The organism is Halococcus thailandensis JCM 13552 (assembly GCF_000336715.1).
GTDB classification, from domain to species: Archaea; Halobacteriota; Halobacteria; order Halobacteriales; family Halococcaceae; genus Halococcus; species Halococcus thailandensis.
The window spans coordinates 52,893-108,519 of the sequence record NZ_AOMF01000145.1; the positions used below are offsets into that span (position 1 = coordinate 52,893).

The following is a 55,627-nucleotide window of genomic DNA, read 5'->3' on the forward strand; positions in this document are numbered from 1 at the left end:
GGTCGTCGACGACCGTCCCGGTGGCCGCGGCCATCGCCGGCCCGATCAAGGGGGCGATGACCATCGAGCCGACGACGACCGCCGCCGAGTCCTGGAGCAGGCCGACGACGGCGACGGCGGCGCTGACGATCGTCATCGCCACGTACGACCAGCGCTCGCTGCGATCGGGCGCGAGATCGGCGGCCGCCGCCCGGAGTTCGTCGCGCGCGATCCGTCCTCGTCGCTCGGGTCCCTCCTCGTCAGCGTCCTCCTCGGCGTCGAACCGGTCCGAGACGACCGTCCGGGCGTCGAGTACGACCGTCCAGGCGTCCTCGCTGACGCCCTGATCGCGGAGGCGATCGAGCAATCCCTCGACGTCGTCCTGTGCGAGCGGGAACGACGCCACCGCCGCGTAGCGCTCGTCGTCGGAAGCGTCGGTGATCGCGTAGTCGATCCCCTCGTCGTCGAGGATCCCGAGGATCGCCTGGCGCTTCGCCGCGGGGACGGACAGTTCGACGAATCGCATACACGCACCTCAGCGCACTGACTGATAAACGCCCGCCATTCGAAACCCGCGTGACGCGCTATCCGTCGATGGTGTCCGACGGATCGGTTGTATCCGTCTCATCGGCTGCGTCCACTCCGGCAGTCAGCACCCGCTCGGCCACGCCGGCCAGCGAGAGCCAGGTGTTCTGGCCCGCGCGCAGCGCGACGAGGTCCGCTGCCGCGACGTCGATCCCGACCGTGGCTCCATCGCGCGATAGCGTCGCCGCCGTGCGATCGCCCTCGATGTCGCCGATCTCGGGCCGGAGGCTGCGCTCGACGGCGGCCGCGGCGCTCTCGGTTCCGTATTCGAGCGCGAAGGAACTCTCGTGGCGCACTACTCGACGTCGATCTCTTTGACGTCGCGGCTGCGCTCCTTGAGCAGCACGCGGTGGCCACAGTACGGACAGCGCACGCCGCCGTACTCGTCGAGTTCGACGTCGCGCTTACACCGCGAGCATTTGTAGCTCACTGTTCGTCGCCGTCCTCCGCGAGCGCCGCCCGGATCGAGCGCTCGACGGTGCGCCCGCCGGGCGTCTCGGGCTGGTACGCGCCGCCAGCGAAGGTGTGACCGCAGTTGCCACACTCCCAGATGCCCGTGTCCGTCCGGTCGACGGCCGGTTCGTCGCATTCGGGGCAGGTGTGGTCGTCCTGCATGTCGTCCTCGATCTCGGCGACGCGTCGGCGGGCGACACGACCGTAGCGTGCGCCGAACCGCCCGGCGCTGCCGACCTCTTGATTACCCATAGTACGCCTGCTATGCCAGCGGGCGAGTAAAACCCTTCGTGTTGTTACTCCCGGAACCCCTCCTCGTCGAGCGCACGATTGAGGTCCTCGCGGACGCGCTCGCCCTGCCCGCGATCGGCAGCGGTCGTCACGACCCGCACCTCCTGGACACTCGATCCGTCGCGCACCAGCAATCTGACGTTGCCTCGTCCGTCCGCGCGGGTCGCCTTCGCCCGCACACCCGTCCGGGAGCCCCGCCCACCGGACTCGATCGGCCCCGGGATCACCTTCTTCACGTGCGGGTGATCGGTCGCGATCGCTACGATCTCCCGGCCCGCGCGCCCGCCGACGAGCGTCGAGTGACTGCCACCGAGTTTCTCCCGCGGCGGCGTCTCGACGACCGCGAGCGGTGACTCCTCGCTTCTGGCGAGCACCGTCTCGACGGCGTCCTCGCCCGGGTTCGCGACCCGACGGAGATCGTAGTGGAGCTGCCCGCGAAGCGTCCCGAGTACGTCGCGCTCGCCGGTTGCGTACACTTCCTCGGGGCGTTTGCGATGGATCTCGTCGGCGACCCTCCCCGCGAAGTTCCGGCGCTCGCGCTTCTCGTCTTCGCCCTCCTCCTGGACCGTCGTCACCGTCCACGTCCCGACGCGCTCGCCCTCGAACAACCCGGTGACGCTCGCGCGCTCGCGACCCAGTTCGCAGACAACGGTGTCGACGTTCGGATGGCGACAGACGAGACAGAAATCGCCGGCCCGATCGAGGCGCGATCCACACCGCCGACACTCCATGCCCCGATTCGAGCGTGCCGGCGGATAAGCCGGTCGATTCAGCCCAGCTCGACGGGATCGGACTTCAGATATTCGCGAAGAAGCACGGTCGCGTACGATCCCTTCGGTAGCCGGAAGGCGAACGTGAGCGGGTCGTCCTCGATCGACAGACCGGTCGTGAGCAGTATCGCCCGTCGGGTGCCCGTCGAGTGAAATTCTCCGGGTAGATCGAACATCGACGGGTCGATCCCTTCCTCGTCGAGAATCGCGCGCTCGATGTCACCCGGCTCGCCGTCGGCGAGTTCCGTCTCGGTGCCGACCAGCGGCGCGGTGACGAACGCCCGTCCGCGTGCAGCGTGTCGATTGACCGTCTCGACACGATTGTCTCCGACCCGCTGGCTCCGGTCGGGATCGGGCAGGGGAAGTCCATCAGGAGCCTCGCTATCGGCGAAACAGACCACGTCGCCCGCGACTGCCCGATCGAACGGCAGTCCTCGATCGAGGCGTACGGAGAGGATTCGGTTGAACAAGTAGGACTGAGCGGCATTGACGAACAGCCGCTGGAGGTTCGACGGGACGGTTTCGAGCGCCGCACGGAAGTCGTCCGAGCGCTCGCCGCCGTTCTCGACCAGTCGGTGGAGCATCGAGCGCTCGAAGCCCAGCTGCCGCGGATAGCGCTCGAGCGCTGTCACCCAGTCCGCCGTCCCCGCTGCGTCGGCCTCGCGATCGACGAACGCGCGCGCCTCGCGGGTCGCGTCCGGCTCCGACTCGTGTGGCTGACCGACGTAGGCGAGCACCGCTTCCCGCCAGTCGCCACGGACGACCGCGAGCCCAACCTCGTGTGTCACCGGGCGATAGGAACCGAACCGCTGCTGGCCGAAGTAGTTCGGTACGCCCACCATCGTACCATCCCTACCGCTTGCGCCGTCCGCGTTTTCGTCCTCGTTGCCTGCGAACGCCAGGAGTGATTCCGTTATTCGCTCGATGGAGTCGGTGTCGGCCTCACGGACGACGATCTCGAAAGCGTTGCCAGCGAGATCGCCGAAGCGTAGTCCACGTCCGGCGCGCCCGATCGGATCGATCGTTGCTCCCCGGAGGTCGATGTCGTCGAGTGCGTCGCTTCCAGCACGCACGGAGAACAGTTGAGTGCTGACGGCACGCTTGTCCTTCGTGCCCGCCCAGTCGATGCGCTCGCGGCTCATTTCCAACTGGCTGGAGAGCGCGCTCACGAAATCGTTCGTGTCCCAGTTCTCGAGCGTCGCCCGGAAGACCAGATGAGGATAGGCGTCCGAGTCGGCGTCGAGCGGTTCGAACTCACCCGTCTCGATCTCGCGCACGCGGAAGTCCGCCGGGCGCGTACGGAATTTCCCACCCGTACCGTCGCCGTCGCTGACGTAGTGATCGATACCGACCGACCGTTCGCTCGGATGGGCCTCGCGCATCAGTGGGCCTCGCCAGCCATCGATTCGCGGTCGTGACTGCCGTTCACAGCGCCGCCGCGACCTCGTCCAGCGCGTCCGTATCGACGAACGCCACGACGTGGTCGCCGACCTGGACGACGGTACCGCCGCGAGGCGTCTTGAGCGAACCGTCGCGGACGACCGCGCCGACGACGAACCCGTCGGGCAGGTCGTGTGCCACGTCGACGATGGACTCGCCGGCGAGAACGCTCTCGCCGTCGACGGTGATCTCGAGCACTTCGGCGCTGTCGCGTTCGAGCGTCGCGGCCTCGTCGGCGTAGTCCAGGGTCGCGCGCGTCGTCTCGTTGGCGACGACCGCCCGCGGCTCGACGGTCACGTCGACGCCGGCCGCCTCGAACAGATCGACGTACTCCGAGTCGTTCACGACGGCGGCGGTGTGGCCAGTACCGACGTTCTTCGCGAGCAGCGCCAGCACGTAGTTCGTCTCGTCGTCGAGCGTCCCGACGAGCAGGTCGGCCTCGTCGATGCTCGTCTCGGTGAGGAAGCCAGCGGTCGTCACGTCGCCCTCGATGACCGTCGTCTCGGGGAGTTCCTCGTCGAGCGTGGCGACGCGCTCGGGATCGTGTTCGACCAGTCGGGGTGTGTAGCCACCCTGTTCGAGCAGTTCGGCGATACGTGTGCCGACCGTCCCGCCGCCGACGATCACCACGTCGTCGTCCGGATCGAGCGCTGCACCCGGTGTGAGCCGTCGCGCGAACCGCCTGACGCTGGAGGGGCTGCCGATGACCACGACCCGATCGTCGGCCGCAAAGACCGTCTCGCCGCTCGGGATCTGGACCGTGCCGTCGCGGATCACGCCGGCGAACGTCAGCGAGGGGAACTCGTCGGCCTCGGCGACGCTCTTGCCGACGAGATCGGCGTCGGCGGCGAGGTCGAACTCCGCCATCTCGACCTCGCCGTCGACGAACGTGCTGACCGCGAGCGCGCCGGGCAGCGCGACCGTCCGGACGAGCGCCGCGGCGGTCAGTCGATCGACCGGCAGCAGCAGGTCGATACCGAGCGCGTCGTCGAACGTCTCCCAGGTCTCGTAGAGATCGGCCGACTTCGCCCGCGCGATCGTGTAGGCGTCCGTGCTGTTCCTGACCGCGCCACAGACCATGACGTTGACCGCGTCGTCGTCCGTGCTGGCGATAACGATCTCGGCCTCGTCGATGCCCGCCGCCTCCAGCGCGTCGAGTGAGCGCCCGTCGCCCTCGATGGCCGTCACACCGAGCGTGGATTCGAGTTCGGCGACGCGCTCGCCGTCCGTGTCGACGACCGCGATCTCGTGGCTCTCGGCGAGATCCTCGGCGATGTACGTGCCGACGTCGCCCGCCCCGACGATGACTACCCGCATCGGCGAATCCTCCTCATGCCGGCGTTCCGACGGGTGTCAGTAAGTGCGTTGTGGTCGCCAGAGAATCGACAGCTTTCGATGGGAATCGCCGGACAGAACCGGATCGGAGGCAATGGCGCGCGGTGAATCCGGCCGAAGGCCGGAGAGCGCGCGAGGTCTGCACGAACGAAGTGAGTGCAGGCTCGTCAGAACGAAGTTCTGACGGTGGATGAGCGGAGCGAGTGAAACGAGCGGAGCGAATCGGTTGGGGAGGTGTATGGGCGTCGCGGGGCGGTAGCGGAGGGATAGTCGTCGCACCGCGAGCGAGGCGAAGCCGAGCGAGCGGCTCTTTTCAGTCCAGGTTTTTTGCGAGTAGTGAGGGACCTTCGGTCCCTCGTACCATGCGAGCGGGCCTTCGGCCCGCGAGCAGAGAGCGGTGTGCGCGGAGCGCGCACCCGACGAGTGAAAAAGTGGTCTAGAACAGTGGGAGGTCGCCAGTAACTCGGTCGACGGTTTCCTCGGAGCCGGGGCCGACCGCGAGCGCCGTCACCGTGCCGGGATCGAGCTGCGTGTGGCCCGCGTCGCGGATGATGGCGTGGGGGAGGCCCTCGCGCTCGGCGCGATCGGCGAGTTCGAACAGCGTTCGCTCGCTATCGCCCTTGAGAACGACTTTCTTCTGACCCGATCCCTTCCACTCGGTTCGCGTGCGCGAGCCGGTGTCCTCGTAGGCCGATAGCGAGGCGTGGGCGACCTGCGCGGCGAGTTTGCCCGTGCCCATCCCGATGTCGGTTCGCGCGACGATGGCCTGTTTCATGGCCGAGTGCGGTCTGGCGTGGATAAATGGTTGACTACTCCGCCGGTGCGCCCGCAATCGTCAGTCCTGCTCGTTTTCCAACCCGAACTCCTCAGCGAGTTGCTCGACCATCCGCTCTTGAGAGATGTTGCCCTTCACGTCCGTCTCCGAAGCCAGCGACTGCAGCTCACGATACGAGAGTTCCTCCAACTCCTCGCGTGTGTCCGGCACTCCGTCTGGGCCAGTGTCCTCGTCGGCCGATTCGTCGTCTTCCTCGTCGGTGGCTTCGTCGGCTGATTCGTCGTCTTCCTCATCAGTGCCCTCGTCGGACGACTCCGCCGACGTGTCGAGCCCCGTCGCGAGTTTCCGGCCGAGTGTCGCACCCATCTCGCGCCCGGCGGCCGCACCGAACGCGCCGAGTATCGATTCGAGCTGTACCTGTCTGAGTAGATCCCGCAGGTCAACCTGCTGGAACAGTTCTTCGACGTTGATCTCTTCGAGTAGCTCCGCCGTATCGACGCCGTCGGACGTGGATTCCTCACTCATGATTACTGTGACCACCGACTGTCTGATCTGCTGTGATTACCTTCCTTCGTCATTCGTGTCGCGGATTTCGTACGTTCTCTCACGGTGTTAACTCCCCGACGGTTCGTCGCTGTCGGAATCGTTGCCGAGCGCTCCGGTAATCATCTCGCCGAGTCGCCGCCCGAGAATCTCGCCGAGCTGCTGGCCCGCCGTGCCCGGCGACGACTCGTCGGCTTCCTCTCCTTCGGCCACCTCGTCAGCGTCCGGCCCGCCCGACAGTTCGTCCAGAACGCTCGTGGTCGCACGCGTGAGTCGGTCCGCATCCGGCATCGCGCCCGAAATCCGGCTCCCGATGCCGGTTGACTGACTCCCGTTGGAGTCTTCCTCGTCTGAGTCTCCTTCCTCGTCTGAGTCCTCTTCAGTAGAGCCGTCGTCTTCGGACTCGTCGCTGCTGTCTCTGTCACGAAGCCAACGTACCGGCGCTGTCAGTACCCGCCAGACACGGCTTGCAGCGCCTCGCAGTGCGTTTATCGGGGCGGTCAGTACGCTCCAGATACCGCTTGCGAGACTCCCCAGCGCACTGAGCGGTGACGTCACCACGTTCCAGACGCGGCGTGCAGCACGGCCCAGCCAGTCGATCGGTGCACCGAGCGTGTTGCCGAGATTGCCCGCGGCGTTTCGCAGCCAGTCGAGTGGTTTCGTGACGAAATCCCATACACGACTCGCCAGACCCCGCAGCGCACTGAGCGGCGACGTCAGCCAATTCAGTAGCTTCGAGACGGAGTTGAGCAGTCGATTGAGTATCGCCGACAGCGGTCCACCGCTGAGCAGACCCGCGACCGCGGAGAGGAGATTCCCGAGGAGGTTCCCGCCACCGGGAATCGCTCGAATATCGAGGACGACCTCGTGCAGATCGACCTCCAGGCCGAGCAGGTCCAAAAACAGCCCTTCGAGGTCGAGATAGAGGACCGTGGTTCCGCGATCGGTCCCGTGACTCGCGGATTCGTCCTCCGAGACCTCGCCCTCGGCCTCCTTCGGCCCGCGGCGTCCTTCCTCTTCTTCTGCCTCCCCCTCTTCTCCCTCCTCGTCGTCCTCGATATCGACGGTCAGCGTGACGTCCTCGTCCTCGCCGTCGATGTCGACCGTCCGTTCGAGCTGCTCTCCCTCGACCTCGGCTTCGACGGTGTATGTGGCGTCTTCCAGTTCGAAGGTGGCTTCGCCGCTCGAATCGGTTCCCTGCCGTTCGGGGTCGTCGAGCAGCCCCTCGACGATGCCCATGTCGTTGCTCTCGACCGTGAGATCCGCCTGTGAGAGCGGATCACCATCGCTGCTCTCGACGGCGACCGTCAGTTCGTACTCGTCCGGCTCTTCGGCTGCTTCGTCCGTGACGAGGGTGAGCGTGCGCTCCTCGTCTGCACCATCGACCGCGATCTGTTCTTCGGCACGGTCGCCGTCGGCGTCGGCTTCGACGACGTAATCGCCGTCCGCGAGGCGGAACGTGACGTCGCCGTCACTCCCGGTCTCCTGCTCTTCGGGGCTTTCGAGCCGACCACTACCCATGTCGTCGGCCGTCACAGTAGCATTCTGGACGTAGCTCCCGTCCTCGTTCTCGACGGTTATCGCCAACTCGTACGTATCGGTTTCCTCACTCTCCGTTTCCTCACTCTCCGTTTCCTCACTCTCCGTTTCCTCACTCTCCGTTTCCTCACTCTCCGTTTCCTCACTCTCCGTTTCCTCACTCTCCGTTTCCTCACTCTCCGTTTCCTCGGAGTCGTCGTTATCGTCGTCGCTCGACTCCTCGCTTTCTTCTTGCTCGTCGGACGAATCCGACGATTCGTCCTGCTCCGAGTCCTGTGCTTCCTCGTCGTCCGTGTCCTCATCGGACTCGTTCTCGTCCTCACCACCATCCGTAACTATCGTACGCACCCGTGGGTTTTCGGGGAGCGTTCTATCGTCTCCACTATTGGAATTCATTGATCATACTCTGGTCACGCCTCAGTTAAATAGCTACAGCTTGCACATACCGACTCAGAGGGCCACGAGCGTGCCATCACGACGAACGAAACGGACGCCGTCGGCGATGCTTCCGGTGAAGCCTACTGATCGCTCCGCTCTTCGAGCTCGTCGCTGATCTCCTCGGCCGTCGACTGGAGTTCGTCGTCCGACATCTCGTCGACGTCCGGCGTCCCGTCGTCCGCATCATCGCTTCCCGACTCGTCCGCATCGTCGCTTCCCGTCTCGTCGTCCGCATCGTCGCTTCCCGTCTCGTCGTCCGTGTCGTCATCGCTGCCGTTTTCGGTCAGTTGCTGGACCTGTTCGTCGAGTTTCTTCCCGAGGAGTTCGCCGAGCAGCCGGCCGACCTGTTCGCCGACCTCGCGCCCGACGGCCTCGAAGCCGCCGTCGCCATCACCGAGGCTGTCGAGTAATCCATCGCTGACCCCGCTCTGGAGGCTCTCGACGAACTCCGACGAATCGCTCCCGGACTGGTCGTCCGTTCCGCTCCCGGCCGTGTCCGATTCCGAGGTGCTCATCGTTGTCCGTTGCGGGCTTCGGTACTTATAGATGCGGCCGGCAAACGCACGGCAGTACCGAACGGACGACCGCTCGAAACGAGTCTCGGAACACGGACCTCACTCTTCGGGGTTCGAGTCGTCGAGCGCGCGCTGGCGGTGCGCTCGATCCCACTCCTCGAAGATGCCGTATTCGGTCATCGTCGCCATGCCGGCCAGCGCCGCCCGGAGTTTCAGCCCGACCAGCGGGATGTCGGCGACGCTAATGATCGCGTCGGCCTCGATGACCGCCCCGTCCCGCAGGATGACGTCGATCAGATCGACGATGACGTCGTCATCCGCCCGTTTCGGTTCCATCCTCACCCCCGATCGCCGGCACGAACGAGTACGGCGGCCACGGCCCGGTGAACCGGACCTCGACGCCCGTCTCGGCCGCAACCTCGTCGAGCATTTCACCCATCCCCTCCTCGTCGTCCTCGGTCGCGAGCACGGTGAACCGCGCCTGGGTCTCCATTCCGTCGTCGTCGCCATCCTCGTCGTCGAGCGTCGTCCGTTCACCGAGTTCGTTCACGTCGAGAACGAACTCGTCGAGTCGGTCACGCAGCGCCGCCGCGCGATCGGTGCGGCGCTCGCGGCGCAGTTCGCGAAGACGCTGGTCGTACTGCTTTTCGAGCATGAACGCCGTCCCCGAGCCCGCCGCCTCGATCTCCTCGTCGAGTTCGGCGAGTCGGTCGTCGCTCGCGACGAGATCCTCGCGCAGTGCCTCTTCCTCGCGCCGGAGCTCGACGCGGTACTCCCAGTGGCCCGCGAGTCGATCGAGATAGTCGCCGAGCGTCCCGCGCTCCTCGGCGACCCACTCGCGCACGCGATCGTCGTCGCCCGTGAGAACGGTGTCGAACTGGAACGGGATCGGCGTGCCGAACGCCTCGCCCGCCGCGTCGACGACGTTCTGATGCTGGAGCACCCACTTGCGGAGCTCGTCCATATCGGCGGTGTCGTACAGCGATTCGCAGTCGTGGAGCACGACGCCGATGTCGTCGACCGCGAGCAGTCTGACGGGCTCGTCGTCGACACCGTCGGTGTCCAGATCGGTCCCGTCGTCGACGGTGACCGCACAGTAGAGATAGCGTCCCTCCTCGAACTCGGTCTCTCCCTCGGTGTCGGTATCGTCGGCCATTATTCGATCACTCCTCTGTCGTCGCGTTGGGGTTTGTCGGCACGTTCGACGAGATCGCGGACCAGTCCGTCGAGATCACCACGGAGATCGTCGACCGGCTCCTCGATCCCCTCGTCCTGCTTGATCCCCTCGATCTCGTCTTCGAGCGCGGCGAGCTGCGAGCCGAGCCGCTCGATCTCCTCGTCGGTGAGCTCGCCCGACTCCATCCGGCGGATGGCCTCGCGCTCCATCGCGTCGACCAGCAGCTCGACGACCGTGACGACGAGCGTCATCAGCCCGTCGCGCGCCTCGTCGCCGTCGACGTCAATCGTCGTCATCTGCCTCCTCCGCCGCGGCGTCGCTCTCCGCGGCCTGTTCCGTGTTCGACGCCGATTCTCCGTCGGCGTCCTCGTCGCTGGCATCCTCGTCACCGCCTTCGTCGCCGTCGGCCTCGTCGCCACCGCCCCCCGCCGATTCCGCACGCGCGCCGTCGTTGGGCCGCGTGCCGAGCTCCGGTGCGGACTGGCGCTCGGTGTCGGACTGCTCCTCGTCGTCGAGCGCCGCGTCGTCCTCACCACCCTCGACGGTGACGGTGTCGTCGTCTTCGAGCTCGCTCCGACCCGATGCCTGCTCGACGCGGCGCATGTCGGTGCCATCCGGGAACTCGAGCCCGTACTCGGCGGCCGTCTCGAACGAGGCGATCGCCGCCCGGAGCTGCACGCCGAGGAGTTCGGTGTCGCCGATCGAGACGACGATGTCGGCGTTGATCACGACGCCCTTGTCGAGCAGCATCTCGACGACGTCGGCGAGGCTGTCGGACTGGCGCGTCGGCCCGCCGCTGTTACTCATCGTTCCCCTCCCGCTCGTCGAACCGCCGACCGTAGATGCGGTAGTGGCCGGGCGCGCTCGAATGCTGTGTCTGCTTCGGCACGGTCGAGAAACTCGCCGACGACCAGCCACCCGCCTTCCAGCCGGATACCATCGTCGAGTAGGCCGTCGGGTTCCGCGAGGAGGGTTGGCCCGTCCCGCCGCCGGTCTTCTCCTCGACTTTCTCCTGGGCCGTGTCGCGCGCCTCCTTCAGCTGATCGCGAGCGTCGAGGGCGCTCTCGCGGAACTCCTCGACGGCATCGCGGAGCTGTGACTGGATGGCGAGCTGTTTGGCCTGTCCGTCGTCGAGGATCGACTCCTCGCCACCGTTCGCGTCGCCCGAACCGGACATGTCGAACGAGTCCATGAGACCGGAATCGTCGCCGCTCTCGCCGTTTCCGCCGTTGTCGTCCTCGTCATCGGTGACGTCGGCGGTCGCTTCTTCGAGTTCGTCCTTGTTCTGCATGAACGAGCGCACGTCCACGGCGTCCCAGAGCTCGCTGAACTCGACGAGCGACGCCAGCTGTGTGAGATCGACCGCGCGCCGCGGCTCGGCGTTCGCGATCGCTTCGGGCACGTCCTCGCCCTCGATGGCACTCGGCAGTTCGCTCAGCTCCACTGCCTCGGGCAGCTCCGAGAGATCGACCGTGTCGAGCAGTTCCTCGGTCTCCTCGATGACGTCGACGAGGTCTTCGATCTCCTCCTTGGCGTCCCCGTAGCTCTCTTCGCCGCTCAGCACGCCGAGCAGCGAGTCGATGTCGCCCTCGGCGCGGTCGAGCAGCGCCGCCATCTCGTCGTCGGAGTCGACGAGCCCGCTACCCTCCTCGCCATCGCCGTCGGCTCCGTCACTGCCGTCGCCACCGTTCTCGTCCTCCGCGGCGGATTGTGAGCTTTCGAGCGCCGAATCGAGCTTCTCGGCGGCTTCGGCCATCGGTTCGCTATCGTCACTCATTCCGTTCATCCTCCAGCCACACGTCCAAAACTCCGTTGTTGAACGACGCGTCGGCGACGATGAGCCCCGTCTGCGGGAGCGGGACGCGCTCGACGACGCCCTCGTCGTCGGCGACCAGAAGCGTCCGTCCATTCCCGCCGACGCCCGCAGAGAGTTCGTGCGGATCGACGTCGGACAGATCGATCGTCACGACCTGCCCCGTCTCGGTCTGGCTGACGGTCGCAGCGTGATCGGTTCCCGAGATGAGTTCGGCGCTTTCGTCGTCCCCGACCTCGGTTCCGTCGCGCCCGTCGATCCCGGACTGCGGACCGATGCCGACGCTGAGACCGTAGTCGAGTCGTTTCCGCCCGCTGCGTGCGCTCCCGGTTCTCGATCGCTGGCGCCGGTCGTCCTCGTCCATCTCGGCGAGGGTCTCGAACAACCCCGAGAGGATCGTCCGAACGACGCCGGTGTCCTTCTTGTCTGTCATTGTTTGACCTCCACTTTGTTCGTCAGCGTCTCGCGCGCCTCGCGCGCCACGTCCAGTTGCGTCCTGAGTTCCTCGCGGCGACGCTCGTACTCCTCTTCCGAGCGATCGCCGATCTCGAACAGCAGTCGATTTTCCTTGATCTCGTCACGGATCGCTTCGACGTCGTACAGCTCCTCGACGGCCATCGAGTGGATGACGTTGCCGACCGCGACGATCGGCCGGAGCAGTAGATCGTCGATGATGAACATTACTGTTGGGTGCCGATCTCGATGTCCACGAAGTTGTACGGCGGCCACGGCCCCGTGTACTGGACCGTGAGGACATCGCCGTAGTCGTCGGTGACGGCGTCGACCGCCTCGTCGAAGGCGGCCCGTTCGTCGCGGTCGACGAGATACGAGCGGTTCATCACGAGGCGATCGCTGAAGCGATCGTTCTCCTCTTCCTGGACGCTCGCGGCGGCGAAGCGTTCGCCCGCCGCTTCGCGGATCTCGTCGGCGTCGACCGTCGCGTCCTCGTCGACGACGAGTTTGACGCCGAACTCGGCCAGTCCTTCGATCTCGCGCAACGACTTCGTGAACGCGCGCCGCCCGCCCCGGAGGACGTTCTTCAGCGTGCGCGCGTTCTTGAACACCGAGCCGAACTGCATCGGGACCACGGTTCGGCCGCCCGCATCGAGCAGCACGTCCTGGAGCACGTCGTCGTGCGCGCGGGCGTTCTCGTCGGTGAGCTCGGGGTCGAGCGTGTCGATATCGGTCACGACGGCCGCGAGCGGCCCGTGGCTCACCGTGTATGCTTGCGTCGCTCCGGCGACACCGTCGATGTCGAGTTCGAAATCGGCGTCCTCAACGACGCCGTAGGCGTAGAGATGATCACTCATGATCTGAGTATGGACGTACTGCGCGTCGTGGCCCGGGTTCGGCGGTCGCGCTAATAGGCGTGTCGCCGGCACATGCAGCCACCCCCACCCCGACCGCCCCGCTCTCCAACCCACACTCGGGTTGCCTGCCCCTGCTGGCCCAAAGGATATTATACCGGGCGGAGTTGTGCTGGTACGATGAGCGCACGACCCTCAAGCGACAGTCTGGCCGAAGTGCTCGATCGGATCCTCGACAAGGGGATCGTCATCGACGTCTGGGCACGGGTGTCCGTCGTCGGGATCGAGATCCTCACCGTCGAGGCACGGATCGTCGCCGCGTCCGTCGACACGTTCCTCCACTACGCGAAGGAGATATCGAAGTTGGAGATGGCGACCGAATCGGGCGATCTGGAGGACCTCAAGGACCTCGACCTCGGCACGTCGCCGATGACCCAGCCCGAGCCCGACGAGCCGGAGGTCCGCATCGAAGAGGACGCCGAGCAGTAGACGCGACCGGGGCACCGAGCGGTAATTTATTCACGACGCCGAATACGTAGGACATCATGGCCGACCTCGATCCAGGCGAGCACACGATAGACGAACTGCGCGACGAACTCGACGACATCGACGACCGCGAGACGCTCGAAGAGCTTCGCGAGGCCGAAACCGACGGCGAGGACCGGACCGGCGCGAAAGAAGCCATCAACGAGCGCCTCGATACCGTCACCGACGACGAAGGCGACGGTGACGACGAAGACGGAAGCGAGAGCGGTGGCGACGGGGACGACGAGGACGAAGAAAGCGAAGAGGAGAGTGACGACGAGGAAGACGGTGACGACGAAGAGAGCGATAGCGACGAGAGTGCAGGGAGCAGTCAGGACGGCGATGCGGTCGGCATCGTCGAGGTTCGCGATCACGTTCGGCAGAGCGCGAGCGATCTCATCGGTCGCCCGCTCGACGGCATCGTCGAAATCGAGCGCACCGACGATGGCTGGCGCGCGCTGACCGAGATCATCGAGCGGCGCTCGGTGCCCGACACCCAGGACATCCTGGGGCGCTACGCGCTCGATCTCGACGATGCGGGGCGCATCATCGGCTATCGTCGGCTGGAGCGCTACCGGCGCGGCGACACCAAACGCGACGAGGAAGCACCCGCCGGCGGCTGACGGCCGGAAACGGAGAGGACTTTAGGAGCCACGTCGGTACGAACGGGTATGATACTCGCCGATGGGGACATCCGGCGGCGACTCGACACGGGCAAGCTCGTCATCGAGCCGCTCGCCGACCCCGAGCTCCAGATCCAGCCCGCGAGCGTCGATCTCCGGCTCGGCCACGAATTCCTCGAGTTCCAGCGGACGAACATCCCCTGCATCCATCCCGATTCGGAGAACGAGGTCGACGAATACGTCACCGAGACGGTGGTCGACGATGGCGGGGAGTTCATTCTGCATCCCGGTGATTTCGTGCTCGGGACGACCGTCGAGCACATCGGGGTGCCAGACGATCTCATCGCACGCGTCGAGGGCCGGTCGTCGCTCGGGCGGCTCGCGATCGTCATCCACGCGACGGCGGGCATCGTCGATCCAGGCTATCAGGGCCAGGTCACGCTCGAACTCTCGAATCTGGGTACTGCGCCCGTCGCGCTCACACCCGGGATGCGCATCTCACAGGTCATCTTCACCGAACTCAAAAACGCCGCCGAGGTGCCCTACGGCGACGAGCGCGGCTCGAAATATCAGGGCCAGGTCGGCCCGCAGGCCTCGAAGATCGGCAACGACGACGAGTTCGGCGGCAGCCAGCGGCCCGGACGAGAAAATCGTGACCGGCGAGCGAGCGAGGTGGATGGGGCGAACGAGATGGGGGGCGAGCGATGAGGTTCATCGAGGAGATCGTCGTCGACGAGTTCCTGCCGACGTTCCGCTCGCTGCTGGCCGAGCGCCTGCGCGAGCGCGATCTCACCCAGAGCGAGGTCGCCGAGATCCTCGGCATCAGCCAGTCGGCGGTGTCGAAGTACGCCCACGGCGAAGTCGCGCGCAACGAGCGCGTGCTCGACGACGAGCGCGTCGCCGGGCTCGCTGAAGATCTCGCCGAGGGGCTCGCCAACGACGAACTGACGAGCGTCGGCGCGCTCGTCGAGAGCGAGATCCTGATCCGCCAGCTCGAACGGGACGATCTACTCTCGGAGCTTCACGCGGCGGCGATGCCCGGGCTCGCCGAGTACGACGGGTTCGACGTCCACGATCCGGAGAGCAGCCTCCGGGCGGCCGAACGCGCCCGCTCGTCCGTGCGCCGCGGGATCGGCACGCTCGAAGCCACGAGCGGGTTCGCCGGACTGATCCCGAACGTCGGCTCGAACCTCGTCGAGTGCGTTCCCGACGCCACCGACATCGACGACGTGGCGGGCGTCCCCGGTCGCATCTTCGACGTCAAGGGGCGCACGACGGTTCCCGGCGACCCCGAGTTCGGCGTCTCTGGCCACGTCGCCGGCGTCCTGCTCGCCGCGCGCGACAACGGCAACGACGCGCTCGCCGCGCTCAACCTCGCCTACGACGCCGATCTCGTCGACCGACTCGAATCACAGGACTTCTCGACGGTGGAGTTCGACGGCGAACGCGACACCGACGAGGCGATCGCCGCCGTCGACGCCGCCGCTGCCGACGCACTCTACCACACCGGCGGCTTCGGCGTCGAGGCCAACGTCTACCTGCTCGCATCGAGTGCCGCCGACGCCGCTGCCCGCGTCCGCGATCTCCTCTGACGATGAGCGATGGGCGCGCCAGCGGGGAGGGAGGGGATGGCACGAGCGAAGCACAGGACTTCTACGGCCGCTGGGCGCGTCTCTACGACATCATCGCCACCCTTCCCGGGATCGGCTCGTGGCGCGAGCGCGCCGTCGAGAGTCTGGCACTCTCGCCCGGCGACACGGTCGTCGAGATGGGCTGTGGCACGGGCGCGAACCTCCCGTATCTGCGCGAGGCGGTCGGGCCGTCGGGCACGGTCGTCGGCATCGATTTCACGCACGGGATGCTCGGTCGTGCTCGCCGACACGTCGCGACCGCCGGCTGGACGAACGTCCATCTCGTCCGCGGCGACGCCACCGCGCCGCCGATCGAACGCGCCGACGCGGTGCTCGCGAGCTTCGTCGTCGGCATGCTCGGCGATCCGGCCGCAGTCGTCGAGGACTGGCTCGCGCTCGTGCGCTCGGGTGGGCGCGTCGCGCTGCTCGACGCCACGCGCAGTACCCGGACGAGCGCGAAACCGCTCGACGCCGCCTTTCGGTTTTTCGTCGCCGCGAGCGCGCCGCCGACCCGGAAGTTGCGCTATCCGACCCCACCGTGGAAACCGCTCGACGAGCGCGTCACCGCTGCTCGCCAACCGCTCGAAGAGCATACTGAAGAGTACGACAGTACGGAGTTCGCGCTCGGCTTCGTCCGTCTGGCGAGTGGGCGCGTTCCCTGACATTCCATACCCGCCAGTTCTCGGTCGGCTTCGTCCCGCTTTGATCGTGGTTAGCGCACGGTTCCCGACTCGTCGATCGGGCCGAATCGCACGTATCGAGCGAGCGACCGCCAGCCGAGCGCGAGCAGACAGGCCCCGATCGCATCGGCGAGCGCGTCGGCGACGCTCGCGGTCCGGTAGGCGATCGGCCACTGGACGATCTCGATACCGATGCCGAAGGCGACGGCCAGGCCGACCGCGAGCGCCAACCGGGCACGACCGTTCTCGATCGAGGCGTACGCGAGCGTTGCCGTCAGACCTGCATACGCGAGCGCGTGCGACCACTTGTCCATCCCGACGAGCCCGAACGGCCCGACGCTCGGCGTTCCGCTCGCCTCGACGACCGAGGCGACGAGGACGACGCCGGCGACCAGCACGACGAGTGCGTAGCGAACCCGGCGATCGACGAGCGGGACGGACGGCGACGCCATGTTACGGACTCCGCGACCGGCGGCAAAAGCGGTGCGATGGCGGTCGAGTCGTGTGATCGGACATCCAAAGGTGTATAACGGATGTTCTCGGAAAAATCAACGGATGGAGTACGGTCTCGTCGCGCTGTGGTGGCTGACGTACGTCGGTCTCGCGCTGTTCGGTCTGCCGGTGGCCGCGCGGCTGTGCTCGTCGCTACCGGGCCGCGGTGCGGGCTTTTCGTTCGCCATCTCGCTGACGATCATGACCCTCGTCGCCTTCTGGGTCGGCTTCCTCTCGCTCGGCTGGGTCGCCCTGTTCGCGGGGCTCGTCGCGCTCGCGATCTGTGCGGTGCTCGCGGCCCGGTCGGACGTCGAGATCGATCGCCGGGCGACCGTCGAGGCGGTGGCGGTGTTCACGCTCGTCTACCTGTTCGTCATCGCGCTGCGATCGGTCGAGCCGGGTATCACGCCGGGCGGCGAGAAGTTCCTCGATTTCGGGCTCGTGGCGTCGCTGTACCGTGCCGGAAGCCTCCCGCTCGAGGACTTCTGGTTCGCCGGCGAGTCGATGATCTACTACTACGGCGGCCACTTCGTCGTCACGCTGCTGGCCCGTCTGACCGACACGGTCCCGTGGACGGCGTTCAACCTCGGGATGGCGGGACTGTTCGGCTCGCTCGGGGCTGGCGCGTACGAACTCGCCGGTGCGGTCGCGGTCGGGCGACGTGCCCGCCGGACGGTTCGCTCGTACAGTAGTCGAACGCGCCGGATCGCCGGCGCGACGGCGGTCTTCTTCACGATATTCGCGAGCAACCCCTCGACGGCAGTGCGCCTCCTCATCAAGCGACTACCGGCGTCGATCGGCGAAGGAGCCGCCGACGCGTTCGCGGCGGCACACTCCAAGCTGCCGGACTATCAGGTGCTCCGGCCGATCCCGAGGGACTACCAGTACAAGGTCGCCGGGCGCATCATCCCCGAAACGTACGACCCGTTCCCGCTGTTCGGCGCGGTCCGGGGCGACATCCGCCCGTACTTCACGAGCACGCCGTTCCTGCTCTGTGTGGTCGGGCTGTGTTACGCCTACTACCGCACGCCCGCCGCGTCGATCCGTCGCCGGCGTGCGCTCGTCTTCGGTGCCGTGCCTGTCGTCGGCGGGTTCATGGCGCTCGTCAACACCTGGAGCCTGGCCATCGTGCTCGGCGTGACGTGGCTGACGCTGACGTTCGCCCCCACCGACCTGCGCTCGCTCGTCCCGACCCGACTCGCCGCCCGCATCGACCGTATCGTGGGCGACCCACCGACCAGCAGGCCGCGAGGGGCGTTCGTACGGACGGCCGGCGCGGCCGGACTCTCGGCGGTCGTGGGCGTGATCGGCGTTCTCGCCGCACTCCCCTTCTTCCTCGGACCGGTGCAGGCCGGACCGAGCACGTCGTTGAGGGTGCTCGACGCCGCCGCGCGCAGTTCGATCGGTTCGCTGCTGCTCGTCCACGGAGCCTTCCTCGCGATCTTCCTTTCCCTCCTGCTCGCCCGCAGTCGCCGGCGCTGGTCGTCGACCGTCGCCGTCGCCGGCGGGCTCGGGTTCGTCGCCCTCGTCGCGTTCGTCCCGAGCGCACTCGCGCCGATCGCACTGTTCGCGGTGCCGCTCGTGCTCTGCTGGTATCTCCTCGCGACCGACCGCATCGGCTTCGTCGGCGTCCTCGTCGTCGCCGGGTTCGGACTGCTCGTGCTGCCCGAGCTCGGCTTTCTCGCCGAGGGTGGCGACGGCCGGTTCAACACCGTCGTGAAGACGTACATGCCGACGTGGATCCTCTGGGCGAGCGCCGCCGGCGTCGTCCTGCCGCGACTCGTCCGCGGTCACGGCCCGTGGAACTGGACGCGCCGCCAGCAGGTCGGCAGCGCTCTCGCCGCCGTGCTCGTGCTCTCGACGGCCGCGTTCGGCGGCGTCGCCGTCCAGCGCCATTTCGCCGATCCGAACGTCGAGGAGCCGACGCTCGACGGGCTGGCGGCCGCCGAGGAGAACGTTCCGGGTCAGGTCGCGGCGATCCGCTGGCTCGACAACCGGTCCGGCCGGCCGACGATCGTCTCGGCACCCAGCCGCTACGTCTATCGCTGGAGTGCGAGCCCGGCCGCCAGCCTCACGGGCGTCCCGACGGTCGTCGGCGTCTCTCACGAGGCGCAGTATCGCGGCCGGCAGACGTATCTCGACCGTGTGTACGCCGTCAACACCATCTATCTCGGCTCGGCCGAGCGCCGTGCCGCGCTGCTCGAACGATACGACGCGCAGTACGTCTACGTGGGGCCGACCGAGCGCGATCGGTACGGCGACATCCGCCCGTTCTCCGATCTGGAGGGCGTCTCGGTGGCGTTCCAGGAGGACAACGTGACGATCTATGCGGTCGATCAGGAGCGGCTGGAAGCGCCCCCGGAAGAGACGTGAGCCGGTTCAGGCGTTGGCGGCCGACAGCCACGGGATGGCACGCGCGCCGAGGCGACGGAGCAGTGCCGAGGAGCCGTAGCCGAGCACGCCGACCGCGATCATCCCGACGACGATGTTCGGATACTCGCCGGCGGTGAAGGCGTTCCAGATGAAGTAGCCGAGCCCGCTGCTCGACAGCAGTTCGGCGGCGACGAGGCTCACCCACGCGAGCCCCATCGCGTTGACGAGCCCGGTGTAGATCGACGGCAGCGCGCCGGGCAACACCACGTGTCGCATCGTCTGGAACTGGGTGGCTCCGAGCGAGCGCGCCGCCTGCGGATACTCCTCCTCGACGCCGCGAACGCCCTCGATCGTGTTGAGCAGGATCGGGAAGAACGCCGCCAGGAAGATGATGAACCGGACGATGTTCGCGGGCGTCAGCAGGATGATCGTCAGCGCTGGATACCAGGCGATCGGTGGGATCGGACGCAGCACTTCGAGCGCCGGGAAGGTCAGATCGGAGAAGATTTCGCTCCGGCCGATGAGCAGCCCGAGCGGGATCGCGACGACCGTCGCGATGGCGAAGGAGAGATACACTCGGAACGTGCTCCGGCCGACCTCCTGCCAGAAGGAACTTCTCGCGGCCGCGTCGGCGAACGCGACCACCACCTCGACCGGCGAAGGAAGGCTCGGGATCGCTCCGACGAGCATCGTCACGACCGCCCAGATGGCCAGCAGCGCGAGCAGCGACGCCGACTGTTCGAGTCGCCGTGCGTACGCCATCAGACACGCCCCTCCGCCTGCTCCATCGCGCGCTCGGCCTCGTCGTGGATGCTCTCGCTGGCGCGGCGCTGGAGTTCGTTGAACCGATCGGTCGTGACGATGTCGGTGCTTCGCGGCCGTTCGAGATCGACGTCGATGACGTCCTTGACCTGCCCCGGGCGGGCGGTCATCACGACGACGCGGTCGGCGAGCAGGATGGCCTCCTCGACGTCGTGGGTGATGAAGAGCACGGTCCGATCGTCGTCCTCCCAGACGTCGAGCAGTTTCTCCTGCATCAGCTCCTTGGTCATCGCGTCGAGCCCGCTGAACGGCTCGTCCATCAGCATGATGTCCGGATCGTTCGCGAGCAGTCTGGCGAGCTCGGCACGCTGTTGCATCCCGCCGGAGAGCTCGTGCGGATACGCGTCCTCGAAGCCGGAGAGCCCCATCTGATCGAACAGCGACGCGACGCGGCTCTCGTCGACGTCGTCGCGCATCTGCGGGCCGAAACGGACGTTCTCGCTGATCGTCTTCCAGGGGAACAGCCGGTTTTCCTGGAAGACGACGCCGCGCGAGGGATCGGGCCCCTCGACCGGTTCGTCGTTGACCAGCACCTCGCCCTCGGTGGGATCGAGATAGCCCGCGATGCACTCCATCACGGTGGACTTGCCACAGCCCGAGGGACCGAGCACGGTGACGAACTCCTCGGCTTCGATGTGGAGATCCATCCCGTCGACGGCGACCAGTTCGTCCCCGTCGTCGCCGTAGACTTTCGTCAGATCCTGGATGTTGACCGTCCCGGAACCGCTCGATTCGGTCCACGAGCGGCGCTGTTCGGCGGACTGTTCGTCGGTGTCGGAACGCGTCGTAGTGTCTGTGTTGTGTTCACTCATGGATTACTCCGTCGACCAGGGCATCAGCCAGTTGCCGAGCGCCTCGACGAGCGCCGAGGTGGCGTAGCCGAGCGCGCCGACGGCGAGCATGCCGATGACGACGACCTGGTTCTGTAGCAGTCGCGACCCCTGGATGATGATGTAGCCGAGTCCGGGGCCGCCAGTGAGCAGTTCGGCGGCGACGACCGTGATCCAGCCGAGGCCGACGCCGAGCGACAATCCGGTGATGATCGAGGGGAGCGTCGCCGGCAGTACGACGTGCCGGAAGACGTCGCCCGAACCGGCCCCGAGCGAGCGGGCGGCCTGACCGTACTCCGTCTCGATGGTGCGTGCGCCCTCGATCGTGTTCGTGAAGATCGGGAAGAACGACCCGATGAACACGACGAACAGCGCGGGCAGCGGTACCGAGATCGATCCGAGCGCGAGCGCCGGGAAGACGATGATGGCGATCGGCAGCCACGAGATGGGCGGGATCGGACGCAGCGCTTCGAGCGCCGGGTAGAGCAGGTTCTCCCAGCGATCGCTCGTTCCGACGACGAGCCCGAGCGGAATGGCCAGCAGCGCCGCCGCGACGACGCCGACCGCGACCCGCGCGCCCGAGTAGACGGCGTGGAGATAGATCGTGTCGCCACCCTCGGTCAGCGGCTGGCCGGCGAGCGCGCCGGCGAACTCGACGATCGTCGTCACGGGGCTGACGAAATGCTCGAAGTTGAGCACGCCGAACTCGTAGAACAGCCACCAGACCGCGACGAAACCGACCAGCGAGACGAGCTTGCGAACGCCGCGCGTCGGCGACGGCAGGCCCCCGGCGAACCCCTCGACGAGCCGATCGCTTATCGAGCCGGTGCTCATCGTCCGCCTCCCGAGTCGTTGCCGGCCGAGCCGTTCGCCGCCGAACCGTCTCCACCGGAGCCGTTGCCCGCGCCGCCGGCCGAGCGCGGTGCCCATCCGACGCTGTCGCCGAGTTCGGCCGCCGCCTCGTCGAGGATCTCTGGTTTATAGCGGTCAGCCGGTGGCGGCGATTCGAGCGCACCCTGGCGCGTGAGGAACTTCGGTCCGGTCTCCTTCATCAGCTTGCCCGGCTCTTTGGCTCGCTCATAGTCGGTCGCGAACTTGAGCCGCTGGACGTCCTCGCCGATCGGCGGATCGCGGTAGGCTCCCCAGCGCAGCGTCGAGCGGTCGAAGTAGCGCAGGTCCTGTTCCTGTTCGACCAGATCGAGCGTTCGCTCACGGTCGCGCGCGAAGACGCGCGTCGCCTCGAGCTCGGCCTTCAGGATGGCCTTCGCCGCCTCGCGGTGGTTCTCGATGAGATTGTCGGTCATCGGGAGGCCGCCGGCGTCGATGATGTCGTACTCCGCACCGGTCGAGACGTACTTGGTGAGATCGTCTTCGAAGACCGACTTCGCGATCGAGGGCTCCCAGCCGAGTCCCGCCGCGATGCGTCCCTCCCGGAGGTTCGCGAGGATGGTCGAGATCCCCGTATCGACCATCTCGACCGTGCTCGTGTCGATCCCCTCGGCGTCGAGCAGCCGGAGGAGATAGCGGTGTGTGCACGACCCCTTGGTGACGCCGACGGATTTGCCGGCGATATCGGAGATCTGCTGGATATTCGAGTCTTTCGGGACGATGAGGAGGTTACACTGCTGGCCGTGTGACCAGTTGGCGAGCCCGACGAGGCTCGCCGGGGTTTCGGTCTGGGCGATCGTCGTCAGCGCGGGCATGTCGCCCATCCAGCCGGCCTGGTTCTTGCCGACGCTGATGCGGTTGCCGATGACCGCTCCCTGGAGCGCCGACTGCCACTCAAGCGAGTAGCCGTCCGGGAGGTATTTCTCGGGGATATCGCTGTGTTTCATCACCAGTGCCTCCCAGGCGTGCGCCGAGAACGGCTGATAGCCCATCGTCAACGTCGTCGTGGTGCCGCTGGCCGAACCGAGACAGCCGGCCAGCAGCCCGGTAGTGCCGATGGCCGCCGCCCCGAGGAACCGCCGCCGAGAGCTGGTCGTCGATGCCTCTGGTCGTCGTCGCTGTTGGTGCCGATTCATGATTCATCGTCGTCGTTCGCGTCCCGATACGCCGCTGCCGGCGCCGTGCCGGCTGTGTCGAGTGGGTGAAAACTACCCACCGCGCCTCGTAAGTTACCTATGGGATACTGTTCGGCTGATCGTTCCTGAAGCTGTTGCTTTCGTGTGCAAGATTTCAAAAACGATGGCGACCGCTCAGTCGAGTTCGCCGGAACGGATCGCCGCTTCCGCCGCGTCGAGCGCCGCCTCGCGGTCGAACGCGTCGATCGCCTGTTCGCGTTCGTCGTCAGGGCGGTCGGCGAGATCGCGGGCGTGGGCGGTGATGTTCGGGATCGCGCGGACGAGGTTGTCGACGACGGGGACGGCGGCGACCTGCGGCGAGCGCGAGAGCGGGTTGAGATCGACGACGATCTCGGTCTTGCCCATCGCGCCGAGCGCCTCGGCCCGGTCGCCGTCCTCCAAGGGAACGAGTACGACGTCGGCGGCGTGGATGCCGTCGGCGGCGACTTTCGCGCGCTCGCTCGTGAGCCCCGGAATCCGTTCGTCGGCCGTCCGACCCTTGACGTCCGTGGCCCCGTGGTCCTGGAGATGATCGGCGATGGCGGCGATCCGCTCGTCGGTCCGGTTGAACAGGTTGACCTCGATGGTCGCCCCGGTCGCGTCGGCGAGGGCGACGATCTCGTCGGGGACGAGCGCTGCGGCGTTGCCGTTGATCGAGAGCACGGGGTGGTCGGCGCGGAGGAGGTGGGCGGCGGCGGCGCGTTCGGCACGGTCGGCGCTCGGGAGCGTTCGCTCGCCCAGCAGATAGTCGAAGGCCTCGCCGCGACCCTCGGCGATGAGCCCCTGCTTGTGGGTGAGCCCGGCATCGACGCCGTCCTCGATCCGATGGCGGGTGTGGAGGGACTCGCTGCGAGGGTGATCGTCTGGCACCTCGATCGTCATGGCCCCACTGTGCAGCCACTCGGGAAAAACCTTACACCAGTCGCGCGCCCGCACGATCGATCTCGCAGCTCGCGGGTTCGTAGCCGGCCCGCGTCAACCCGTCACCGAGGGCGATCACCGTCTCGCCGAGCATCGCCATCGCCGCCTCACCGCCCGCGTCTCGAACGTCGTCGATGGCGCGCTCGACGGATGGGGTGAGTAGATCGGCGTCTTTGGCGAACGCCCGTGAGCAAGCGAACAGGTGCGGGAGCGTCGGTGCGTCGCGCAGCGCCGCGAGCGCCCGCTCGCCGGCCTGCGTGAGCGTCTCGACGTCGCCGCCGATGATCTCGCCCGTCGAGCGCCCGCCGAAGGAGACGTACTCGACGCGGGTCGGTGGGGTAGCGATCCCGTTGAGTTCCCCGTGGCCGGGTGCGCCCGGCTCGCATCTGAGCGGTGCCCCGCCGCGAGCCTGTGCGACCACGTCGCCGAGACCGGTCCCCGCCGCGACCTCCGCGGCGTGGGCGACGCTCACGAGTTCGTTTTCCGTCCGTTCGAGATCGAATCGCTCGTTCGCTACGAGTACCGCGCCGAGCGCCGCCCCACCCGAGACGCCGAAGCCGGCGCTCACCGGAAGGTCGCTCTCCACGCGCACTGCAGCACTCACGTCGAGCCGATCGAGCGTGCCCGTGACGGCCTCCATCTCGACCGTCTCGCCGTCGAGTTCGACGGTCGTCTCGTCGGCCGGCACGACCGTCACCGTCACCCCCGCCGACAGCGCGAGCCCCGCGCCCCGCGATCCCGCCTTCCGGGGATCGTCGGCCGGATGGACGCTGAACAGCCCCGTGACGTGGCCCGGAACGAACGCCTGCGGCGGCTCGTCCGTGGGCGATTCTCGGTGGGACTCCGCGACCGTCATACGATCGCCTCGGCAGCCGCAGGGATAAATACGCCCGTTCGTCGTGCGCGATGTGGGAATCCCCACCTGCAGATGCCGGCGATAACGCTTTTTGTGGGTCGTCACCACAGCCAGTCTGCGAATGAGTGACGAGGAGCCGATACGCGAATCGACCGACCACGCCGCCTCGGGTGCGCCGGATGCCGGCTGGGCGGTCGGCGACCGGTTCTCTTCCGAGGAGATATTTCAGCGTGTGCTCGCCACCGCCGACGAGGAAGTTTCGACCGGCACCCGCGAACTGCTCTTCAGCGGACTCGCCGCGGGGTTCGCCATCGTCCTCTCGTTCGTGGGCCACGCCGTCGTGAGCGCGTACTTTCCCGAAAACACGCTGCTCGGCTCGCTGCTCTATCCGATCGGCTTCATCTACATCATCCTCGGCCGATATCAGCTCTACACCGAGAACACGCTGCCGCCGGTGGCGCTCGTTCTCGCACGCCTCGCCAGCCTCCCGCTCATGCTGCGCATCTGGCTGGTCGTGCTGGTCGGGAACGTCGTCGGGGCCGCACTCGGCGTGTTCGTCCTCGCCAACAGTCACGTGCTCTCGACGGCAGCCATGAGCGCCGGTGCGGAGTTCACCCGGACGGGACTCGAAACCGCGTGGTGGGACGTCTTCTTCAAGGCGCTGTTCGCCGGATGGCTCGTCGCCGGCGTGGTGTGGCTCAGTCACGCCGTGCATGACTCGATCGCGCGCCTGCTCCTCATCTATCTCGTCTTTTATACCATCGCCGCGGCCGAGCTCTACCACGTCGTCACGACCGCCGCCGACGCACTCTTCTCGGTGTTCATCGGCGACGTCGGTCTCGTCACCGTCAGCTACGAGTTCTGGCTTCCGGTGCTGCTCGGCAACACCATCGGTGGCGTCTTTCTGGTGGCGCTCGTGAACTACGGGCAGACCGAACGTCAGCGCTTCCCCGAGGTCCGCGAACTCTCGACGCGCGAGTGGCTGTTCGGATGGCGCGGCGGCCGGGACCGCGACCCGATCGACGTCGAGGAAGCCGGCCCCAGGGACGACTGAGTTCCACGGTTCGTCGGCTCGCTCCCCGCACTACCGGCCGCCCCGACGAACGATCGGTCAGAACAGTTGAATGAGGGTTATCAGTCCGTAGCCGAGCGCGAGCGCGAGTGCGAGCGAGCCGATCCACGCGAGCACCGTGTTCGCCATCTTGCGCGTGCTGACGCCGGCCCCGCCGGCCGCGAACCCGCTGCCGACGACCGCGCTGACGATGATCTCGTTGAACGAGACGGGAATGCCGAAGACGACCGCGGTCTGTGCGATGGCGAACGACGGGATGAGCGCCGCGATCGAGCGCCGCGGACCGAGCGAGGAGTAGTCCTGTGCGATCGCCTTGATCATCCGCGGCGCGCCCATCCACGAGCCCGCGAGCAAGCCGATCCCGCCGAAGACGAGCAGCGCGAACAGCGATATCGTGATCGGCAGCGGGGTCCCGTTGACCGCCGCGAGCAGCGGCCCGACGGCCAGCCCGACCTGACTCCCGCCGGCCGAGAACGCCACGAGACCGCCGAGCGCGAGCAGGAAGTGGCGCTCGGCCCCCTCGATATCCGAATTCAGATCCCAGACGAGTGCGCCCGCGACCGCCACGGCGACGAGCAGCGAGACGAGCGCTTGCCCGATCGCTGGCGAGAGTGGTAGCTCCGCCGTCGCGGCCGCGGCGATCGATGCGCCGCTCGAATCCGACCCGAGCAGCGTGAACGGGATGTTGGCGACGATGAGCCCGATGATGGCCCCCAGCGCCGGGATGGTGTATCGCTCGGGGATCGACTCGTGGCGAAGCACGCGCGCGGTGACGTAGGCGATACCGCCGCCGACGAACGGGACGAGTATCCACAGCGTGCCGATTTCGACGTATTTCGGCCAGACCGGGCTGCCGCCGAGTCCGAGCCCGACGCCGACGACCGCGCCCGTCACCGTGAACGCCGTCGCGATCGGATAGCCGGTGAAGATGCCGACTGCGACCAGCCCCGCAGCGAGCAGCAGCAACACCGTGGCTGCCGTCGGCGAGAGCGTGAGCCCGCCCACGAGTCCCGTCCCCACTGCGTCGGCGACGTTCGCGCCCTGTAATATCGCTCCGAGCAGTCCGAGGATGCCGACGAGAAAGCCCGCGCGCATCACCGAGATCGCGCGCGCACCGACGGCGGGCGCGAAGGGGGTCGATCCCGACGAGCCGGCACCGATCGTCCACGCCATGAACAGGCTCGCGAGCGTCGCCACGGCGAGGATCGCGAGCGTTCCGAACGCGACCATCAGNGCCCGCTCAGAGATGTGTATAAGAGACAGGCAATCCACCGCCCGCGACACGTTTTCCTTCGTCGATACGACTGCGTCCCACCGACGTACGTGGTACTCATACCATCCCTCCACGACGCCAGCGGATAAACGGTTGCGTCCGGCACTCGCCTGCTCTCGATCGAAACGGGTCCGTTTCCCGCGACCGTTCGACAGAAACGCCGTCGCCTACGGCGACAGACGTTGGCGATCCCGCGGGAACAGAACAGCCTCACGGATGTTCGGCAGATCGAGCATCGTCATCACGAGACGCTCGCCGCCGATCGCCCAGCCCGCGTGGGGCGGCATCCCGTATCTGAACATCTTCGTGTAGTAATCGAACGCCTCGGGATCGAGCCCCTGGGCCTCGAACCCCTCGACGAGCTGGTCGTAGCGGTGCTCACGCTGGCCGCCCGAGACGAGCTCCATGTCGGGGGCCATCAGGTCGAACCCCGTCGAGAGCTCCGCATCGTCGTCGTAGTCCTTGATGTAGAACGGCTTGATCTCGCTCGGCCAGTCGGTGACGAAGTAGTGGCCGCCGACGTCGTCACCGAGCGCTTTCTCGCCCTCGGTCGGCAGGTCGTCGCCCCAGACGAGCTGGGTGTCGAGCTCGCCGGTCGCGTTGATGCGCTCGATCGCCTCCTCGTAGGTGAGTCGCGGGAACGCCTCGTCGGGCACTTCGAAGTCGTCGTAGCCGAGAGTGTCGAGCTGGTCGGCGCAGTTTTCGGCGACGCCCTCGTAGGCCGCCCGGACGACCTGCTCGCAGGCGTCCATCGCCTCCTCGTGGTCGATGAACGCGCTCTCGAAGTCGATCGAGGTCGCCTCGTTCAGGTGGCGGGGCGTGTTGTGCTCCTCGGCACGGAAGATCGGCCCGATCTCGAAGACGCGTTCGAGCCCGCTGCCGACCATCAGCTGCTTGAACAGCTGTGGCGACTGGTTCATGAACGCCTCCTGGCCGAAGTAGGTGATCGGGAACAGTTCAGTACCGCCCTCGGTGCCCGTGGCGACGATCTTCGGCGTCGTGATCTCCGTCGATCCGAGTTCGCGGAACGCCTCGCGCGCGCTCCGGAGGACCTCGGCACGGATCTCGAAGATCGCCTTCGCCTCCTCGCGCCGGAGATCGAGCGTACGGTTGTCGAGCCGGGTCGGGAGTTCGGCGTCGACCTTGCCGGAGGGATCGAGCGGGAGTTCGGGATCGGCGGGCGCGATCACCTCGACAGAATCAGGAACGATCTCGACGCCGGTCGGCGCGCGCTCCTCCTCCTCGACGGCACCGGAGACCGAGACGACGCTCTCGCGGGCCACTTCGGTGCCGGTTTCGACGAGGTCGTCGTCCATCGCGTCCTTCTCGAATTTGACCTGGATCTTCCCAGTCCTGTCGCGGACGATGAGGAAGGCGATGCCACCGAGATCGCGGATCTCGTGTGCCCAGCCGGCGACCGTGACGTCGTCGCCCGGTTCGGCGCTCGCAGTGGTCGTGCGATCGTTCATACACGACGATGCAGAGCGGCGGTCTTAAACGCCGTCGTTTCGCGCGTCGGCGACTCAGTTAGCGTCCGTCGCGCCGCGAACGGTCTCGCGGACCGCATCGACGCCCTCGTCGTGGACGAGATCGCCGACGACGACCGTGTCCGCCCGTTCGCCCATCTCGTGGGCTGAGTCGTAGTCGTGGATGCCGCCACCGTAGAAGAGGGTCGCGTCGTCGAGTGCGTCGCCGGCAGCGGCCACGATCTCGGGATCGCCGAACGTGCCCGAGTATTCGACGTAGACGATCTCCTGGCCGAACATCCGCTCGGCGATCGTGGCGTAGGCCGCGACGTCCTCGGCGTCGAGATCGCAGTTCGCCTGCGTGTACGTCGCCACCGACGAATCGGGGTTGAGAACGATGTACGCCTCGGTGTTGGTGCGCGCCCAGTCGATGCCGTCGTCGAGCCGGACCCATTCCTTGTGTGCGCCGGTCATCCAGGAGACGTCGCCGGCGTTGAACACGATCGGGATGAGATAGCCGTCGAGCGAGTCCGTATGGACGACGGTCGCGTCGACGCCGGGTTCGATGTAGAGCGGGACGTCGTGCTCGCTACACGCCTCGACGACCGCCTGCATCTTCTCCTCGGTCATCCCGGTCGTCCCGCCAACCTCGATGGCGTCCGTACCCGTCCGGCAGACATCTTCGTAGCTCTCGCCGTCGACGAGGCTTTTGTCCGGGTCGATTTTCACGATGTGATCCCACTCGGTCCACGGCGCGCTCATAGCAACAGGAATCCGAGCGCCGCCTAAACGTCTTCCGTAATCGGTCGATTCCCGTCAGTCGGCCTTCGCTTGCCAGCTGCGCACGTTCTCCGCGCTCACGCCCTGGACCGACTCGGCGATCGAATCGGCCTCGCTCTCCCGGAGGTCGTCGAGGCTCTCGATACCGACCGCCGCCAGTTTCTCGACGGTCTTCTCGCCCACCCCGTCGAGATCAACGAGATCGCCGACCGACTGCCGGGCCTGATACTCGTGGTAGTTGCAGATCGGACAGCCGAGCTCCCACGGCTCGTCACCGCTGTGGACGACGAGTTCGGGAAGGTCGTGCTCGTCGCAGAACTCGTCGGTGACCTCGATCTCGCCGCGCCGCGGGAGGGGGAGCGAATACTCGCAGTCGGGATAGCGCGTGCAGCCGACGAGCCGCGAACCGGTTCGCAGGGTCTTGATCGCGAGTTCGCCACCGTGCTCGTCACCACACTCGGGGCACTCGCCGATGATCCGGTCGGCCTCGGCGTCGGCCTCCTCGGCGGCACAGAGCGGACAGCCGTGCACGAACGTGCTCCGGCCGTCGAGCATCTTCACTTTCCGGAGATCGTGCTCGTCGCAGGTCTCGTCGAGGATCAGCGGCTCGCCCGCCGAGGGGAGGGGAAGCGTGAACTCGCAGTCGGGATAGCCGTCACAGCCAACAAAGGAAGACCCGTGACGGCTCTTTCGCACGAGCAGGTCCGCGCCGCAGTCGGGGCACGGACCCAACGTTTTGTCGGCCTTGAGCGATTTTCTGAGGTGTTCGCCAATCTCCTCGCGCGAGTCGCGGAGCGCGTCGAAGACGGTCGACAGCATCTCGCGCGACTCTTGGGTCACGTCCTCCAGGCCCGTCTCGCCGTCGGCGATGGCCGCCATGTCGGTTTCGAGCTGGCTCGTCATCTCCTCGCTCACCACGCGGTCGGCGAACTGCTCGGCTGCCTCGACGACCGCCTCGGCGAGTTTCGTCGGGCGGGGCGGATCGCTCTCGATATATCCTCTATCGTAGAGCTTCTCGATCGTATTGTGGCGGGTGGCCTTCGTACCGATACCCATCTGCTCCATGCGCTCGATGAGTCTGGACTGGCCGCGCCGGCGCGGTGGCTGGGTCTCCTTCTCCTCGGAGCGCACGTCCTCGATCGGGAGCTCCTCGCCCTCGTCGAGTTCCGGTACGTGGTTCTCGGAGGTGTTGAAATACGGATAGACGGCGTGATAGCCCGGTTCGACGAGTCGCTTGCCGTTGGCCTTCAGATGGTGCTCGTCGATGGCGGCGGTCACACGGAGATGCTCCCACTCGGCGGGATCGGCGACGGTGGCGAAGAATCGCCTGACGACCAGCTCGTAGATCTCGCGTTCGTCGTCACCGAGTTCTGACGCCGATGGGAGTTCGCCCGTGGGGTGGATCGGCGGGTGGTCGGTCGTCTCCTCGTCGCCCTCGGTCGGAACGATCTCCTCGCTCTCCAGCAGCGCCTCTGCATCCTCGCCGAACTCGCGATGGTTCGTGAACCCCTCCAGCAGCTCCTCGATGTCGAGATCGTCGGGGTACACAGTGTTATCGGTTCGCGGATAGGTGATGTAGCCCGCCGTGTAGAGCTCCTCGGCGAGGCTCATCGCGCGCTGAGCCGAGTAGCCGAGCGAACCCGCCGCGCGGATGTACTGGGTGGTGTTCATGGGACTCGGCGGGTCGTCGGTACGGGTGCGACGACTGACCTCTTGAACTGTCGCCGCGCTCGCCTCATCGAGTGCGTCGTAGACCTCCGCCGCGACCGACTCGTCCCAGAGGCGATCGGTGCCGCGACCCGCCTCGCGGTCGAAATACTGGACCTCGAAAGTTGTTTGGTCCTTGCGAAGGTCGCTGAACAGCTCCCAGTAGGTCTCGGGATCGAACGCCTGGATCTTCCGCTCGCGATCGACGATGAGTTTGAGGGTCGGCGACTGGACCCGGCCGACGCTGATGAAGTCGTTGCCGCGCTGTTTGGCGGTCAGCGAGAGGAATCGGGTCAGCGCCGCGCCCCACACGAGATCGATCTCCTGGCGTGCTTCGCCCGCCGCCGCGAGATCGTAATCGAGGTCGTCGAGATTGTCGAACGCCTCGCGCACCTCGCGCTCGGCGAACGAGGAGAACCGTGCGCGCTTGATCGGCGCGTCGGAGACCTCGCGAACGATATCGGCGGCCTCCTTGCCGATCAGTTCGCCCTCGCGGTCGTAGTCTGTGGCGATGATCACGCCGTCCGCGTCTCTGGCGAGCAGCCTGAGCGTGCGGACGATGTTCTCGCGGCTCTCGTGTGGCTCGACCACCACGTCGGCGTCGAGCAGTTCGACCGGTTCGACGTCGCGCCAGTTCGCGTACTCTGGCGGGAAGTCGTTCTCGACGACGTGGCCCGAGAGGCCGACGCAGCGCCGCCCGCCCCACTTATAGACGTTGACGCCGTTTCGGCGCTCGACGTCGGCGCTCCCCTCGCTCAGGATTGTGGCGATGTTGCTCGCGGCGGTCTCCTTCTCGGTTATCAGCAGCTCCACCGGACACCACCCATCATTGACCGCGGTAGGTCGATACGGCTTCTAAACCTTTCGCAGCCGTGCTGGCCTCAGCCGAGGTCGAACTGCTCGGCCGCCGTTCGCATGTCCTTGTCGCCACGCCCGCTCAGATTCACCAGGATCGAATCGTGGTCGTCGGCGATCTCCTTCGTCAGCGCGAGCGCGTGAGCGGTTTCGAGCGCCGGAATGATGCCTTCGGTCTCACTCAGTTCGCGGAAGGCCGCGAGCGCGTCCTCGTCGGGGATCGCGCGATACTCGCAGCGCCCGACAGCGCGGAACATCGCGTGTTCGGGGCCGACACCGGGGTAGTCGAGCCCGGCGGAGATCGAGTGGACTTCCGTCTCGTCGTCGAGTATTCTCGTCTCCATTCCGTGGAGCGAACCGTCGGTGCCCGCCGCCAGCGGCGCGGCGTGACGGGTCGAGTCACCACCCTCGCCGCCACCTTCCGCACCGTAGAACTGTACGGGATCGTCCCGGAAGGCGTCGAACAGCCCCATCGCGTTCGACCCGCCACCGACGCAGGCGACCGCCGCATCGGGCAGTTCGCCCGTTCGCTCGCGGAACTGGTCGCGCGCCTCGCGGCCGATGACCGACTGGAACTCCCGCACCAGTCTGGGGAACGGATCCGGGCCGACGACCGACCCAACCAGATAGTGAGTGTCGTCGACGTTCGCGGCGAAATCCTCCAGGGCAGCGTCGACCGCCTCCGCGAGACCAGCCCCGCCGCGCGTGACCTCGTTGACCTCCGCGCCCATCAGCCGCATCCTGAAGACGTTCATCCGCTGGCGCTCGATATCCTTTGCGCCCATGTAGATCTCGGTGTCCATGTCGAACAGCGCGCCGACCATCGCGGTCGCGGTGCCGTGCTGGCCCGCACCGGTCTCGGCGATCAATCGAGATTTGCCCGCCCGCTCGGCGAGCAGCGCCTGACCGACGGCGTTGTTGATCTTGTGCGCACCGCCGTGCAGAAGGTCCTCACGCTTGAGATAGATCTCGGCCCCGTAGCGCTCCGAGAGGCGCTCGGCGTGGAAGAGCGGTGTCGGTCGTCCCGCGAACTGTTCGAGGATCGAGCGGAACTCCGCGCGAAAGTCGTCGGTCGTGGCGATCCCGTCGAACGCGTCGGCGAGCTCCTGGAGCGGCTCCACGAGCGGGTCGGGCACGTGCCGGCCCCCGTAGCCCTCGAACTCGCCGGCGTGCTCCGCGTCATCGTTGCTCATCGTATCTCGATAGTGGGCAGTACCGCACAAATGTGTACCGACTGTTCGGCGGCCGGCGAGCGCCGGTCAGCCGTCGAGTTCCGCCCGGAGCAGTTCGTTCACCGTTCCGGGGTCGGCGCTGCCGCCCGTGGACTGCATGACCTGTCCGACGAGGAAGTTGAGCGCGCCGTCCTCGCCAGTATGGTAATCCTCGACCGCGTCCGGGTTCTCGTCGATCGCGGTCGCGACCGCGCTCTTGATCTCGTCCTCGTCGGTGGTGCCGAGCCCCTCGCGCTCGACCACCGCGTCCGGCGAGCGTCCCTCGTCGAGCATCGCGCGCAGAACGATCTCCTCGGCGTTTTTCTCGGTGATCTCGTCCGTCTCGGCGAGTTCGATGAGATGGAGGAACTCGTCGAGTCGACTTTCGACATCCGCGATGGCCATGTCGCGGTAGTTGAGTTCGCCGAGGAGGCTGTCGGCGACCCACGACGCCGCCACGTCGGGATCGAACCGATCGGCCACCTGCTCGTAGAAATCCGCGACCTCGCGAGTGGAGGTGAGTTTGCGGGCTTCGGACGAACTCAATCCGTACTCTTCGGCGAAGCGCTCGCGACGGGCGTCGGGGAGTTCGGGGATCTCGATTGCCTCGGCCCAGTCGCTGACGCGGAGCACGGGGAGATCGGCCTCGGAGAAGTAGCGGTAGTCTTTCTCCTCTTCCTTCGAGCGCATCGAGACGGTCACGCCACGTGATTCGTCCCAGTGGCGGGTCTCCTGTTCGATCGTCCGATCGCGCTGGAGGGCGTTCTTCTGTCGCGTCACCTCGTAGGCGAGTGCCTGCTCGGCCCCCTTGTGACTGGAGATGTTCTTCACCTCGGTGCGGTTGGCAGCCGCGAGCGCGTCCGGGCCGATCCTCCCGTCGGCGTCGACTTCCGCCTCGGGCACGAGCGAGATGTTCGCGTCGATGCGCAGCGACCCATCTCGACTGCTGTCGAAGATACCGAGATAATCGAGCACCTCCTCCAGTTTGGCGAGGAAGGCGCGGACCTCGTCGGGACTCCTGAAGTCGGGCTCGGTGACGATCTCCATCAGCGGGACGCCAGCGCGGTTGTAGTCGACTCTGGTGTATTCGGCGCTGTCGATGCCGCCACCGCCGCCGGCGTGCTGGAGGCTCCCCGGGTCTTCCTCCAGATGGGCGCGCTCGATGGCGATGGTCCGTTCGTCGTCCTCGATCGTGACCGTGAGCTCGCCGTCCTGACAGATCGGTGAGTCGTACTGGGTGATCTGGAAGTTCTTCGGGAGATCGGGATAGTAGTAGTTCTTCCGGTGGAAGTAACTCTCGTCGGGGACGTCGGCGTCGATCGCCGCCGCGAGTTTGAGCGCGCCCTCGACGGCCGCCTCGTTCAGCGTCGGGAGCGCGCCCGGCAGGCCGAGACAGGTCGGACACGTGTGGGAGTTCGGTTCGCTGTCCTCGAAATCCGTACTACAGCCGCAGAACACCTTGGTCTCGGTTTCGAGCTGGACGTGGACCTCCAGCCCGATGACGACGCGGTGGTCGCTGGCACTGACGGCGCGGGCGCTCATTGTCGGTGCTATCCGGCCGCGACCGCTAAAACATGACGCCATCGCCGTCCGCGCGGTGTGGTGGCCACATCTACCAAATTTCGGAAATGTGTCTGACGCACGTTTATGCCCGCGGAACGTCGCCATCAGCCATGAGCGGCAACCGCGTCGAGGAGCTCGAATCGCGCGTCGAAGAACTCGAAGCCTCCCTCTCCGGCCTGACCGACGAACTGATGGAGACGAAAGCCCGACTCGCCGAGCTCGAAGACGAGTCTTCGGACGAATATATCGAGGCGGGCGTCGGAGCCGTCACCGACCACGGAACCGAGGAATCGAGCGCAAACGAAGAAGCTAACCCGGACGAGGGCGATTCTACTGACGATTCATCGGCCGACGACATCATCGTCGCGTAGGCCGTCCACGAGCACCCCATGCATATCAAATCGCTCGTCCTAGAGAACTTCAAGAGTTTCGGCCGTCGAACGGAGATCCCGTTTTACGAGGATTTCACGACCGTGAGCGGGCCGAACGGCTCCGGGAAGTCGAACATCATCGACGCGATCCTGTTCTGTCTCGGGCTCGCCCGCACGCGCGGGATCCGCGCCAGAAAGCTCACCGACCTCATCTACAACCCCGGTCACGAGGAGGGTGGCGAGTCGACCGGCGGCGGCGTCCGGGAGGCGAGCGTCGAGGTGGTGCTCGACAACGCCGAGCGGACGCTCCCGCGCGCCGAGATCGAGAGCGCCGCCGGCACCGAGAACGTCGGCGACGTCGACGAGATCGTCATCAAGCGCCGGGTCAAACAGACCGAGGACAACTACTACTCCTACTACTATCTCAACGAGCGCTCGGTCAACCTCTCGGATATTCAAGACTTGCTCGCGGGGGCGGGCGTCACGCCCGAGGGGTACAACGTCGTGATGCAGGGCGACGTCACGGGGATCATCAACATGACCGCGGGCGAGCGCCGCGAGATCATCGACGAGATCGCCGGCGTGGCCGCCTTCGACGCGAAGAAGGAGGACGCCTTCGAGGAGCTCGAAGTCGTCGAGGAGCGCATCGACGAGGCCGAACTCCGCATCGGGGAGAAAGAAGAACGCCTCGAACAGTTGAACGACGAGCGCGAGACGGCGCTCGAATATCAGTCGCTGCGTGAGGAGAAGGAGGAGTACGAGACCTACCGCAAGGCCGCCGAACTGGAGGACAAACGCACGAGCCTCACAGCGGCAGTCGAGAAGATCGACGAACTCGACGACGAACTCGACGAGCGCCAGCGCGAACTCAACGAGCGCCAAGGGAAGGTCTCGCGGCTCGAGAGCGATCTCGACGAACTCAACGACGAGATCGAGCGCAAAGGGGAGGACGAGCAGCTCGCGATCAAGCGCGAGATCGAGGAGATCAAAGGCAAGAAGAGTCGGCTCGAAGATAAGATCGAGAGCACCGAGGAGCGCATCGACGAGGCGGAAAACGAGCGCCGGCAGGCGTTCGTCGAGCTCGACAAGAAACAGGAGACCGTCGACGATCTCGACAGTGATGTTCGGAGCGTGAAAGTCGAGAAGTCCTCCATCGCTGCCGAGATCGAGGACAAAGAGGACGAACTGGCCGAGGTCGAGGCCGAGATCGAGGAAAGCGACACGGAGTACGACGAGGTGAAGGACGATCTCGAAGAGCGACGGGAGGCGCTCGAAGCCGAAAAGAGCGCGAAAAACGAGAAACAGCGCGAGCAGGACAGGCTGCTGGACGCGGCCCGGCGGCGCTCGACCGAACAGAGCGAGAAAGAGAGCGATCTCGACGAGACTCGCGAGCGGATTCCCGAGATCGAGGCCGCGATCGGCGATCTGGAGGACGAGTTGGCGAAGGCCGAGCAGAACGAGACGAACATCGAGGACGTCGTTGCGGATCTCAAGGCCGACAAGCGCGAGCGGACCGAGGAGCTCGACGAGATCGAGGAGGAGCTCCGCGCCGCGAAGGACGAGTACGCGAGCCTCGAAGCGAAGACCGACGACAGCGGCTCCTCCTATGGGCGAGCGGTCTCCACGATTTTGAACGCCGATCTCGACGGGGTGCACGGCACGATCGCGCAGTTGGGCGGCGTGGCGAGCGAGTACGCGACGGCGTGCGAGACGGCGGCGGGCGGCCGGCTCGCCCACGTCGTCGTCGGCGACGACGGGGTAGGCCAGCAGGCCATCGAGTATCTGAAATCCAGGAACGCGGGGCGGGCGACCTTCCTGCCGATGACGAAGATGCAGCGCCGGTCGGTGCCGAGCCGGCCGAACGAGGCGGGCGTCGTGGATTTCGCGTACAATCTCGTGGACTTCCCCGAGAAGTACGCGGGCGTCTTTTCGTACGTACTTGGGAGTACCTTGGTCGTCGAGGAGATGGAGACCGCCCGCGAGCTGATGGGTGACTACCGGCTCGTCACTCTGGAGGGCGAACTCGTCGAGAAGAGCGGCGCGATGACCGGCGGCTCGCGGGGCGGCTCGCGCTACTCCTTCGAGTCGAGCGCAGGCCAGTTGGAGCGCGTCGCCGACCGAATCACCGAACTCGAAGAGAATCGGCGCGAGACGCAGGAGGACGTCCGAGAGATCGAGGAGCGCCTCGACGACGCGCGCGAGCGCCGATCGGCGGCCGCCGAGCAGGTCCGCGACATCGAGAACGATATCGAGCAGAAGGAGCGCGAGCGCGAGGAGATCGACGAGCGCATCGACGAGCTCGAAGCGGATATCGCGGAGATCGAAGAGGCCCGCGAGGAGGTCGACGCGGAGATGCAGCACCTCGAAACGGAGATCGACGAGCACGACGACGAGATCACGGCGATCGAGGACGATATCGCGGAACTTGAGGACGAACTCGCGGACTCGGCCATCCCGGAGCTGACGAACGAGGCCGACGCGATTCAGGACGATATCGACGAACTCGACGATCGGCTGGACGAGCTCGACGGCGAGCTGAACGAACTCCAGCTCGAGAAGCAGTACGCCGAGGAGTCGATCGACGAGCTCCACGAGACGCTCGAAAGCGCTCAGAATCGGAAGGCCGAGGGCGAGGAGCGCATCGAGGAGCTCGAAGGGGAGATCGACGAACAGGAGGCGAAACTCGACGAGCGCGAGGCGGCCGTCGCCGATCTCGAGGACGAACTCGCCGATCTCAAGGACGAGCGGGTGGAGCTGAAGGAGGAGCTCGCCGACGCGAAGGAGTCACGCGACGAGCAGCGCGAGCGGGTGAACGAGACCGAAAGCGAACTGGAGAGCCGCCGCGAGCGCCGGGAGCGACTGGAGTGGGAGATCGACGAGCTCGAATCGGTCGTCGGCGAGTACGATCCCGACGAGATCCCCGATCACGACGAGGTCGAAAGCGAGATCTCGCGGTTAGAAGGGGAGATGGAGGAGCTGGAGCCGGTCAACATGCTCGCCATCGAGGAGTACGACACGGTCGAGGCGGATCTCGACGATCTCACCGACAAGCGGGCGACACTCGTCGACGAGCGCGACGGCATCGAGGAGCGCATCGACTCCTACGAGGCCCAGAAGCGGGAGACGTTCATGGACTCCTACGAGACGATCAACGACCAGTTCGAGACCATCTTCGAGCGACTCTCCGCGGGGTCGGGGACGCTCCATCTGGAGGACGAGGAAGACCCCTTCGACGGCGGGCTGACGATGAAGGCCCAGCCGGGCGACAAGCCGATCCAGCGGCTCGACGCGATGAGTGGGGGCGAGAAATCGCTGACGGCGCTCGCGTTCATCTTCGCCATCCAGCGCCACAACCCCGCGCCGTTCTACGCGCTCGACGAGGTGGACGCCTTCCTCGATGCGGCCAACGCCGAGCGAGTGGGTGAACTGGTCGACGAACTCGCCGCCGACGCGCAGTTCATCGTCGTCTCGCACCGCTCGGCGATGCTCGAACGCTCCGAGCGCGCGATCGGCGTGACGATGCAGGGCGACAACGTCTCGGCGGTGACGGGGATCGACCTCGGCGCACAGGAGGTGCCCGCCGATGACTGAGGCATCGGGTGGAGCAGCGGACAACGGGGAGGACGACGAGGTCGAGCCGGTCGAACTACTCGTGAGGCTCGCCGAGGAGGGCGAGATCGAGCCGTGGGACATCGATGTCGTCGACGTGACCGACGCCTTCCTCGAACGGCTCGACGCAGCGGATCTTCGCACCTCGGGTCGGGCACTGTTCTACGCGAGCGTGCTTCTCCGGATGAAGAGCGAGGCGCTGCTCGAACCGGACGAGGAGGACGAACCCGACCCCGAGCCGTGGGAGGACGGGTGGGCGGAGGAGCCGCCCGACGAGTTCGGACCGGACCCGGTGGCGGCGCTCGAAGACGAGATGGATCGCCGGCTCGATCGGAAGGGCGCACGCGGCACGCCGGAGACGCTCGACGAGCTCGTGCGCGAACTCCGGGAGGCCGAACGCGACTCGTGGTGGAAGGAGTCCAGGACCTACGACACGAGCGGCTCGCCGAAAGGGTTTCAACGAGGAACGCAGACCCTCGACTACCGGTCGGGTGACGATCTGCGCGTCGATGACGAACCGACCGAGGCCGACGTGACGGGGACTGCTCACGGCGAAGACATCGAGGCCATCATCGCGGACGTCCAGCGCGTCCTCCGCAAGCAGTACGACGCCGGGCGCGATGAGGTACTCTACGCCGAGATCGACACGGCGGGCGGCTCGCGCGTCGAGACCTTCCTGGCCGTGCTCTTCCTCTCACACCGTGGCCACGTCCGCCTCCAGCAGGACGAACTGTTCGGCGATCTCTGGGTGCAGAACCCGAACACGGAGTCGGCCTCGACCGAGGCGATCGCCGACTGAGATCGGTATATGCTACCGCGGTTCGGAGTAGCATTATTGCGCTCGGAACGAACGAAAGGACATGTCCGATCCGTTCGGCCGTGCGGTCCGCGACTTCCATCATGGCGAACAGGACAGTCCTCTTATTCAGCGCGATGGCGGGTGGGCACGCGAACACCCGATCGAGACGTTCTACTTCGGCGAGTTCGACCCCGACAGCGACCGCGGTGAGTTCCTGACGTCCTGGCTCGATGGCCCGCTGCTCGATATGGGTGCAGGCGCGGGACGCGACACGCTCTACTTCCAGGATCAGTTCGAGACGGTCGCCATCGAGGTGAGCGATCATCTCGTCGAGACGATGCGCGAGCGCGGCGTCCAGGACGCCCGCCACGTCGACATGTTCGCACTCCGCGAGTCGTTCGAGCGCGATCGGTTTCGGTCGGCGTTCGCGTGGGGGACACAGGTCGAACTCGCGGCCTCGATGCGGGGACTCCGGGAGTTCCTCGACGATCTCGCCTTCGTCACCGCTCCGGATGGAACGGCGACGCTCGACTGTCACGACCCGGAGCGGATCGTGGCGGACGAGATGCTCGGCTATCGGGCCGACCCGACGCCCGGACTCGCCCACCGCGTGATGCAGTTCGAATACGAGGGCGACGTCGGCGCGACGCTCCTGTTTCGACTGTTCGGCCCCGATCGACTGCGCGAGGCCGCAGCGGAGACCGGTTGGGAAGTCGTTGCCCACAGCTACGACTCCACGGAGTCGGCCCACTATCAGGCGACGCTGACGAAGGCGTAACTCCGGACCGCCGTGCGACGGTTCGTCGATGGCGGCCGCTTTCGCCGAAAGATTGATACCATGTCGTGGTGTATGGTATCTCGTATCATGACCCCGGAACGCATCAAGGAGCGGTTGAAAGAGACCGAAGGTCGAGTCGACGTCGAGGCGTTCGTCAGCGCGCTCGAATACGTCCGCGACGACGGGCGACGGTGAGACGATAGCCCGCGGCGTCCACGCGCGAGAGGTACGCGGGTCAGTATCGGTTCGGCGGATGCGAAGAGCCGTGCGCAAGAATAGTGTTTTTCGACCGTTTCGTTCGCGGCTCAGACGTCGTCGGTCTCGCGATCCTCGTGTTCGCCCTCCTCGATCTCCTCGACGACCTTGTCACAGAAGGCGTCGAGATCGTCGGGGTTGCGGCTGGTGACGAGCCCCTCGTCGACGACGACCGCCTCGTCAACCCAGTCACCGCCCGCGTTGCGGATGTCGGTCTCCAGGCTGTGATAGGAGGTCAGCTGCCGACCGTCGACGACGTCGGCCTCGACGAGCGTCCACGGACCGTGACAGATGACACAGAGCGGTTTCTCGGTCGCGAAGAAGTCGTGGACGAACTCCACCGCGTCGTCGTCGGCGCGGAGAATATCGGCACCGACGGTCCCGCCGGGAACGACGAATCCGTCGTACTCCTCGACACTGGCGTCGGCGAACGTTTTCTCGACCTCGTAACTCCCGGCCGAATCGAGATCGTTGTTTACCGTTTCGACCTCGCCGGTCTCGACGCCGATGACCTCGACGCTGGCCCCGGCCTCGGTCACGGCGTCGCGTGGCTCGGTGAATTCGGCTTCCTCGGAACCGCGCGGTGCGAGAACGATGCCGACCGTCTTGCCGTCGAGTTGATCGCTCATGGGACGCTCGGAACGCGGAGAGCGATCGCGGTAAGTCGATGGCTTGCTCTCGCAACGACTCAGTCGAGATAGTCGCCGGCGAGCAGCGCGAGGCGCTCGCGGGTCTCGTCGGGGATCGCCTCGGGTGCGGTGTTGATCGTCCCGTCGAGCGCGTGCGCGCAGTCACAGTCGCGCTCGTCGGGCATCGTCTCGATGGCACGCCGGATCGTCGCGTTGATGCGCTCCTCGTTCGCGGCGGCGTTATCGAGCACCTCCTGGAGACTTACCTCGCTGTCTTCCTTCCAGACGTCGTAGTCGGTGACGCCGGCGACGGTCGCGTAGCAGAGTTCGGCCTCGCGGGCGAGTTTCGCCTCCGGCACGGCGGTCATCCCGACGATATCCCAGCCCTGCGCGCGGTAGAACTCGCTCTCCGCTCGGGTGGAGTACTGTGGGCCCTCGATGCAGACGTAGGTGCCGCCCTCCTCGACACCCGCTTCTGCCTCGCTATCCGCTGCCGCCTCGTCGTCGACCGTCTCGGCCGCGGCGGCGAGATGGCTGGTCATATGGGGGCAGTACGGCTCGGCGAAGCCCATGTGGACGACCATCCCGTCACCGAAGAACGAGGTCGTCCGGTGGCGCGTCCGGTCGAACAGCTGGTCGGGGACGACGAGCGTCTGCGGCGGGAGTTCTTCGCGCAGGCTCCCGACCGCGTTGGTCGCGAGAACCCGATCGACGCCGAGTTCCTTCAGCGCGTAGATGTTCGCCCGGTAGGGCACTTCGGTCGGCGAGAGCTCGTGATCCGGCCCGTGTCGCGGGAGGAAGGCGATCTCCCGGCCATCGAGTTCGCCGACCGTGACGGAGCCGCTCGGCGCGCCGAACGGCGTCTCGACGCTCTCCTCGTGGCCCGTGTCGAGATCGAGCGCCTCGTAGATGCCGCTGCCGCCGATGAGACCGATCATGGTTCCTCCAGCAGCGTCCAGCCTTCGCCCTCGCGCGCGACGAGTTCCCGGCGTTCCATCTCCGCGAGCACCTCGTCCATCCGATCGGGCTGAGCGATCTCCATCTCGATGCGGTCGATACCGTGGTGTTCGGCGAGCAGATGGCGGATCTCCTCCATCCCCATCGCCGTGTCGGGTTCCAGGACGCCGCTCACGAGATCGGTCATGTCCTCGATGAAGTTCCACGGGTAGATCACCCAGGTCCAGCTGTCGAGATACTCGCCGACGTAATCGGGTTCGAACTCGCTCGATCCGAGCAGTTGGACGGTCGCAGTGCGGACGTCGTTCGGATCGCGGTCGGTGACGTACTCGTGGGCGCGCTCGATGCTCCCGCCGGTGTCGGCGATGTCGTCGATGATGAGGACGTCCTTGTCCTCGACGCTGCCCTCGGGCATCGGATAGCGGATCTCCGGCTCGCCGGTTTTGGCGGCGGTTCCAACGTAATGCTCCATCTTCAGGCTCGTGAGATCGTCGAGCCCGAGGAAATCACAGAGACAGCGCCCGGCGAACCAGCCGCCGCGCGCGAGCGCGACGACGACCTCCGGCTCGAACTCGGTGCGTCTGACCTGATCGGCGACCGACCGACAGCGGCCGTAGATGTACTCCCAGTTGGTGACGGTGCAGGTGAAATCGTCGCGCTCGGTCATGGCTCAGTTGAGTGGGACGGCGGCACGCGTTAAGTCGTTGTGTCTCTCCGATCGGCGGCGTAGTGATCAGTGAGAACGAGGAGTTATTTTCCGATCAGCGACCGGCCATGATGCCGCCGTCGACCGAGAGCGGCATACCGGTGACGTACGAGGCGTCGTCCGAACAGAGCCAGACGGCCGCGTTGGCCATCTCCTCGGGATCGCCGAGCCGCCGCATCGGAACGTTCGATTTGAGTTTCTCGCGCATCTCGTCGGGCATCTGGCTGTAGCCGGGCGTGTCGACCGGCCCGGGACAGACGGCGTTGATGCGGATGCCGTCCTCGGCGTATTCGAGCGCCGCGGTCCGTGTGAGGCCGACGACGCCGTGTTTGCCGGCCGAATAGGGTGCGACGTTGCGCTGGCCCTTCAGCCCCGCGCCGGAGGAGGTGTTGACGATCGCACCGCCGCCCTGTTCGAGCATCGCGTCGATCTCGTGGCGCATGCACCGCCACGTGGATTTGAGCGTGATGTCGAGCTCCTTGTCCCAGTCGTCCTCGGAGACTTCCGCCGTCGGCACCATCTCGCCCGCGGCACCAGCGGCGTTGTTGTGGGCGACGTCGAGGCCGCCGTAGCTGTCGACCGCTTCCTCGACCATCGCGGTGATGTCCGACTGGCTGGTGATGTCGACGGTGAGGAACAGCGCCTCGCCGCCGTCGTCCTCGATCAGTTCGACGGTTTCCCGGCCGGCATCCTCGTCGATGTCCGTGACGATGACGTTCGCTCCTTCCTCGGCGAACCGCAGCGCCGACGCACGGCCGATGCCCGCGCCGGCACCCGTAACGGCTACCGTTTTGTCGTTGAGTCCGTTCATAGTGGTTTTCCGTTCGTCGCGGGGCGAGACACTTGCCCCGTGCGAACACTGAATATTTGTTCAGCTCGACGGATAACCGTTTCGCTCCGAGCAGCGTTTCGACAAACGAAACCGCGTGATAGCGGTCGGTTTGATACGTCTGACTGTGACGCGATCGCACGAAGCTGGTCGGTTCGGAACCTTCTTTATTGACGTTCGTGATTATACGTCCACGATGGCTGTACTCTGGCTGGACGAGGTAGGCAAGGACGACATCGACGCCGTCGGCGGCAAGGGCGCGTCGTTGGGCGAACTCGCTGGTGCCGGCCTCCCCGTCCCGCCGGCGTTCGTCGTTACGGCCGGAACGTACCGCTCGTTCATCGAGGAAACCGGCATCGACGAGGCGCTGTTCGACGCCGTCGACGTCGACCCCGACGATTCGAGCGCGCTCGCCGCCGCCGAAGCCGAGGCCGAGGACCTCATCCTGGGGACGGAGATGCCCGACGAGCTGCGCGAGGAGATCCTGGAAACCTACGGGAATCTCGACGATGGCGAGGCGTTCGTCGCGGTGCGCTCGTCGGCGACCGCCGAGGACCTGCCGGACGCCTCGTTCGCCGGCCAACAGGAGACGTTCCTCAACATCACCGGCGACGATCTCGTCCAGCGCGTCAAGGAATGCTGGGCCTCGCTGTTCACCCAGCGAGCGATCTACTACCGCGAACAGCAGGGGTTCGACCACCGGAACGTCGACATCGCGGTCGTCGTCCAGCGGATGGTCGACGCCGAGAAGTCGGGCGTGATGTTCACCTCCCATCCCTCGACCGGCGCGCCCGAACTCATCGTCGAGGCCGCGTGGGGGCTCGGCGAGGCGGTCGTCGCCGGCGAGGTCTCGCCCGACAACTACGTCGTCGATCGCGACAGCCACGAGCTCGACTCCGTCACCGTGGCCGACAAGAAGACGATGTGCGTCAAGGACCCGGAGACGGGCGAGACGACGATGGTCGACGTCCCCAACGAAAAACGCGAGGCGCAGGTGCTCGACGAGGACGAACTCGACAGTCTGGTCGAGATCGGCGAGCAGGTCGAGGAGCACTACGGCGAACCGCAGGACGTCGAGTGGGCGATCTTCGAGGGCGACGTCTACATGCTCCAGTCGCGCCCCATCACGACGATCGCCGACGACGGGGGCGAGCAGGCGAGCGTCGCCAACGGCGGGGACGAATCCGGAGCGAGCGACGACGTGTTGCTCACGGGGCTCGGCGCGAGCCCGGGCATCGCCAGCGGTGCGGTGGCGATCGTCGGCAAGCTCGACCAGCTCGACAAGGTGGGCGAGGGCGACGTCATCGTCACCGAGATGACGACCCCCGACATGGTGCCGGCGATGAAGCGCGCGAGCGGTATCGTCACCGACGAGGGCGGGATGACCTCCCACGCGGCGATCGTCTCCAGAGAACTGGGCGTCCCGGCCGTGGTCGGTTCACAGAGCGCAACGAGCACGCTCTCCGACGGGCGGCACATCACCATCGATGGCGACAAGGGCACGATCCGCGAGGGCGAGGCCGACGACGGCGAGCGCGACGCCGTCGAGGAGGTCCGCCCGCAATCCCCCGTGAAGCCGATGACCGCCACCGAGGTGAAGGTCAACGTCTCGATCCCCGAGGCCGCCGAGCGCGCCGCCGCGACCGGCGCTGACGGCGTGGGTCTGCTCCGGATGGAGCACATGATCCTCTCGACGAACAAGACCCCCGAGAAGTACATCGACGACCACGGCGAGGACGCCTACATCGAGGAGATCGTCGAAGGGGTCAGGAACGTCGCCGAGGAGTTCTACCCACGACCGGTGCGCGTGCGCACGCTCGACGCCCCCACCGACGAGTTTCGCCAGCTGGAGGGCGGCGAGAGCGAACCCGACGAGCACAACCCGATGCTCGGCTATCGGGGCATCCGGCGCAGCCTCGATCGGCCCGACGTGTTCGTCCACGAGCTCGAAGCCTTCCGGCAGCTCTACGGGATGGGCTACGACAACGTCGAGATCATGCTCCCGCTCGTCAATGACGTCGAGGACGTCCTGCAGGCGAAAAATCTCATGCAGGACGCCGGCATCGACCCCGACAAGCGCTCCTGGGGCGTGATGGTCGAGACGCCCGCCTCGGCGCTGCGCATCGAGGAGATGGCCGACGCGGGCATCGACTTCGCCTCCTTCGGAACGAACGACCTCACCCAGTACACCCTGGCTGTGGACCGAAACAACGGCCAGGTCGCCGACCGTTTCGACGAACTCCACCCTGCCGTCCTCGAACTCATCGGCCGGACGATCGAAACCTGTCGCGAGAACGACGTCGCGACCAGCATCTGCGGGCAGGCCGGTTCGAAACCGCGGATGGTGCAGTTCCTCGTCAACGAGGGCGTCTCCTCGATCTCGGCGAACATCGACGCCGTGCGCGACGTCCAGCACGAGGTCAAGCGCGTCGAGCAGAAACTCGTCCTCGACACCGTCAGGTAGGGTTTCGATGGCCAGCCACGATCGCACGCGGACCGCGGCGAGATACACAACGGCTAACAGCGTGAGTGTCCAGTTCTGACCATGCAGCGGGCCACGCCACAGGAGTTCTCCCGCGTTCTCTCGTCGATGTGTACGGAGCCACATCCCGACGCACGTGCGGCCGCCGAGCGCTTTCTCGCGACCAACCCCGGCGATCCGGGCACCTACGAGACGATCGCCGGCATCGAGCGTGAGGTCGTCGCACAGCTGGGAGAGATGGTCTCGCTACCGGAACCAGCGGGCTACGTCACAAGCGGCGGCAGCGAGGCGAACATCCAGGCGCTGCGCATCGCGCGCAACCGCGCCGACACGGACGAGCCGAACGTGGTCGCACCCACGAGCGCCCACTTCAGTTTCCACAAGGCCGCCGGCATGCTCGGGCTCGAACTCCGCACCGCGCCGCTCGACGACGAGCACCGGGCGAACACGACGGCGATGGCCGAACTGGTGGATGGGAACACCGTCGCGGTCGTCGGCGTCGCCGGCACCACCGAACACGGCCGCGTCGACCCGATCCCCGAGATCGCCGCCATCGCCGATGAGGCAGGCGCGCTCTGTCACGTCGACGCCGCGTGGGGCGGCTTCCACCTGCCGTTCACCGATCACGAGTGGGACTTCGCCGACGCACCGATCGACACGATGACGATCGACCCGCACAAGCTCGGACGGGCGGTCGTGCCCGCCGGCGGACTGCTCGCGCGCTCGGACGAACTGCTCGACGCGCTCGCGGTCGAGACGCCGTATCTCGAATCACGCTCGCAGGCGACGCTGACGGGCACGCGAAGCGGTGCCGGCGTGGCGAGCGCCCGCGCCGCACTCGACGCGCTGTGGCCCGACGGCTACCGTGAACAGGCCGAACGTGGCCAGGCGAACGCCGACTGGCTCGCCGACGCGCTCGACGATCGTGGCTATTCGGTCGTCGAACCCGAACTCCCGCTCGTCGCCGCCGAGATCCCCGAGGAGACGTTCGAGGCGCTGCGGGAGATGGACTGGCGGATCTCCCGAACGGGGAACGGTGCGCTTCGCGTCGTCTGCATGCCACACGTCACCCGCGAGATGCTTCGAGCGTTCGTCGACGATCTCGACCGACTGAAATAGACAACACTTAGGCGTGTGACGCAGCGATTTCCGGCAGTGACGCCGCTTCTGTCGGCCCTCGTCGCGGGGACGGTCGGAACCGTGTCTGCGCCGCTGCAGATCGACGCGCTCGAACGTCTCGTCGAGACGGCGACCGGGCCGCTCGGGCTGCTCATCATCGCGGGCTACTCGTTTCTCATCGCGATCGCGCTACCGCTGCCGAGCGAGATCGTGCTCGTCGCGCCGCTGGATCTCGGAATCTCCGAAACGGGTGATTTCGTCCTGATCACGCTCGTCAGCGGCATCGGGAAGGCCGCCGGCAGCGTCGTCGCCTTCCGTCTCGGCCACGAGGCCAGAGACCGATCCGGGCGGCTCGTCGAGTGGCTGCGCGACTCGCGGTTCGACATCGTCGAGTGGTCCGAGCGACGGACGATACAGCTCGCGCGCCGATACGGCTACATCGGGCTGGCGATCGCGCTCTCGGTGCCGTTCTTCCCGGACACGCTGTCGATCTACGCCTTCACCATTCTGGAGGAGGACTACCTGAAGTTCGCCGCGGCGACGTTCGTCGGCAGCGCCGGGCGGCTGCTGGTCGTCGCGGGCGTCTTCGCGCCGATCACCTCGCTGTTCGGACTCTGACGGGTGGCCACCCGCGAGTGGAAAGCGGCGGGCTTTAGGCTCCCATCCCGGTAGCGATGGCCATGAGTCACGAGGAGTTCCCCACGGAGAACCCGGCGGTCGTCACCTGCGGGCTGCCGTACGCCAACGGCGACCTGCACGTGGGCCATCTCCGGACCTACGTCGGCGGCGACGCGTTCACGCGCGCGCTCCGCAAGCTCGGCCAGGAGACGGCGTTCGTCTCGGGGTCGGACATGCACGGCACGCCCGTCGCGGTCAACGCCTGGGAGGAGGGCGTCACGCCCGAGGAGTTCGCGTTGCGCCACCACGAGAAGTATAAAGAGACGTTCCCGACGTTCGACATCGAGTTCGACAACTACGGCCACACGGCCGAAGAGCAGAACGTCGAACTCACCCAGCAGTTCGTCCGCGAACTCGACGAGAAGGGCTACGTCTACGAGCAGGAGATCGAAGTCGCGTGGGACCCCGAAGAAGGCCAGGCCCTGCCCGACAGATACGTCGAGGGCACCTGTCCGTACTGTGGCGAGCACGCCCGCGGCGACGAGTGTGACGAGGGCTGTGGCCGCCACCTCGAACCGGGCGAGATCGAGGAGCCCACGAGCGTGATCACGGGCAACCCCGCCGAGTACCGCACCCGCGAGCACGAGTTCCTGCGCCTCTCTGAGTTCCAGGACTACCTCGGCGAGTTCATCGACCGGATGGACGGGACGGCGAACGCGCGCAACCAGCCCCGTGAGTGGATCGAGGGCGAACTCCAGGACTGGTGTATCACGCGAGACATGGACTGGGGGATCGAGTATCCCGGCGAAGAAGACCTCGTGCTCTACGTCTGGGTCGACGCGCCGATCGAGTACGTTTCGAGCACGAAGCAGTACAGCGAGCGCGTCGGACGGGAGAATTTCGACTGGGAGCAGGCGTGGCAGGAGTCGGGCGAACTCGTTCACGTCATCGGCCGGGACATCATCCAGCATCACACCGTGTTCTGGCCCGCAATGTTGCGCGGGGTGGACTACCAGGAGCCGCGGGCGGTGCTCGCGAGCGGGTTCGTCAACCTCGACGGCAAGGGGTTCTCGACCAGTCGCGATCGCGCGGTCTGGGTCGACGACTATCTCGACGAGGGGTTCGATCCGGACCTCTATCGCTACTACATCACGACGGGCACCGGCTTCCAGCAGGACATCGACTTCTCGTGGGAACGGTTCGCCGAGCGTGTCAACGGCGAGCTCGTCGGCACAGTAGGGAACTTCCTCTACCGATCACTGCTCTTTGCCCACCGCAACTACGGGGGAACGCCCGATGGAGAAGTCTCCGAAGAAGTGCGCGAGCGCATCGAGCAAGCGATCGACGAGTTCCGGGACGGCGTCAACGACTACTCCGTGCGGGCGGTCGGTGAGTCGGCCGTTGAGCTCGCCCAGTTCGGCAACGAGTATATCCAGCGCCACGAGCCCTGGAACGCCGAGGACCCAGAGCGGGCAGCGGTCATCCGCGACTGCGTGCAGCTCTCGAAGGCGGTCACGGTGCTTTCCGAGCCGATCATGCCCGGCATGGCCGAGCGGCTCTGGGAGCAACTCGACGAGGCGGGTTCGGTCCACGAGGCTTCCCTAAATGCTGCACTCGACGCGCCGTCCGCCGAGTTCGATGCGCCCGACGAACCGTTCGAGGGCATCGAGGACGAGCGTGTCGCCGAGTTGAACGAGAAACTGGAAGCGCAGATCGCTGCCGCAAGCGGGGACGAGGAGGGCGACGCAGCTGCGGAGGGTGACACTGCCGAGGCCGCGGAGGCGGAGCTCGAAGCACTGACCGACGACCGCATCGGCTTCGAGGAGTTCCAGGAGCTCGACGTGCGAGTGGGCGAAGTGCTCGCCGCCGAGGGGATCGAGGACGCGGACGATCTCGCGCGTCTGGAGGTCGATCTCGGCGTCGAGACGCGCCAGATCGTCGCCGGGATCAAACAGCTCCACGATCTCGACGACCTCCCGGGCGAGCGGGTGGTCGTGTTGGCGAACATCGAGAAAACGGAACTGTTCGGCGTCGAGAGCAACGGGATGGTGCTCGCAGCCGGCGAGGAGGCCGACCTGCTGACGACCCACGACGACAGCCAGCCGGGAACGAGAGTTCGCTGACCGAGCGGCAGCCATTTCTGACTCGACGCCCACGAGGGGGTATGGCGGACGACTGGAAATACGCCGTCGAGGATCTCGAGGACGACGGCGACGAGAGCGCGGACGACGCACGCGCGACCGACGTCTTCGGGGACGACGAGCCGGGCGACCTCGAACCGGGCTCGCCGTCGTTCGAGAACGTCGTCTTCGTGCTGCTCGGCGTCGCCATCGCGCTGGTGATCGTCCTCAGTGTCTAACACACCCAACAGTTAATCCCGCTGCAGGCTAACAACCGACCATGACGCTGGCACTCGGTGGCGCGCCGGTTGCGGCCGCGCTTCCGGTCCTCCAGATGAGCGATCTCCTGCTGGAGCAGCTCCCGCTGGTGCTCGTGGTCGCCGGGCTCGGACTGATGGGTGCCGAGGCGCTCGCGCCCGGCGCACACTTCATCGTGCTCGGGGTCGCGCTGCTGTTCGCCGGGCTGATCGGTCTGTTGATCGGGAGTTTTCTCGGCCCGATCGTGCTCGCGGTCGTCCTCTCGGTGCTCGTGCTCGCCAGCGGTGCGGGAACGCTCTACGCCTACCACCGGTTCGACATCTACGGCGGGAAGGGAGCCGGCAAGACGAGCGACTCGGCCTCGCTCAGGGGGACGACCGGACACGTCACCGAGCGCGTGACGCCGACGAACGGAAAGGTGAAACTCGACGGCGGCGGCTTCAATCCCAACTACAGCGCCCGCACACTCGACGGCGAAATTCCCGAAGACGAACCGATAATGGTGACCGACCCCGGCGGCGGCAACGTCCTCACCGTCGAGGCGCTCTCGGCGGTGGAGGACGACATCGATCGGGCGCTCGCTCGCGGGCGCGACACCGACGATCGCGAGCGCGAAACCGCGTGACGGCACCCGCTCGACCGAAGCCTTATGTTCCCAACATCCGAACTCTCGATAGATGACACTCGTTCCGCTTCAGGCGCTCGCGCTCGCGCCGGCCATCGTCGTGCTGTTGGTGCTGGCCGTCGCGATCATCACCGTCTATAGCGCCATCGAAATCGTCAACGCGTACGAGAAGCGTGCGCTCACCGTCTTCGGCGACTACCGCAAGCTGCTCGAACCGGGCATCAACTTCGTCCCGCCGTTCGTCAACAAGACCTACCCGTTCGACATGCGGACCCAGACGCTCGACGTCGCGCGTCAGGAGGCCATCACGCGTGACAACTCACCTGTGACGGCGGATGCAGTGGTCTACATCAAAGTGATGGACGCGAAAAAGGCGTTTCTGGAGGTCGACGACTACAAGCGCGCGGTCTCGAACCTCGCACAGACCACGCTCCGTGCCGTGCTCGGCGACATGGATCTCGACGACACGCTGAGCAAACGGCAGGAGATAAACGAGCGCATCCGCAAGGAGCTCGACGAACCGACCGACGAGTGGGGGATCCGCGTCGAATCCGTCGAGGTCCGCGAGGTCAACCCCTCGCCCGACGTCCAGCAGGCGATGGAGCAGCAGACCTCCGCCGAGCGCAAACGCCGCGCGATGATCCTCGAAGCGCAGGGTGAACGGCGGAGCGCGGTCGAGGCAGCAGAGGGTGAGAAACGGTCGAACATCATCCGTGCACAGGGTGAAAAGCAGAGCCAGATCCTCGAATCGCAGGGTGACGCCGTTTCCACAGTGCTGCGAGCGAAATCCGCCGAGTCGATGGGCGAACGCGCGGTCATCGAGCGCGGGATGGACACGCTCGAATCCATCGGTCAGGGCGAGTCGACGACGTTCGTCCTCCCCCAGGAGCTGTCGTCGATGCTCGGCCGGTACGGCAAACACCTTACCGGCAGCGACATCAAGGAGGACGGCCACGACCTGGAAAGCCTCGATTTCGACGAGGAGACGCGCGAACTCATCGGGCTCGACAACATCGACGAGATCCTCGGCGAGATCGACGAGGAGGCCGAGATCGACGTCGAGGAGATGGAACAGGAGGCCGAAGCGATCAAGACCGGCGAGGCGACGACCGACATCCAGGATCCCGACGAGGTCATCTCCGAGATGGACGCCAACGAAAGCATCGAGGGGAGCACGTCGACGACGGGAACGTCGGCCACCGACGAAGAGGACGAGCTCGAACCGGAGACGAACTGAGCGAGCGACGACCCGAACGAGTGACGAACTGAACGGGTCGAAGGGGTTTTACCTGCGTTTCTCCGATGTGACCCAATGGGCGACCGCGGGGTCGACGAGGGACGGCGGGCGACACTCCGGCGAGTCGCCGCGCTGGGTGCCGTCGGACCGTTCGCCGGCCTGGCAGAGGACGACGGCGGAATCCGCGAGACGATCGCTGGCTATCTCGCGACGACGCCGGGCGCACACTTCTCGAAGATCCGTGACGATCTCGATCTGGCCACCGGCGAGACACAGCACCATCTCAAACGGCTCGAACGTGACGGCACGGTCGAGAGCCACCGCGACGGCGACTACCGACGCTACTTCCCGGCCCGCGAGTTCGACGCGTTCGAGCGCACGGCGCTCGGCTTTCTCCGGCGCGAGACACCGCGCGGAATGATCATCGCACTGTTGCGCGACGGCGACGCGACCGCGAGCGATCTCGCGGCAGCGGTGGACGTCTCACGGCCGACGATAAGCAATCACGCCGCCGATCTCGACGCGGCGGGGCTGCTCTCGCGTGAGGACGGCTACTCGCTCGTCCGCCCGGAACGACTGCTGACGCTGCTGGTGAGCTATGCCGACTCCTTCGACGCCGCGACGGTCCAGTTCGCCCGCGAGGCCGACCAGTTCATCAGCGTCGACGCCTGACTACTGGGTGACTTTCCACGTCGTGCTCGAAGAGTAGCCCCACTTCTCGACCGAGAGCACGCCGTCGGTCTTGCGGATGGCGTTCATGTTCGTGCCGACCTCCTTCGGCGACAGCCCGAGCGCGTCGCCGATGAGTCGGGATTTGAAGTAGGTCTTGCTGTCGGCGTGCTCGCGGAGATACGAGAGGATGCGGCGCTGTTTCTCACTGAGTGTCTGTATCGGTGCGCTGCGTGCGGCCATACACGATCCGAACGGAGCAACACACATAGCGGGTTTGGTGCGATGGGCTAATTCGGGCGCTATCGGTCGATTTCGGTCGCGTTCACGACGACGATATCGCCCGTCGTGGCCCGTCGACGCCCCTTCGAATCGAGGGTGGTACGGACGGGTACGGCGCGAGCGGGCGGTAGTTCTTTATTTCTCGGCCACGGTAGCGGCGGATGGAGGACTACGCGATGGAAATCTCTGATAAACTCCTGTGTCTGTTCAACGCCGACGTCACCGAATCCGAAGACAGCTACACCGTCGAGATACCGCGCCGCGAGGTCGAGAACGGGTCGATCGAGCCCGGCGAGACCTACCGTGTGGCACTCGTCTCGCGCGAACCGACCGAGGAATCGTCGAGCAGTTCGCGCTCGCGGTCGAGCACACCCTCCTCGGAGCCACAGCCGCCCGTCGACGTCGGCGAGATGCGCTACGTCGAGGTCGAGGACATCGGCAAGCAGGGCGATGGCATCGCCCGCGTCGAACGCGGCTACGTCATCATCGTCCCCGGTGCCGAGATCGGCGAACGCGTCAAAGTCGAAGTCACCGAGGTGAAATCGAACTTCGCCGTCGGCGAAATCATCGATTAGTACCTTTTTACTTCGTCGGGTGGCCTCCCTGCGGTCGGCCACCACTCCTCGCAAAAAGCTACGCTAAAAACTCCCCGCTCGCGCCTTCGGCGCTCGCGGCGAACCGCGCTCACTCTGTTCGCGCGGACTCTCCACTCTCTGCACCACAGAAGCCCTCGCTCCCTCCGGTCGTCTGCTCGCGGGCCGGAGGCCCGCTCGCATGGTACGAGGGACCTCCGGTCCCTCGCTACTCGCCCTTCATCCACCAGGAGAGTATAGCTCTCCTGAGCCTCGGCTCGCTTGACTCGCCGAGACACCAGGACCGCAAACCGTTGCCGCACCGCCGGCAGGGCCGGCAGCTACCCGTCGATCGGCGTTCCGTCCGGTCGTTTCGCACCCTCGGAGTCGTGGACGACGATCTCGCCGGAATCGGGATTTGCGGGTTCGTAGCGCTCACTGACGGCGATGGCTTCTTCGATCTCGCGGATCGCGCGCTCCTTGAGCGCACCAGCCAGTTCCTCGGCGTGCTCGCGGTCGATGTCGCGTCCGAGCCCCTCGCATTCGTGGGCGCGCACGTCGCCGACCTGATCGACCGCCGCACCCATCGGCTGGCTCGACCCGTCGAGAGCGACACTGAACGGATAGGTGCGGCAGATGAGCGGCCGATCCTCGTGGACGGTACACGCCCCGACACCGTCCTCCTCGGCATAGAAAGTGCAGTCGCCACAGCCGGTCGTTTCGAGCGCCCACTCGAAGGTCTCACCCTCCGGCCCATCCTCGCCCTCGCTGAGTCCGTATGGCATCGGCCGGGCAACGTCCCGGTGGTCGTACTCGGTGGCGTCCTGCAGCTCGCGTATCTCGTCGGGAAACACCGTCGCCGTGTGCTCCTCGCGCCCGTCCGGACCCGTCGCTGCCTTGCAACAGGCCCCACAGCGCGTACACTCGAAGCCGATCTCCTCGATGGCGTCGGCCAGCGCCCCGACGTCGAGATGGCGCGCACGGGCGAGTTCGTCCTCGAAACTCACATATCTCCTTTCGGCCGCCGCGCAAAAAGACCGTCGTCAGGGGCGGACCCGTTCACCGTCCCACTCGATCCGCCCCTCGACGGCGAGTTTGTCGAGATGGGCCGCCACCGTGCGCTCGGCCAGTCCTCGCACTCCCGAAAGCTCCTTCTCGTAGGCCGCGTCGGTCACCGCAGCGATCGTCCGCGCGCCATCGCGCACCGCCCGCAGGACCGCCCGTTCGCGGCGGAGTCGATGGGATAGCAGCCGCTCGATCACTGCCCGTAACTCCTCGACGGCCGGTCCGTGACCCGGATACAGCCGTGCCGGATTCCGGGCGTGAAGCCGCCGGAGCGCGGTGAGATAGCCACGCATGTCGCCGTCTTCGTTCCCCACGACGACGCTCCCGTTCGCGACGGCGAGATCGCCGACAAGCACCTCGTCGTCGATGGCGAGCACGACGTGGTCGGGGGCGTGTCCCGGCGTCGCGAGCAACTCGACGGTCCCTGCGTCGGTGTCGATGCGCGTTCCCGGGCCGAAGGTGCGATCGGGCGAGACGCCGGTCGCGCGTTCGAACCGGTCCGCGTAGCCGGCGTGCGCCCAGACGGTCGCCCGGTCGGCATACGCTTCGACACCGCCCACGTGATCGGGGTGGGTGTGGGTCACGAGCAGGTTTGCGACGCCGTCGATCGCCTCGTCGAGGCGGGGCGTCGCGGCTGCCGGATCGACGAGCAGCGCCCACTCGCTTCCGACGAGATAGGCGTTGGTCTCGCCGCCGGGTGCAGCCGTCTCGACAGGAATCGGAACACGGGTCGGACTCACGACGAGTGGTGGCGCTCGCAGCTGAAAAGGCCAGTTACTGGTTCAGGAAGTAGACCTGCTTTCTGGCGTCGCGGAAGCTGTAGCGCGAACCGACGAGATCGTCGTCTTCGAGGCGGTTCAGCGCGTAGCGGACGGTGCGATCGGGCAGCAGCGATTCGTCGGCGAGCTGGCCCTGCGAGAGCGGCGTCTCCGATTCGAGCACTT

60 protein-coding genes (2 of these 60 only partly in view) are annotated in these 55,627 nt (G+C 66.4%); 20 read left to right on the forward strand and 40 right to left on the reverse strand.

All coding sequences use genetic code 11. The features are described 5' to 3' along the window. The 19 genes from C451_RS07070 to C451_RS07160 all read right to left on the reverse strand — a co-directional run. A protein-coding gene (locus tag C451_RS07070; RefSeq protein WP_007739223.1) for a TIGR00341 family protein crosses the window boundary here: on the reverse strand, window positions 1-505 show its 5' portion. The gene continues 875 nt to the left of window position 1, outside the view; 505 of the gene's 1,380 nt are visible here — the first part of the coding sequence; it begins with the start codon at window positions 503-505; its stop codon lies beyond the left edge, outside the window. Window positions 506-563: 58 nt separating this feature from the next. After that, window positions 564-860 carry a KEOPS complex subunit Pcc1 gene (locus C451_RS07075; RefSeq protein WP_007739224.1) on the reverse strand — a complete coding sequence of 99 codons (297 nt, stop codon included), beginning with the start codon at window positions 858-860 and terminating at the stop codon, window positions 564-566. Next, the gene (locus tag C451_RS07080; protein ID WP_004051415.1) at window positions 860-994 is read right to left on the reverse strand and encodes a DNA-directed RNA polymerase subunit P; all 135 of its coding nucleotides are present in this window, start codon (window positions 992-994) and stop codon (window positions 860-862) included. The genes C451_RS07075 and C451_RS07080 overlap by 1 nt, the downstream gene beginning before the upstream one ends. Then, window positions 991-1,269, reverse strand: coding sequence for a 50S ribosomal protein L37ae (locus tag C451_RS07085; protein ID WP_007739226.1), 279 nt, complete (start codon window positions 1,267-1,269; stop codon window positions 991-993). Before C451_RS07085 ends, C451_RS07080 begins: the two co-directional genes overlap by 4 nt. A gap of 44 nt (window positions 1,270-1,313) precedes the next feature. After that, complete coding sequence (locus tag C451_RS07090; RefSeq protein WP_007739227.1) at window positions 1,314-2,039, reverse strand: DUF2103 domain-containing protein; 726 nt, start codon at window positions 2,037-2,039, stop codon at window positions 1,314-1,316. Window positions 2,040-2,077: 38 nt separating this feature from the next. After that, complete coding sequence (gene truD / locus C451_RS07095) at window positions 2,078-3,460, reverse strand: tRNA pseudouridine(13) synthase TruD (RefSeq protein WP_007739228.1); 1,383 nt, start codon at window positions 3,458-3,460, stop codon at window positions 2,078-2,080. 43 nt (window positions 3,461-3,503) lie between these two features. After that, window positions 3,504-4,835 (reverse strand): Trk system potassium transporter TrkA, encoded by a 1,332-nt coding sequence (trkA, locus tag C451_RS07100; RefSeq protein WP_007739230.1) that lies wholly within the window; start codon window positions 4,833-4,835, stop codon window positions 3,504-3,506. A 454-nt stretch (window positions 4,836-5,289) separates the two neighbouring features. Next, a complete protein-coding gene (pth2, locus tag C451_RS07105; RefSeq protein ID WP_007739232.1) occupies window positions 5,290-5,628 on the reverse strand; it encodes a peptidyl-tRNA hydrolase Pth2 in 339 nt (112 codons plus the stop codon). 60 nt (window positions 5,629-5,688) lie between these two features. Further along, window positions 5,689-6,153 carry a hypothetical protein gene (locus tag C451_RS07110; RefSeq protein WP_007739234.1) on the reverse strand — a complete coding sequence of 155 codons (465 nt, stop codon included), beginning with the start codon at window positions 6,151-6,153 and terminating at the stop codon, window positions 5,689-5,691. Between the two features lie 87 nt (window positions 6,154-6,240). Further along, window positions 6,241-8,058 carry a hypothetical protein gene (locus C451_RS07115; protein ID WP_007739235.1) on the reverse strand — a complete coding sequence of 606 codons (1,818 nt, stop codon included), beginning with the start codon at window positions 8,056-8,058 and terminating at the stop codon, window positions 6,241-6,243. Window positions 8,059-8,228: 170 nt separating this feature from the next. Further along, a complete protein-coding gene (locus C451_RS07120; RefSeq protein WP_007739236.1) occupies window positions 8,229-8,663 on the reverse strand; it encodes a hypothetical protein in 435 nt (144 codons plus the stop codon). A 99-nt stretch (window positions 8,664-8,762) separates the two neighbouring features. After that, on the reverse strand, window positions 8,763-8,999 hold the full coding sequence (gvpM, locus tag C451_RS07125; RefSeq protein ID WP_007739237.1) for a gas vesicle protein GvpM: 237 nt from the start codon (window positions 8,997-8,999) through the stop codon (window positions 8,763-8,765). Further along, window positions 8,977-9,819 carry a gas vesicle protein GvpL gene (gene gvpL / locus C451_RS07130; RefSeq protein WP_007739240.1) on the reverse strand — a complete coding sequence of 281 codons (843 nt, stop codon included), beginning with the start codon at window positions 9,817-9,819 and terminating at the stop codon, window positions 8,977-8,979. The genes gvpM and gvpL overlap by 23 nt, the downstream gene beginning before the upstream one ends. Beyond that, window positions 9,819-10,136, reverse strand: a complete 318-nt coding sequence (gene gvpK / locus C451_RS07135; protein WP_007739242.1) for a gas vesicle protein GvpK — start codon at window positions 10,134-10,136, stop codon at window positions 9,819-9,821. The genes gvpL and gvpK overlap by 1 nt, the downstream gene beginning before the upstream one ends. After that, complete coding sequence (gene gvpJ, locus C451_RS24045) at window positions 10,123-10,647, reverse strand: gas vesicle protein GvpJ (RefSeq protein ID WP_007739244.1); 525 nt, start codon at window positions 10,645-10,647, stop codon at window positions 10,123-10,125. Before gvpJ ends, gvpK begins: the two co-directional genes overlap by 14 nt. After that, window positions 10,640-11,617 (reverse strand): hypothetical protein, encoded by a 978-nt coding sequence (locus tag C451_RS07145; protein WP_007739246.1) that lies wholly within the window; start codon window positions 11,615-11,617, stop codon window positions 10,640-10,642. Before C451_RS07145 ends, gvpJ begins: the two co-directional genes overlap by 8 nt. Next, window positions 11,610-12,086, reverse strand: coding sequence for a gas vesicle protein GvpH (gene gvpH / locus C451_RS07150; RefSeq protein WP_007739248.1), 477 nt, complete (start codon window positions 12,084-12,086; stop codon window positions 11,610-11,612). The genes C451_RS07145 and gvpH overlap by 8 nt, the downstream gene beginning before the upstream one ends. Next, window positions 12,083-12,334 (reverse strand): gas vesicle protein GvpG, encoded by a 252-nt coding sequence (gene gvpG / locus C451_RS07155; RefSeq protein WP_007739250.1) that lies wholly within the window; start codon window positions 12,332-12,334, stop codon window positions 12,083-12,085. The genes gvpH and gvpG overlap by 4 nt, the downstream gene beginning before the upstream one ends. Then, window positions 12,334-12,963: a GvpL/GvpF family gas vesicle protein gene (locus tag C451_RS07160; RefSeq protein ID WP_007739251.1), complete on the reverse strand. Its 630-nt coding sequence runs from the start codon at window positions 12,961-12,963 to the stop codon at window positions 12,334-12,336. Before C451_RS07160 ends, gvpG begins: the two co-directional genes overlap by 1 nt. 177 nt (window positions 12,964-13,140) lie before the next feature. On the opposite strand from C451_RS07160, the gene gvpA reads away from it, so the two are divergent. The 5 genes from gvpA to C451_RS07185 are packed head-to-tail and all read left to right on the forward strand — an operon-like array spanning window position 13,141 to window position 16,401. Further along, window positions 13,141-13,449, forward strand: coding sequence for a gas vesicle protein GvpA (gene gvpA, locus C451_RS07165; protein ID WP_007739252.1), 309 nt, complete (start codon window positions 13,141-13,143; stop codon window positions 13,447-13,449). A 56-nt stretch (window positions 13,450-13,505) separates the two neighbouring features. Beyond that, window positions 13,506-14,108 (forward strand): gas vesicle protein GvpO, encoded by a 603-nt coding sequence (locus C451_RS07170; RefSeq protein ID WP_007739253.1) that lies wholly within the window; start codon window positions 13,506-13,508, stop codon window positions 14,106-14,108. A 48-nt stretch (window positions 14,109-14,156) separates the two neighbouring features. After that, on the forward strand, window positions 14,157-14,816 hold the full coding sequence (gene dcd / locus C451_RS07175; protein WP_007739254.1) for a dCTP deaminase: 660 nt from the start codon (window positions 14,157-14,159) through the stop codon (window positions 14,814-14,816). Next, window positions 14,813-15,700, forward strand: a complete 888-nt coding sequence (locus C451_RS07180; protein ID WP_007739255.1) for a thiamine-phosphate synthase family protein — start codon at window positions 14,813-14,815, stop codon at window positions 15,698-15,700. The genes dcd and C451_RS07180 overlap by 4 nt, the downstream gene beginning before the upstream one ends. Window positions 15,701-15,702: 2 nt before the next feature. After that, entirely contained in the window at window positions 15,703-16,401 is a 699-nt protein-coding gene (locus tag C451_RS07185) for a class I SAM-dependent methyltransferase (protein WP_007739256.1), read from the forward strand. Window positions 16,402-16,451: 50 nt separating this feature from the next. Here C451_RS07185 and C451_RS07190 read toward each other — a convergent pair whose 3' ends face one another. Beyond that, on the reverse strand, window positions 16,452-16,871 hold the full coding sequence (locus C451_RS07190; protein WP_007739258.1) for a VanZ family protein: 420 nt from the start codon (window positions 16,869-16,871) through the stop codon (window positions 16,452-16,454). Between the two features lie 103 nt (window positions 16,872-16,974). Here C451_RS07190 and C451_RS07195 point away from each other — a divergent pair, with 103 nt between their 5' ends. Continuing rightward, window positions 16,975-19,284 carry a DUF2298 domain-containing protein gene (locus C451_RS07195; protein ID WP_007739259.1) on the forward strand — a complete coding sequence of 770 codons (2,310 nt, stop codon included), beginning with the start codon at window positions 16,975-16,977 and terminating at the stop codon, window positions 19,282-19,284. Window positions 19,285-19,290: 6 nt separating this feature from the next. On the opposite strand, the gene C451_RS07200 is transcribed toward C451_RS07195, so the two are convergent. The 6 genes from C451_RS07200 to C451_RS07225 form a co-directional block, all read right to left on the reverse strand. Then, entirely contained in the window at window positions 19,291-20,046 is a 756-nt protein-coding gene (locus tag C451_RS07200) for an ABC transporter permease (protein WP_007739260.1), read from the reverse strand. Continuing rightward, window positions 20,046-20,918 (reverse strand): ABC transporter ATP-binding protein, encoded by an 873-nt coding sequence (locus C451_RS07205; protein ID WP_007739261.1) that lies wholly within the window; start codon window positions 20,916-20,918, stop codon window positions 20,046-20,048. The genes C451_RS07200 and C451_RS07205 overlap by 1 nt, the downstream gene beginning before the upstream one ends. Window positions 20,919-20,921: 3 nt before the next feature. Continuing rightward, window positions 20,922-21,770, reverse strand: a complete 849-nt coding sequence (locus tag C451_RS07210; RefSeq protein WP_007739263.1) for an ABC transporter permease — start codon at window positions 21,768-21,770, stop codon at window positions 20,922-20,924. Continuing rightward, window positions 21,767-22,960: an ABC transporter substrate-binding protein gene (locus C451_RS07215; RefSeq protein WP_007739264.1), complete on the reverse strand. Its 1,194-nt coding sequence runs from the start codon at window positions 22,958-22,960 to the stop codon at window positions 21,767-21,769. The genes C451_RS07210 and C451_RS07215 overlap by 4 nt, the downstream gene beginning before the upstream one ends. A 174-nt stretch (window positions 22,961-23,134) precedes the next feature. Continuing rightward, window positions 23,135-23,881, reverse strand: coding sequence for a 4-phosphopantoate--beta-alanine ligase (locus C451_RS07220; protein ID WP_007739266.1), 747 nt, complete (start codon window positions 23,879-23,881; stop codon window positions 23,135-23,137). Between the two features lie 31 nt (window positions 23,882-23,912). After that, on the reverse strand, window positions 23,913-24,776 hold the full coding sequence (locus C451_RS07225) for a pantoate kinase (RefSeq protein WP_007739267.1): 864 nt from the start codon (window positions 24,774-24,776) through the stop codon (window positions 23,913-23,915). A 121-nt stretch (window positions 24,777-24,897) separates the two neighbouring features. On the opposite strand from C451_RS07225, the gene C451_RS07230 reads away from it, so the two are divergent. Then, window positions 24,898-25,830, forward strand: coding sequence for a formate/nitrite transporter family protein (locus tag C451_RS07230; RefSeq protein WP_007739270.1), 933 nt, complete (start codon window positions 24,898-24,900; stop codon window positions 25,828-25,830). 57 nt (window positions 25,831-25,887) lie between these two features. Here the strand turns inward: C451_RS07230 and C451_RS07235 are convergent, their stop codons facing one another. From C451_RS07235 to gatB, 6 genes are all read right to left on the reverse strand, one after another. Beyond that, entirely contained in the window at window positions 25,888-27,078 is a 1,191-nt protein-coding gene (locus C451_RS07235) for an inorganic phosphate transporter (protein ID WP_007739272.1), read from the reverse strand. 210 nt (window positions 27,079-27,288) lie between these two features. Beyond that, window positions 27,289-28,590 carry an aspartate--tRNA(Asn) ligase gene (aspS, locus tag C451_RS07240; protein WP_007739274.1) on the reverse strand — a complete coding sequence of 434 codons (1,302 nt, stop codon included), beginning with the start codon at window positions 28,588-28,590 and terminating at the stop codon, window positions 27,289-27,291. 54 nt (window positions 28,591-28,644) lie between these two features. Beyond that, window positions 28,645-29,349: a phosphoglycerol geranylgeranyltransferase gene (locus C451_RS07245; RefSeq protein WP_007739276.1), complete on the reverse strand. Its 705-nt coding sequence runs from the start codon at window positions 29,347-29,349 to the stop codon at window positions 28,645-28,647. 54 nt (window positions 29,350-29,403) lie between these two features. Further along, window positions 29,404-31,887 carry a DNA topoisomerase I gene (locus C451_RS07250; RefSeq protein WP_007739277.1) on the reverse strand — a complete coding sequence of 828 codons (2,484 nt, stop codon included), beginning with the start codon at window positions 31,885-31,887 and terminating at the stop codon, window positions 29,404-29,406. Between the two features lie 68 nt (window positions 31,888-31,955). Continuing rightward, on the reverse strand, window positions 31,956-33,122 hold the full coding sequence (gene trpB / locus C451_RS07255; RefSeq protein WP_007739279.1) for a tryptophan synthase subunit beta: 1,167 nt from the start codon (window positions 33,120-33,122) through the stop codon (window positions 31,956-31,958). A gap of 66 nt (window positions 33,123-33,188) precedes the next feature. Further along, window positions 33,189-34,682 (reverse strand): Asp-tRNA(Asn)/Glu-tRNA(Gln) amidotransferase subunit GatB, encoded by a 1,494-nt coding sequence (gene gatB, locus C451_RS07260; protein WP_007739281.1) that lies wholly within the window; start codon window positions 34,680-34,682, stop codon window positions 33,189-33,191. 131 nt (window positions 34,683-34,813) lie between these two features. On the opposite strand from gatB, the gene C451_RS07265 reads away from it, so the two are divergent. From C451_RS07265 to C451_RS07280, 4 genes are all read left to right on the forward strand, one after another. After that, a complete protein-coding gene (locus tag C451_RS07265; protein WP_007739283.1) occupies window positions 34,814-35,074 on the forward strand; it encodes a DUF7518 family protein in 261 nt (86 codons plus the stop codon). Between the two features lie 18 nt (window positions 35,075-35,092). Continuing rightward, on the forward strand, window positions 35,093-38,665 hold the full coding sequence (smc, locus tag C451_RS07270) for a chromosome segregation protein SMC (protein ID WP_007739284.1): 3,573 nt from the start codon (window positions 35,093-35,095) through the stop codon (window positions 38,663-38,665). Next, window positions 38,658-39,482, forward strand: a complete 825-nt coding sequence (locus C451_RS07275) for a segregation and condensation protein A (protein WP_007739286.1) — start codon at window positions 38,658-38,660, stop codon at window positions 39,480-39,482. Before smc ends, C451_RS07275 begins: the two co-directional genes overlap by 8 nt. A 61-nt stretch (window positions 39,483-39,543) precedes the next feature. Continuing rightward, window positions 39,544-40,260: a class I SAM-dependent methyltransferase gene (locus C451_RS07280; protein ID WP_007739288.1), complete on the forward strand. Its 717-nt coding sequence runs from the start codon at window positions 39,544-39,546 to the stop codon at window positions 40,258-40,260. A gap of 305 nt (window positions 40,261-40,565) precedes the next feature. Here C451_RS07280 and C451_RS07285 read toward each other — a convergent pair whose 3' ends face one another. The 4 genes from C451_RS07285 to C451_RS07300 form a co-directional block, all read right to left on the reverse strand. Beyond that, window positions 40,566-41,144 carry a type 1 glutamine amidotransferase domain-containing protein gene (locus C451_RS07285; RefSeq protein WP_007739291.1) on the reverse strand — a complete coding sequence of 193 codons (579 nt, stop codon included), beginning with the start codon at window positions 41,142-41,144 and terminating at the stop codon, window positions 40,566-40,568. Between the two features lie 59 nt (window positions 41,145-41,203). Beyond that, window positions 41,204-42,082: an S-methyl-5'-thioadenosine phosphorylase gene (gene mtnP, locus C451_RS07290; protein ID WP_007739293.1), complete on the reverse strand. Its 879-nt coding sequence runs from the start codon at window positions 42,080-42,082 to the stop codon at window positions 41,204-41,206. Beyond that, a complete protein-coding gene (locus C451_RS07295) occupies window positions 42,079-42,768 on the reverse strand; it encodes a phosphoribosyltransferase (protein ID WP_007739295.1) in 690 nt (229 codons plus the stop codon). Before C451_RS07295 ends, mtnP begins: the two co-directional genes overlap by 4 nt. A gap of 94 nt (window positions 42,769-42,862) precedes the next feature. Then, window positions 42,863-43,618, reverse strand: a complete 756-nt coding sequence (locus C451_RS07300) for an SDR family NAD(P)-dependent oxidoreductase (protein ID WP_007739297.1) — start codon at window positions 43,616-43,618, stop codon at window positions 42,863-42,865. Between the two features lie 214 nt (window positions 43,619-43,832). Between C451_RS07300 and ppsA the strand changes: the two genes are divergently transcribed. The 8 genes from ppsA (at window position 43,833) to C451_RS07340 (ending at window position 52,767) form a co-directional block, all read left to right on the forward strand. Next, entirely contained in the window at window positions 43,833-46,100 is a 2,268-nt protein-coding gene (gene ppsA, locus C451_RS07305; RefSeq protein WP_007739299.1) for a pyruvate, water dikinase, read from the forward strand. An 81-nt stretch (window positions 46,101-46,181) separates the two neighbouring features. After that, on the forward strand, window positions 46,182-47,237 hold the full coding sequence (mfnA, locus tag C451_RS07310; protein ID WP_007739300.1) for a tyrosine decarboxylase MfnA: 1,056 nt from the start codon (window positions 46,182-46,184) through the stop codon (window positions 47,235-47,237). A 36-nt stretch (window positions 47,238-47,273) separates the two neighbouring features. Further along, on the forward strand, window positions 47,274-47,855 hold the full coding sequence (locus C451_RS07315) for a YqaA family protein (protein WP_007739301.1): 582 nt from the start codon (window positions 47,274-47,276) through the stop codon (window positions 47,853-47,855). Window positions 47,856-47,917: 62 nt separating this feature from the next. Then, window positions 47,918-49,978: a methionine--tRNA ligase gene (metG, locus tag C451_RS07320; protein ID WP_007739302.1), complete on the forward strand. Its 2,061-nt coding sequence runs from the start codon at window positions 47,918-47,920 to the stop codon at window positions 49,976-49,978. A 41-nt stretch (window positions 49,979-50,019) separates the two neighbouring features. After that, a complete protein-coding gene (locus C451_RS07325) occupies window positions 50,020-50,214 on the forward strand; it encodes a DUF7312 domain-containing protein (protein ID WP_007739304.1) in 195 nt (64 codons plus the stop codon). Between the two features lie 41 nt (window positions 50,215-50,255). After that, complete coding sequence (locus C451_RS07330; RefSeq protein ID WP_007739305.1) at window positions 50,256-50,858, forward strand: NfeD family protein; 603 nt, start codon at window positions 50,256-50,258, stop codon at window positions 50,856-50,858. 52 nt (window positions 50,859-50,910) lie between these two features. Further along, window positions 50,911-52,095, forward strand: coding sequence for an SPFH domain-containing protein (locus C451_RS07335; RefSeq protein WP_007739306.1), 1,185 nt, complete (start codon window positions 50,911-50,913; stop codon window positions 52,093-52,095). Between the two features lie 75 nt (window positions 52,096-52,170). Further along, window positions 52,171-52,767, forward strand: coding sequence for a winged helix-turn-helix transcriptional regulator (locus C451_RS07340; RefSeq protein ID WP_007739307.1), 597 nt, complete (start codon window positions 52,171-52,173; stop codon window positions 52,765-52,767). Here C451_RS07340 and C451_RS07345 read toward each other — a convergent pair whose 3' ends face one another. Then, entirely contained in the window at window positions 52,768-53,007 is a 240-nt protein-coding gene (locus tag C451_RS07345) for a DUF7123 family protein (protein ID WP_007739308.1), read from the reverse strand. Between the two features lie 215 nt (window positions 53,008-53,222). On the opposite strand from C451_RS07345, the gene C451_RS07350 reads away from it, so the two are divergent. Continuing rightward, a complete protein-coding gene (locus C451_RS07350) occupies window positions 53,223-53,621 on the forward strand; it encodes a TRAM domain-containing protein (protein WP_007739310.1) in 399 nt (132 codons plus the stop codon). Window positions 53,622-53,959: 338 nt separating this feature from the next. On the opposite strand, the gene C451_RS07355 is transcribed toward C451_RS07350, so the two are convergent. The 3 genes in view from C451_RS07355 to C451_RS07365 are tightly spaced (at most 36 nt apart) and all read right to left on the reverse strand, a layout consistent with a single transcriptional unit that may run on beyond the window. Further along, entirely contained in the window at window positions 53,960-54,625 is a 666-nt protein-coding gene (locus C451_RS07355; RefSeq protein WP_007739312.1) for a YkgJ family cysteine cluster protein, read from the reverse strand. 36 nt (window positions 54,626-54,661) lie between these two features. Then, entirely contained in the window at window positions 54,662-55,423 is a 762-nt protein-coding gene (locus C451_RS07360; RefSeq protein WP_007739313.1) for an MBL fold metallo-hydrolase, read from the reverse strand. A gap of 34 nt (window positions 55,424-55,457) precedes the next feature. Then, on the reverse strand, window positions 55,458-55,627 hold the 3' portion of the coding sequence (locus tag C451_RS07365) for a MarR family transcriptional regulator (RefSeq protein ID WP_007739315.1). 103 nt of this gene lie beyond the right edge of the window; 170 of the gene's 273 nt are visible here — the last part of the coding sequence; its start codon lies beyond the right edge, outside the window; it ends in the stop codon at window positions 55,458-55,460.

Bases quoted from the DNA above. Each gene is read 5' to 3' on its own strand.
- gvpA (WP_007739252.1), top strand. From the start codon at position 13,141: ATGAGCGCACGACCCTCAAGCGACAGTCTGGCCGAAGTGCTCGATCGG.
- gvpG (WP_007739250.1), bottom strand. From the start codon at position 12,334: ATGTTCATCATCGACGATCTACTGCTCCGGCCGATCGTCGCGGTCGGC.
- smc (WP_007739284.1), top strand. From the start codon at position 35,093: ATGCATATCAAATCGCTCGTCCTAGAGAACTTCAAGAGTTTCGGCCGT.
- C451_RS07245 (WP_007739276.1), bottom strand. From the start codon at position 29,349: ATGAGCGCGCCGTGGACCGAGTGGGATCACATCGTGAAAATCGACCCG.
- C451_RS07220 (WP_007739266.1), bottom strand. From the start codon at position 23,881: ATGACGATCGAGGTGCCAGACGATCACCCTCGCAGCGAGTCCCTCCAC.
- C451_RS07335 (WP_007739306.1), top strand. From the start codon at position 50,911: ATGACACTCGTTCCGCTTCAGGCGCTCGCGCTCGCGCCGGCCATCGTC.
- gvpM (WP_007739237.1), bottom strand. From the start codon at position 8,999: ATGGAACCGAAACGGGCGGATGACGACGTCATCGTCGATCTGATCGAC.
- C451_RS07280 (WP_007739288.1), top strand. From the start codon at position 39,544: ATGTCCGATCCGTTCGGCCGTGCGGTCCGCGACTTCCATCATGGCGAA.
- aspS (WP_007739274.1), bottom strand. From the start codon at position 28,590: ATGAACGATCGCACGACCACTGCGAGCGCCGAACCGGGCGACGACGTC.
- dcd (WP_007739254.1), top strand. From the start codon at position 14,157: ATGATACTCGCCGATGGGGACATCCGGCGGCGACTCGACACGGGCAAG.
- C451_RS07300 (WP_007739297.1), bottom strand. From the start codon at position 43,618: ATGAACGGACTCAACGACAAAACGGTAGCCGTTACGGGTGCCGGCGCG.
- trpB (WP_007739279.1), bottom strand. From the start codon at position 33,122: ATGAGCAACGATGACGCGGAGCACGCCGGCGAGTTCGAGGGCTACGGG.
- C451_RS07145 (WP_007739246.1), bottom strand. From the start codon at position 11,617: ATGAGTGACGATAGCGAACCGATGGCCGAAGCCGCCGAGAAGCTCGAT.
- mfnA (WP_007739300.1), top strand. From the start codon at position 46,182: ATGCAGCGGGCCACGCCACAGGAGTTCTCCCGCGTTCTCTCGTCGATG.
- C451_RS07185 (WP_007739256.1), top strand. From the start codon at position 15,703: ATGAGCGATGGGCGCGCCAGCGGGGAGGGAGGGGATGGCACGAGCGAA.
- C451_RS07160 (WP_007739251.1), bottom strand. From the start codon at position 12,963: ATGAGTGATCATCTCTACGCCTACGGCGTCGTTGAGGACGCCGATTTC.
- gatB (WP_007739281.1), bottom strand. From the start codon at position 34,682: ATGAGCGCCCGCGCCGTCAGTGCCAGCGACCACCGCGTCGTCATCGGG.
- C451_RS07190 (WP_007739258.1), bottom strand. From the start codon at position 16,871: ATGGCGTCGCCGTCCGTCCCGCTCGTCGATCGCCGGGTTCGCTACGCA.
- trkA (WP_007739230.1), bottom strand. From the start codon at position 4,835: ATGCGGGTAGTCATCGTCGGGGCGGGCGACGTCGGCACGTACATCGCC.
- C451_RS07340 (WP_007739307.1), top strand. From the start codon at position 52,171: ATGGGCGACCGCGGGGTCGACGAGGGACGGCGGGCGACACTCCGGCGA.
- pth2 (WP_007739232.1), bottom strand. From the start codon at position 5,628: ATGAAACAGGCCATCGTCGCGCGAACCGACATCGGGATGGGCACGGGC.
- C451_RS07225 (WP_007739267.1), bottom strand. From the start codon at position 24,776: ATGACGGTCGCGGAGTCCCACCGAGAATCGCCCACGGACGAGCCGCCG.
- C451_RS07345 (WP_007739308.1), bottom strand. From the start codon at position 53,007: ATGGCCGCACGCAGCGCACCGATACAGACACTCAGTGAGAAACAGCGC.
- metG (WP_007739302.1), top strand. From the start codon at position 47,918: ATGAGTCACGAGGAGTTCCCCACGGAGAACCCGGCGGTCGTCACCTGC.
- truD (WP_007739228.1), bottom strand. From the start codon at position 3,460: ATGCGCGAGGCCCATCCGAGCGAACGGTCGGTCGGTATCGATCACTAC.
- C451_RS07350 (WP_007739310.1), top strand. From the start codon at position 53,223: ATGGAAATCTCTGATAAACTCCTGTGTCTGTTCAACGCCGACGTCACC.
- C451_RS07215 (WP_007739264.1), bottom strand. From the start codon at position 22,960: ATGAATCGGCACCAACAGCGACGACGACCAGAGGCATCGACGACCAGC.
- C451_RS07295 (WP_007739295.1), bottom strand. From the start codon at position 42,768: ATGACCGAGCGCGACGATTTCACCTGCACCGTCACCAACTGGGAGTAC.
- C451_RS07285 (WP_007739291.1), bottom strand. From the start codon at position 41,144: ATGAGCGATCAACTCGACGGCAAGACGGTCGGCATCGTTCTCGCACCG.
- gvpL (WP_007739240.1), bottom strand. From the start codon at position 9,819: ATGGCCGACGATACCGACACCGAGGGAGAGACCGAGTTCGAGGAGGGA.
- gvpK (WP_007739242.1), bottom strand. From the start codon at position 10,136: ATGACGACGATTGACGTCGACGGCGACGAGGCGCGCGACGGGCTGATG.
- mtnP (WP_007739293.1), bottom strand. From the start codon at position 42,082: ATGATCGGTCTCATCGGCGGCAGCGGCATCTACGAGGCGCTCGATCTC.
- gvpJ (WP_007739244.1), bottom strand. From the start codon at position 10,647: ATGAGTAACAGCGGCGGGCCGACGCGCCAGTCCGACAGCCTCGCCGAC.
- C451_RS07235 (WP_007739272.1), bottom strand. From the start codon at position 27,078: ATGGTCGCGTTCGGAACGCTCGCGATCCTCGCCGTGGCGACGCTCGCG.
- gvpH (WP_007739248.1), bottom strand. From the start codon at position 12,086: ATGACAGACAAGAAGGACACCGGCGTCGTTCGGACGATCCTCTCGGGG.
- C451_RS07200 (WP_007739260.1), bottom strand. From the start codon at position 20,046: ATGGCGTACGCACGGCGACTCGAACAGTCGGCGTCGCTGCTCGCGCTG.
- C451_RS07265 (WP_007739283.1), top strand. From the start codon at position 34,814: ATGAGCGGCAACCGCGTCGAGGAGCTCGAATCGCGCGTCGAAGAACTC.
- C451_RS07110 (WP_007739234.1), bottom strand. From the start codon at position 6,153: ATGAGTGAGGAATCCACGTCCGACGGCGTCGATACGGCGGAGCTACTC.
- C451_RS07090 (WP_007739227.1), bottom strand. From the start codon at position 2,039: ATGGAGTGTCGGCGGTGTGGATCGCGCCTCGATCGGGCCGGCGATTTC.
- C451_RS07230 (WP_007739270.1), top strand. From the start codon at position 24,898: ATGAGTGACGAGGAGCCGATACGCGAATCGACCGACCACGCCGCCTCG.
- C451_RS07195 (WP_007739259.1), top strand. From the start codon at position 16,975: ATGGAGTACGGTCTCGTCGCGCTGTGGTGGCTGACGTACGTCGGTCTC.
- C451_RS07085 (WP_007739226.1), bottom strand. From the start codon at position 1,269: ATGGGTAATCAAGAGGTCGGCAGCGCCGGGCGGTTCGGCGCACGCTAC.
- C451_RS07210 (WP_007739263.1), bottom strand. From the start codon at position 21,770: ATGAGCACCGGCTCGATAAGCGATCGGCTCGTCGAGGGGTTCGCCGGG.
- C451_RS07205 (WP_007739261.1), bottom strand. From the start codon at position 20,918: ATGAGTGAACACAACACAGACACTACGACGCGTTCCGACACCGACGAA.
- C451_RS07275 (WP_007739286.1), top strand. From the start codon at position 38,658: ATGACTGAGGCATCGGGTGGAGCAGCGGACAACGGGGAGGACGACGAG.
- C451_RS07325 (WP_007739304.1), top strand. From the start codon at position 50,020: ATGGCGGACGACTGGAAATACGCCGTCGAGGATCTCGAGGACGACGGC.
- ppsA (WP_007739299.1), top strand. From the start codon at position 43,833: ATGGCTGTACTCTGGCTGGACGAGGTAGGCAAGGACGACATCGACGCC.
- C451_RS07170 (WP_007739253.1), top strand. From the start codon at position 13,506: ATGGCCGACCTCGATCCAGGCGAGCACACGATAGACGAACTGCGCGAC.
- C451_RS07330 (WP_007739305.1), top strand. From the start codon at position 50,256: ATGACGCTGGCACTCGGTGGCGCGCCGGTTGCGGCCGCGCTTCCGGTC.
- C451_RS07120 (WP_007739236.1), bottom strand. From the start codon at position 8,663: ATGAGCACCTCGGAATCGGACACGGCCGGGAGCGGAACGGACGACCAG.
- C451_RS07180 (WP_007739255.1), top strand. From the start codon at position 14,813: ATGAGGTTCATCGAGGAGATCGTCGTCGACGAGTTCCTGCCGACGTTC.